The sequence below is a fragment of the Pseudomonas sp. URMO17WK12:I11 genome, from assembly GCF_007677725.1.
GTDB lineage: Bacteria > Pseudomonadota > Gammaproteobacteria > Pseudomonadales > Pseudomonadaceae > Aquipseudomonas.
This window is the reverse complement of sequence record NZ_VEDF01000006.1, coordinates 229,389-284,963: the sequence shown is the minus strand read 5'-3', so window position 1 is coordinate 284,963 and position 55,575 is coordinate 229,389. Positions and strand designations below refer to the sequence as shown.

The window sequence follows — 55,575 nt, the reverse complement described above, 5'->3', positions numbered from 1 at the left end:
GTGCTGCGTGAAGAACATGTGCGGCATTGGTACAGCGGTTGGATGCCGGGTTGAGCTCGAGCGCCGCCTGCGCGGCGCTCGATCTCACAGGCGCCCTAAAACCCACGCCAAGCCAAAACCGCCACCTGGCGCGTTTCCTGCGAGCCGCGCGTGCTGCGTGAAGCGCATGTGCAGCATTGGTACAGTGGTTGGATGCCGGGCTGAGCTCGAGCGCCGCCTGCGCGGCGCATCGCGAGCTGCGCTCGCTCCTACGCATGGTGCGACAGCCACAGAGTCACTGCCCTGAGAAGACCGTAGGAGCGAGCGCAGCTCGCGATCCGCGCAAACGGCGCTCAATCTCACAGGCGCCCTAAAACCCTCGCCAAAGCAAAAACCGCCACCTGGCGCGTTTCCTGCAAGCCCCCAGTCATATCGCCATAAATCGTGCAGTCATACGATCCGTGGCCGGTGACGAACAAAAGGGGACAACATGAAGGCGGTAATTCTGGCCGGTGGACTGGGCACGCGCATCAGCGAGGAGTCGCACCTCAAGCCCAAACCCATGATCGAGATCGGTGGCAAGCCAATTCTCTGGCACATCATGAAGCAGTACTCCGCCCACGGCATTCACGACTTCGTGATCTGCCTGGGGTACAAGGGCTATGCGATCAAGGATTTCTTCGCCAATTATTTCCTGCACACCTCCGACGTCACCTTCGACATGCGCGCCAACCGCATGGACGTGCACCAGAACTACAGCGAACCATGGCGCGTAACCCTGGTCGATACCGGCGAGGAAACCATGACCGGCGGCCGCCTGCGCCGCGCTGCGCGCTACCTGGAAGACGAGCGGGCGTTCTGCTTCACCTACGGCGATGGCGTCGCCGACCTCAACATCGGTGCCCTGGTCGATTTTCACCTGGCCCACGGCAAGCTTGCCACGGTGACTGCCGTGCAGCCGCCTGGGCGCTACGGGGCCCTGCAGCGCGACGGTGAGCAGGTGCGCGGCTTCATCGAAAAGCCGCGTGGCGATGGCGGCTGGATCAATGGGGGCTTCTTCGTGTTGTCGCCCAAGGTGCTCGACTACATCGACGACGACCAGACCTCCTGGGAGTCCGAGCCGCTCGCGCGCCTGGCGGCCGAGTCGCAGCTCAACGCCTTCCAGCATGATGGCTTCTGGCACCCGATGGACACCCTGCGCGACAAGAATCACCTGGAGCAGCTCTGGCACAGCGGGGAGGCGCCATGGAAGCAGTGGGCGTGAACCCGGCGTTCTGGCAGGGCAAACGCGTCCTGCTGACCGGCCACACCGGATTCAAGGGCAGTTGGCTGACCTTGTGGTTGCAGGCCATGGGCGCGCAGATCACCGGCTTCGCCCTGGACCCCGGCACCGAGCCCAGTCTCTTTGCTCTGGCGCAGGCCGGACAGGGCATCGACGACGTGCGCGGCGACCTGCGCGATCTGGGCGAGCTGTTTGCCACGGTGAGCGAAGCCGAACCCGAGATCGTCCTGCACCTGGCCGCGCAGCCGCTGGTGCGCGAAGGCTACCGCGATCCGCTGGGAACCTATTCGAGCAACGTCATGGGCACCCTCAACCTGCTCGAAGCGTTGCGCCAGGTCGGCAGCGTGAAAGCCTGCGTGCTGGTCACCACCGACAAGGTCTACGCCAACCAAGAGTGGCCCTGGCCTTACCGTGAGAACGAAGCACTGGGCGGGCATGACCCGTACAGCAGTTCCAAGGCCTGTTGCGAGCTGCTGGCGCAGTCGTACGCGGCCTCGTTCTTCCCGGCCAGCGCGTACGCCGAGCACGGCCTGGCATTGGCCACCGCCCGCGCCGGCAACGTGTTGGGCGGCGGCGATTTCGCCCCTGACCGGTTGATTCCGGATGTGCTCAAGGCCTGGTCGCACGGCGAACCGGTGACCTTGCGTTTGCCCCAGGCCGTGCGCCCCTGGCAGCACGCCCTGGAACCGCTGGCCGGTTACCTGCAATTGGCTGAACGCCTGTACCGCGAGGGTCCGGCATTTGCCGGCGCGTGGAACTTCGGCCCCAGCGAGCAGGACATGTGCAGCGTTGGCGAGGTGGTCGCGCACCTGGCCGAGCTCTGGCCAGCCGCAGCCGGCCTCAAGGTCGAAACCAGCACCCTGCATGAAGCCGGCTTGCTGCGCCTGGACAGCGCTCGCGCTCGCCAGTTGCTGGGCTGGCGCACGCGCTGGTCGCTGCACGATTGCCTGCGTCATACCCTGGATTGGCACCTGGCCTGGCAGCGCGGCGACGACATGCGCGCCTTCAGCCTCGCGCAACTGGACCAGTATGTGGGGCGCTCGTGACCGATCTGCTTTTGCACGCGTTGCCCCTCGCTGGCCTGTTCAGCCTGCAGCACAAGCGCCACGGCGATGCCCGCGGCCAGTTCGCCCGGCTGTTCTGCGAAACCCGCCTGGGCGGGCTGGATGCGCCGTTTCATGTGCGCCAGATCAACCATTCCCATACCATCGGCCAGGGCAGTGTGCGCGGTCTGCACTATCAATTGGGGGATACACCGGAGGCCAAGCTGATCACCTGCTTGCGCGGTGAGGTGTGGGATGTCGCGGTTGACCTGCGCGAGGGTTCGCCGACCTTTCTGCATTGGCACGCCGAACACTTGCGCGCAGGCGATGGCCGCAGCCTGTTGATCCCGGCAGGCTTCGCCCACGGCTTCCAGGTGCTCGGCAGCGAGGCCGAACTGCTTTACCTGCACAGCGCCGATTACGCCCCCGGCCGCGAGGGCGGCTTGTCGGCGCATGATCCGCGACTGGCCATCGATTGGCCGCTGCCTGTCAAGAATCTGTCAGCCAGGGACGCCCAGCATCCCTGGCTCGAACCCTCGTTTACCGGAGTGCGTCCATGAACTGCCGTGGCTGTGGTACCTGCCTGAGCCTGCCCTTGATCGACCTGGGCACCGCGCCGCCCTCCAACGCCTACCTGCGCCCCGAACAACTGGCCATGGCCGAGGCCTGGGTACCGTTGAAAGTGGCCGTGTGCGAGCAGTGCTGGCTGGTGCAGACCGAGGACTACACCCGCGCCGATGCGCTGTTCGACGCCGACTACGCCTATTTCAGTTCCTACTCCAGCTCATGGCTGGCCCATGCCCGCGATTACGTCGCGCAGATGGTCGAGCGCTTCGGCCTCGATGCCGCCAGCCGGGTGGTGGAGATCGCCGCCAACGACGGCTACCTGCTGCAGTACGTGGCCGAGCGCGGCATCCCGTGCCTGGGCGTCGAGCCCACCCGCAGCACCGCCCAGGCAGCGCGCGACAAGGGCTTGCAGATCCGCGAAGCGTTCTTTGGGCAGCAGAGCGCCGAAGCATTGCGCGAGGAGGGCTGGGCGGCTGATCTGATGGTGGCCAACAACGTATTGGCGCACGTACCGGACATCAACGATTTTCTGCGCGGCTTCAGTACTCTGCTCAAGGCTGACGGCGTCGCCACGTTCGAGTTTCCGCACCTGTTGCGGCTGATCGCCGAGCACCAGTTCGACACCCTCTACCACGAGCATTACTCCTACCTGTCGTTGACCGCCGTCGACACCCTGTGCCGGCGTAACGGCCTGGAGATCTTCGATGTCAGTCAGTTGCCGACCCACGGCGGCTCACTGCGCGTGTTCGTGCAATGTGCCGGCGGCCCGCAGGCGCGCCACCCCAGCGTCGCCGATCTGCTTGCCAGCGAGCAGCGGGCCGGGGTGAGCACGCCTGCGTTCTACCGCAGCCTGGCGCCAGCCGCCGAGCGCATCAAGCAGCAATTGCTGGGCTTCCTGCTGCAAGCCAAGGCCGAGGGCAAGCGCGTGGTCGGCTACGGTGCGGCCGCCAAGGGCAACACGCTGTTCAACTACGCCGGGGTCAAGCCTGACCTGCTGGCCTGGGTGGCTGACGCCAACCCGCACAAGCAGGGCAAGTTCCTGCCCGGCAGCCGTATCCCGGTGGTGGCGCCCGAGCGGCTGGCCGCTGAGCGGCCTGATTACGTGCTGGTGCTGCCCTGGAACCTGCTCGCAGAGGTCAGTGAGCAGCAAGCACACGTGCGTGAATGGGGCGCGCGCTTCGTCATCGCCGTGCCACAGTTGACCGTCCTGTGAACGGCCTGCACGTACTGGTCAGCGGCGCCACCGGGTTCGTCGGTCGGCACCTGGTCGCCGCCTTGCTCGCCCGGGGGCATCGCGTGCGGGCGCTGGCGCGTGATCTGCAGGCGGCGCGGGCGCTGCCCTGGTTCGCGAAGGTCGAGTTCGTCAGCGCCGATGTGCATGACCCAGACTTGAACGTCGCCGCGCTGTGCCGCGGCATCGATGCGCTGGTGCACCTGGCTTGGCCCGGTTTGCCCAACTACCAGGGCTTGTTCCACGTTGAGCACAACCTGATGGCCGATTACCGCTTCATCCAGGCGGTGGTGCGCAGCGGCGTGGCGCGCGTGCAGGTCAGTGGCACGTGCCTGGAATATGGCCTGCTCGATGGCGCGCTGGAGGAATCGCGGCTGTGCCAGCCGAGCAACCCTTACGGCCTGGCCAAGCACAGCCTGCGGCTGTTCCTCGAATGCCTGGCGCGCCAGCAGCCTTTCGCCTTGCAGTGGCTGCGCTTGTTCTATGTGTATGGCCCCGGACAGAACCGCAACAGCCTGCTGGCGGCGCTGGACCGGGCGATCGATGCTGGGCAGCGGCGCTTCGACATGTCCGCTGGCGAGCAACTGCGCGATTTTCTGCCCATCGAAACCGCTGCCGATTACCTGGTCAGGGTGCTTGAGCGCGACCACTTCAGCGGTGTGCTCAACTGCTGCAGCGGCCAGCCGACTGCCGTGCGCAGCCTGGTCGAGGCGCATGTCGCCAGGCGTGGTGCGCAAATCGACCTGAACCTGGGCCATTACCCGTATCCGACCCACGAACCCATGGCGTTCTGGGGTGACGCGCGCCGCTTGCGCGCTGTGCTGGGAGTGTCTGATGAAGCGTGAGCTCTACCGCGCCACCGGATTGCCGGTGTTGCAGAACCGTACCTTCGCCGACGCTGCCAGTGCACGCGCCTCGGCCAGCGCCGACATGCGTCTGGTGCAAGACAGTCGTACCGGGCTGATCTACAACGATGCCTTCGACCCCGCCAAGCTCAGCTATGACAGCGATTATCAGAACGAGCAGGGCCATTCAGGCCGTTTCCAGCGCCATCTGGATGACGTCGAAGGTGTGATCGCCCGGCACTTCAAGGGTCAGGCACTGATCGAGGTGGGCTGCGGCAAGGGCTGGTTCCTCGAGCTGCTCAGCGCCCGTGGCTATGCCGTCACCGGTATCGACCCGGCCTATGAAGGCGACCGCGCGGATGTGATCAAGGCGCCGTTCACCCGTCAGTTGAACCGGCGCGCCGACGCTATCGTGCTGCGCCATGTGCTCGAGCACATCCAGGACCCGCTCGCGTTTCTGGCCGCCATCGCCGATGCCAACGGCGGTAGCGGGCAGATCTACATCGAGGTGCCGTGCCTGGACTGGATCATCACGCACAAGGCCTGGTTCGACCTGTTCTACGAGCACGTCAATTACTTCCGCCTGGACGACCTGCGCCGCATGTTCGGCCAGGTCGCCGAAGCCGGACACCTGTTCGACGGCCAGTACCTGTACGTCGTCGCCGACCTGTCCAGCCTGCGCAGCACCTTGCAGCCGGTGCCGGCACTGAGCTTGCCAGACGACTTCAGCGCCAGCCTCGAACAGGCCGTGGCCATCGTCCGCAGTGCTGGCGAACGTGGCACGGCGATCTGGGGCGCCTCGTCCAAGGGCGTCATCTATTCGCTGTTCCTGCAACGGGCCGGCGCGTCGGTGGACTGGGTGATCGACATCAACCCGGCCAAGCAGGGCCGCTACCTGCCGCTGAGCGGCGCCCGCGTCAGCTCGCCCGAGCAGGCGCTCGACGCTCTGCCGGCCGGCGCGCACCTGTTCGTGATGAATTCCAACTACCTCGAGGAAATCCGCCGCATGACCGACGGGCGTTTCACCTACCACGCCGTCGACAGCGCCGATTTCACCCACCTGCCAACCGAGACCGCACAATGACCGACTCGCCGATCCAGGCTTTCCAAGCCGAATGCTCCGCGCAAATTGCCGCCCAAGGTGAAGACCAGGCGCTGCAGCATGTGGCCCGGGACTTCTTCAACCAGTCCGCGGCGCACAAATACACCTATCACTTTTCCTGGATGGGCCGCCCGATCATTCAGCTGCCCCAGGACATGATGGCCATGCAGGAAATCGTCTGGCAGGTCAAGCCGGACCTGATCATCGAGTGCGGCATCGCCCATGGCGGCTCGATCCTGTACTACGCCTCGCTGCTGGAACTGCAGGGGCACGGCGAAGTGCTGGGCATCGACATCGACATTCGCCCGCACAACCGCGAAGCCATCGAGGCGCACCCGATGAGCAAGCGTGTGCGCATGATCGAAGGCTCGAGCATCGATGCCGGCATTGCCGCTCAAGTCCAGGCCATGGCGGCGGGCAAGAAGGTCATCGTGGTGCTCGACTCCAACCATACCCACGCTCACGTGCTCAAGGAGCTGCAGCTGTATGCGCCGCTGGTAAGCGTGGGCAGCTACTGCGTGGTGATGGACACCGTGGTCGAGGACATGCCGGCGGACTTCTTCCCGGACCGCCCATGGGGCCATGGCGACAACCCGAAGACCGCGGTCTGGGAATACCTCAAGGGCGATGACAGCTTCGAGATCGACTATCAGTTGCAGCACAAGCTGTTGGTCACCGTGGCGCCGGACGGCTACCTGCGCCGGGTTCGTTGAGCATTCACTGAGTTGAATTTGTTGGCGGCAACGCCGGTGGTGGGGAAGAGTATGCAAGGCAATATCCAGTCAGGTCAGGCAATGGCGCTGCGCGAGCGATTCACGCTGGTGCTGATGACGCACAATCGTCCGGCGTTCCTGCGCCGCACGTTGCAGTACTACAGCAGCTATCCGTGTTCGATCCTGGTGCTCGACTCCTCGACCGAGTCGGCCGCCAGCATTGCCGCGCAGTTTCCAGAGGTCCAATACCTGCACCTGCCGCAGTTCTCCTACCTGGGCTTTCAGGCCAAGCTCAGCCACGGCGTGAGCCTGGTGCGCACACCGTACATGGCCTTCGCTGCCGACGACGACTTCCTGCTGCACGACGGTTTGAACCAGTCGCTGGATTTTCTCGACGCCAACCCCGACTACGGCATGTGCCACGGCTACAGCATGATGTACCTGGCCGAAGCGACGCAGGTGAATTACTACCGGCGCGACAAGAAAGTCAGTGAAGACTACGGCGATGCGAACGCGGCGCAGCGGGTGATGGACTACATGCACGAGTTCATTCCGCCGTTCTTCGCCGTGACTCGCACCGCGTTACTGCGCCGCTGGTTCGAGCTGCTGCCAGAGGGCACCAGCTTCGAGTGGCAAGAGATCGGCCATGTGTACTTCCTCCTGGCCAATGCCAAGGCGCGCATCCTGCCGATTCCTTACGCGGTGCGCGAAGCCAATTACGGCAGCTCCGAACACAAGACCGAAGTCATCCATGTGCTCAGCTTCAGCGACGCCAAGTCGGTAGCGGGCCGCGAGGCGTTCGCCGAGTTCCTCGCTGGCTTGCCCACCGCCATCGAAGGGCTCGATCGAGCCGAGTTGCGTCAGCACGCCTTGGACAGTTTCGCGGCGATGGCGCAAAGCCTGTTCCAGCGCCGGGCGCTGACCCTGGAGCTGGTCTGGGGCTCGAAGTGGACCGACCCGCTGAAGCCGCCGCTGCGGACCTTCGAGCCAGCGCAGTATGTGGAAATGCCGTTCTACAACCAGGCATTCTTCGATAAGCTCAGCGCGTTTGAATTTCTCATTCACGCCATGCCGGCCGGGCGCCTGCAACTGCAGCGCCTGGAGCCGCTGCTGCTGCGTCAGGTGCAGTTGCTGCAAGCGCAGGTCAACGACACCCCGGGCACCGTAGGCTCGCGTCTATGGACGGCGCTCGAACTCAATGCATTCAATCGTGATGTGGTGCGGCGTCTGGCCGAGCACTTGGGCGAGCAGGGCGAGCATCAGGACAGCGAGGCGCTGTTCGCCTGGCTGGCGCGGCTTGAAGCGCTCTCGCTGCAGAGCGGGCGACAGTTGCTCGGCAGCATGCCTTCGGGGCGTCTGCTCGACTGGCTGCAAGCGCGCAAGCCAGATACCCAAGTGCAGGCCGCGCTCGACGCGCACCTGGCGCTGCATCAGGGGGGGCCACAGTTCGGCATTCTGCTGCTGGACCTGAATGACGATCAGGCGGCGCTGCAGGACACCTTCGACAGCTTGCTGGGCGGGCTCGGCAAGGCGTTTCGCATTGTCGTGTTCACCACCGGTGAGCCGCCTTTGGCCACGGCCCTGCACAACACCTTGCATTTCATCAAGGTCAGCCGCGAGGACTATGTCGAACACATCAACCAGCTGGCTCGGCAGTCGTCCTGCGACTGGCTGCTGCTGGCCGAGGCAGGTGATCGCTTCACCGCCACCGGCCTGTTGCGCGCCGGCCTCGAACTGCTCAACGCCCCTGAGTGCCGGGCAGTGGCGGTCGATGAAATCCAGCAGCAGGCCGATGGTGTCTGGCGCGAGCTGCTGCGCCCAGGCGTGAACCTCGACCTGCTGCAAAGCAACCCTGCACTGATGGCCCGTCACTGGCTGCTGCGCCGCGAAGTGCTGGTCGCTGCCGGCGGCTTCGACCCGCTGTACCCCGAGGCGCTGGAGTTCGAGTTGCTGCTGCGGCTGATCGAAAGCGGCGGCTTGAACGGCCTGGCGCACCTCGACGAGCCGTTGCTGATCACCCAGGCACCGCAGGCGCAGGCCAGCGAGCAGGCGCGTCAGGCACTGAGTCGGCATCTGGCCAGCCGCGGCTACAAGGCGCAGGTCAGCGCGCCCGTGCCCGGCACGTTGCGCATCGACTACCGGCACGTGGCACGCCCGCTGGTGAGCATCGTGCTGCCGAGCGAGGACGACCTCGACGCCGTGCAGCGCTGCCTGACCAGCATCCTGCAACGCACGCGCTACGCGCGCTTTGAAGTGTTGATCGTCGACAACGCCAGCCAGTCGCCCGCGCAGCGCACCTGGCTGGCCCAGCAACAGCAGCGCGGCGGTAAGGTGCGTGTGCTGCACAGTGCCGAACGGCTGAGCCCAGCGGCCCTGTACAACGCCGCGGCGGCCCAGGCCGAGGGCGATTACCTGGTGTTGCTGGCAACCGATACCGAGGTGGTCAACGCCAACTGGCTCGAGGCGCTGCTCAACCAGGCGCAGCGTCCGGAAGTCGGCGTGGTCGGCGCCAAGTTGCTCAGCGCCGAGGGCAAGCTCAGCCAGGCCGGGCTGGTACTGGATGCGCAAGCGGGTGTGGTTGCGGCCAACGCCGGCGAGCCGGCGGACGCCCCGGGCTACCTGAACAGCCTGACGGTCGAACAGAACCGCGCAGCGGTTTCCGGCGTTTGCATGATGATTCGCAAAGAACTGTTCCAGGCCTTGGAGGGACTGGACGAACAGCACTTCGCCCACGCCTTCGCCGATGTCGACCTGTGCCTGAAAGCCGGCGCAGCCGGTCTGCTGACGGTCTGGACGCCGCAGGTGCAGGTCATCCACCACGGCGCGATGCCGGCGGAGCCGGGCGTCCTGGCGGCGCTGCGCGCCAAATGGTCGACACAATGGCAAGCATCGGCCCAGCCCCTGTCGCTGCTACCTGACCAAGCGGCGCTGGACTGGTCCGGCCTGATCGGCTGATCAGCAAACAGGGGGCCAAAGCGCCCCCACGCTTCCACCAGGCGATGCCCGCGCCTGCTTGGGCTCGCGGCTTGCCAGCAACCCCTGGGAACTTCCCAAGGCGCTATGGCCTGTATCTTGCTTCGAGCCTGCAATCAGGGCCGCGAGTCAGAAATTTGTAGACGCTGCGCGCCCGCCTGACCCTGTTACCGCGCATGCCCAGCAGTCGCCGGCGCAGCCCTAGGATCGACCTATGTTCGACGACAAGTCCATTTTCATATCCGGAGGCACCGGCTCGTTCGGCCGGCGCTTCATCGAACGGCTGCTGCAAAACTACCGGCCGCGGCGGGTGGTGGTGTTCTCGCGCGACGAGCTCAAGCAGTACGAAATGCAGCAATGCTTCAACGCGCCGTGCATGCGCTATTTTTTGGGTGATGTACGCGATGCCGAACGCGTGCGCCTGGCCATGCGCGGTATCGATTACGTGGTGCACGCCGCCGCGCTCAAGCATGTGCCTGCGGCCGAGTACAACCCTACCGAATGCATTCGCACCAACGTCAATGGCGCCGAGAACATCATCGCCGCGGCGATCGAGAATGGCGTGCACAAGGTGGTTGCCTTGTCCACCGACAAGGCGGCCAGCCCGATCAACCTGTATGGGGCGACCAAGCTGCTGTCGGACAAGCTGTTCGTGGCCGCCAACAACATTGCCGGGCAGCAGGACACGCGCTTTGCCGTGGTGCGCTACGGTAATGTGGCAGGCTCGCGAGGCTCGGTAGTGCCGTTCTTCAAGCGCCTGATCGAGGACGGCGCGAATCAGTTGCCGATCACCGATCCGCGCATGACGCGCTTCTGGATCACCCTTGAACACGGCGTGCAGTTCGTGCTCGACAGCTTCGCGCGCATGCACGGCGGCGAAGTCTTCGTGCCGAAAATTCCATCCATCCGCATCGTCGACCTGGCGCGTGGCATGGCCGGGCACCTGCCGCAGAAAGTCGTCGGTATTCGCCCAGGGGAAAAGCTTCACGAATTGATGATTCCACTCGATGATGCGCGCATGACGGTGGAATTCGCCGATCACTTCACCATCGTGCCATCGATCCGTTTCAACAACACCGAAGTCGACTTCGCTCTGGACCGCACCGGCGAGAGCGGGCGCTGGGTTGCCGAAGACTTTGAGTACCGCTCCGACACCAACCCGGTTTTCCTCAGCGCTGGCGAGTTGGCCGAACTGCATGCGGGGCTGCCAGCGTGATTCCTTACGCGCGGCAGAACATCGATGCGGGCGACATCGACGCAGTGCTTGAAGTGTTGCAGTCCGACTGGTTGACCCAGGGGCCCATGGTCGAGCGCTTCGAGCAGGCCCTGGCCAAGCGCTGCGGGGCCGTGCATGCGGTGGCGGTGAGCAACGCCACGGCCGGCCTGCACCTGGCGTGCCTGGCGGCAGGGCTGGGCGTGGGTGACTGGCTGTGGACCAGCCCGATCAGCTTCGTCGCCTCGGCCAATTGCGCGCGCTACTGCGGCGCCAATGTCGATTTCGTCGACATCGACCCGCACACCTGGACCCTCGACGCCACTGCGCTGGCGCGCAAGCTGGAGCAGGCCGCAAGCCTTGGGCGCTTGCCGAGAGTGGTGGTGGCGGTCGCGTTCGCGGGCCAAAGCGCTGACATGCGCAGCCTCAAGGGCCTGGCCCGGCAGTATGGTTTCACCCTGATCGAGGATGCCGCCCATGCCGTTGGCGCGCGTTATGCCGGCGTCGCGGTGGGCAATGGCGAATTCGCCGACATGACCGTGTTCAGCTTTCATCCGGTGAAGATCATCACGGCCGCCGAGGGCGGCATGGTGCTGACCAACGATGCCCAGTTGGCCGCGCGCTTGCAGTTGCTGCGCAGTCACGGCGTCACCCGCGACCCTGGCCAGATGAGCGAAGCCAGCCACGGGCCGTGGTATTACCAGCAACTGGAGCTGGGCTTCAATTATCGCCTCAGCGACCTGCACGCTGCCCTGGGCCTGTCGCAGCTGTCGCGTCTGGATGAGTTTCTGGCTCGGCGGCGCCAGCTGGTGGCCCGCTACCAGCGCTCGCTGGCAGGCTTGCCGGTGGATGCGCAGGCGCCTCAGGCAGAGGCCGAGTCTGCCTGGCACCTGTTCGTGGTGCGCTTGCGTGGCGCGCGTGCCCAGCGAGCGCACAAGCAGATCTTCGAGGCCATGCGTGCAGCAGGGGTAGGGGTGAACCTGCATTACATCCCCATCCACTTGCAGCCGTATTACCGTGAATTAGGCTTCAAGCCTGGCGACTTCCCCGAGGCTGAGGCCTACTATGCGAGTGCCCTGAGCCTGCCGCTCTATCCTGACTTGAGCGAAGCCGAGCAGGACCACGTGCTCGACAGCCTGCGCCAGGCGCTGCAGACGCTGGGTGGCGATGCCGATGAGTGAGCGTGTGCGCGGCACCGTGGCGATCATTCCAGCGCGCGGCGGCAGTAAACGGATCCCGAGCAAGAACCTCAAGACCTTCGCCGGGCAGCCGATCATTGTCCATTCGATTCGCGTAGCCCTGGCCAGTGGCCTGTTCGACCACGTGGTGGTCAGCACCGACGATGCCGATATCGCCGCGGTAGCCTTGGCCCACGGTGCCCAGGTGCCGTTCATGCGGCCTGCGCATCTGGCCGACGACTACGCCACCACCCACGCCGTGATCCACCATGCCCTCGAGGTGCTCACTGGGCAGGGCATGGCGTTGAGCCATGCCTGCTGCATCTACGCCACGGCGCCGTTTCTGCAGCAGCGTTACTTGCATGAGGGGCTGGCCCTGTTGCAGGCGCATCCCGAACGCAGTTTCGCCTTTTCGGTGAGCGGCTTCGGTTTCCCGGTGCAGCGCGCGCTGACCGTGGATGCCCAGGGTGCGTTGGTGCCGCTCAATCCGCAGTTTCGCGAAACCCGCTCCCAGGACCTGGCGCCGGCCTATCAGGATGCCGGCCAGTTTTATTGGGGGCGACTGCAAGCCTGGCTGGACAACGAGGTGCTGTACTCCGCGCGTAGCTTGCCAGTGATCATTCCCCGGCACCTGGTGCAGGACATCGACACCGAAGACGACTGGTTGCGCGCGCAGTACCTGTACGCGGCGCTCAAGGCCGGGGGCGAGCTCGACCCATGAAGGTATTGATCCGCGCCGACGCTTCGGCGACCTTGGGCGTTGGCCATGTCGCCCGCTGCCTGACCTTGGCCCATGCGTTGCGTGCGCAGGGGGCGCAGGTCAGCTTCGCCTGTTGCCTGCTCGAGGGGCACCACCGCGCGGCCATCGAGGCGCAAGGTTTCGCGGTGCATGGCTGGGCACCGCCGCCTTCCCTGGCAGGTGTCGAGCCGTGGTCCCAGGACCTGGCCGGCATGGGCCAGGCGCTGCCCACTGAGTCCCGCTTCGATTGGCTGATCGTCGACCATTACCGCCTGGATGCACGCTGGGAACACGCAGCGCGCGCCCACGCCCAGCGTATCGCGGTGATCGATGACCTGGCCGACCGTGGCCATGCAGCCGACCTGCTGCTGGACCAGAATTTTCATGCCAGTGCCTCTGCCTATGCAGTGCATCTGGCCGCGCCATGCCGGCTGCTGCTGGGGCCGCGCTATGCCTTGGTGCGCCCGGCGTTCCAGCGCCCGGCCCAGCCTGCCGTGCAGGGCCGGCGCGTGCTGGTCAGCTTCGGCGGTTTCGATGTCGCCGGCATGCTGCCGCGGACCTTGCAGGCGCTGGCTGAGCTGGACGACGTGCAGGTGACCTGCATCGCCGGGCTGGGAGCGACTGCGAACGAGGCGCTGCGCCGATTATGCGCCGAGCGCGCGGGGTGGGAGTGGCACGGCTTCGTGGACGACCTGGCGCAGCGCATGGCGGCGGCGCAGCTGTTCATCGGGGCTGCCGGAGGCACGACCTGGGAGCGCGCTGCCATGGGCTTGCCGAGCCTGTGCGTGAGCGTGGCGGACAACCAGCGTGCCGGCGCCCTGGCCATGGCCCAGGCCGGTATGCACCTGTACCTGGGCGAGGCTGCGCAGGTCGGTGTGAGCGCCTTGCGCGAGGCAATTGCCTTGCTACTGGACAATCAAGCCCTGCGCGAGAGCTTTGCCCAGCGTAGTCAGGCCTTGGTCGACGGCCGTGGCGCCGAGCGAGTGGCCGTGGCCCTGTGTGGCGAGCAATTGACCCTGCGCATGGCCACCAGCGACGACGCCCAGCTGTTGTTCGACGGGCGCAACGCGCCCGAAGTGCGGCGTCGATCGCATCAGCATCAGGCGCTGCGCTGGGGCGAACATCAAGCCTGGCTGGGCGCGGTGCTGGCCGATCATCAGCGGCTGCTGCTGATCGCCGAGGCGGCGGACGGGCCGGTCGGCTGCCTGCGTTACGACCGCTTGCCCGGTCAGCGGGCGCGGGTGTCGCTGTACCTGTTCGCAGGGCGTTTCGGCCTTGGCTGGGGCTCGGTGCTGCTGGCACGCGGCGAGGCCTGGATACGCGAACGCTGGCCCGATCTGTTGGCCATCGAAGCACAGGTATTGCCGGACAACCTGGCCTCGTTGCACGTATTCACCGGTGCCGGCTACCTTCAGTCGCCGTGTGCCTTCGAGCGGGTCTTTCAGGAATAGCCATGCACAGTTTCAATATCGGCCACCGCCGCGTCGGCCCCGATCAGCCACCACTGGTCATCGCGGAGATGAGCGGCAACCACAACCAATCGCTGCAACGTGCGCTGGCCATCGTCGATGCGGCGGCGGCGGCGGGGGCTCATGCCCTGAAACTGCAGACCTACACTGCCGACACCATGACCCTGGACCTGGCCGAAGGCGAGTTCTTCATCGCCGACCCCGACAGCCTGTGGGCCGGCTCTTCGCTCTACGAGCTGTACCACAAGGCCCATACCCCCTGGGCGTGGCACCAGCCGATCTTCGAGCGTGCGCGGCAACGGGGCCTGTTGGTGTTCTCGACACCGTTCGATGCAAGCTCCGTGGACTTTCTGCAGCGCCTGGACGTGCCGGCGTACAAGATCGCCAGTTTCGAGAACACCGACCTGCCGTTGATCCGCAAGGTGGCCGCCACCGGCAAGCCAATGATCATCTCCACCGGCATGGCCAGCCTCGCCGAGCTCGAGCGCACCGTGCAGACCGCGCGCGCAGCCGGCTGCCGCGACCTGGTGCTGCTCAAGTGCACCAGCACCTACCCGGCAAGCCCCGACAACAGCAACCTGTTGACCATCCCCCATATGCGCGAGCTGTTCGGCTGCCAAGTCGGCTTGTCGGATCATTCGATGGGCGTCGGGGTGGCCGTGGCGGCGGTGGCGCTGGGGGCCACGGTGGTGGAAAAACACTTCACCCTGGACCGCAGCGAGGGCGGCGTGGATGCGGCGTTCTCGCTGCAACCCGAGGAACTGGCCGCACTGGTGACGGAAACCGAGCGCGGCTGGCAAGCCTTGGGCCGCGTGCACTACGGAGCAACGGCGGCCGAGGAGGCCTCGCGGCGCTTTCGCCGTTCGCTGTACGTAGTGCGCGACATGGCGGCAGGCGAGGTCTTCGACCGTGACAACGTACGCGCCATCCGCCCAGGTTCAGGCTTGGCGCCGGGCCATCTGGAAGCGGTGCTCGGGCGCAAGGCGCGGCAACCGCTCAAGCGTGGAACGCCGCTGGCGTGGAGCCTGCTCGACTGACCCTGGCTGCGACTGCGCCGCAGTGCCGCCAACCTGTGTACGACCTTTGCCAAGGTGACGACGACAGGCAAAATATGCGATTGTTTCCAAATATTCGTGACCTATCGGTCAGAGCGGGCATCTCCCTCTGTAACCGTTAATGGGGGCGGCGCGCCTTTGTCGCTTGCCGGCCCCGCCTGTCGCCTGCATCAGCGGCGGCAGATCCCGTCATTCAGGCGCTGCCCGAGTCATCCGGGCGGCGGTATTGCGCTGTTATTTATTGGGAAGCCAAGATGATCGGCATCAAAAGCATCGCGAGCTATGTGCCCGCTTCCGGCCTGGACAACTATGTGCAAGGCGCCAAGTTCGGCAAGGACGAAGCGTTCATGTTCGGCAAGATCGGCGCGAGCTTCTTGCCGCGTAAAGATCAGCAACAGGAAACCTCCGACCTGTGCGTGGAAGCGGTCAACAACCTGTTCGCGGCTAACCCGCAACTCAAGCGCGAGGCGATCGACGCGCTGATCGTGGTGACCCAGAACGGCGACGAAGAAGGCTTGCCGCACACCTCCGCGATCGTCCAGCACAAGCTCGGCCTGCCGACCCATGTGGCCGCCTTCGACGTTTCGCTGGGCTGCTCGGGCTACGTCTATGGCCTGTATGCGCTCAAAGGTTTCATGGAGGCGGCGGGCCTGAAGAACGGCTTGCTGGTGACGGCCGACCCGTACTCCAAGATCGTCAACCCAGAAGACCGTAACACCACCATGCTGTTCGGCGACGCCGCCACCGCCACCTGGATGGGTGAGGGCGCGACCTGGCAGTTGGGCAAAGCCAAGTTCGGCACCGATGGCTCCGGTGCGCCGCACCTGAAGGTCAGCGCTGGCGAGTTCTACATGAACGGTCGTCAGGTCTTCAACTTCGCCCTGATCAAGGTGCCAGCACACCTGCATGAGCTGCTGGCAGAGTCGGGTCTGGAGAACGACGATATCGATGCCTTCTGCATTCACCAGGGCAGTGCGGCCATCGTCGATGCCGTGGCGCGGCGCTATGAAGAGGAGCCGGAGAAGTCCCAGGTCGACAAATTCGTCAAGGACATGCTCGAGACGGGCAACACCGTGTCCTCCAGCGTTGCCCTGCTGCTGCAAAAGCACATGTTCGACGGCAACTGGAAGCGCGTGGCCATCAGCGGCTTCGGCGTGGGCCTGTCGTGGGGCTCGGCGATTCTGTACAAGGCTGAATAAACCCTGCAGCTGGGTTACCCTTGGCCGTTTCGCAGGGACGGGATGCGCAGCGATGAGCGAGATTTTCCAGGCTAACCTCCAGGTGCTGCGGCAGCGCTGGCCGGCGCTGTGCGAGCGCCTGCAGCAGGAACCGAGCGAGCGCCTCGATGTGCAACGGGTCGAGGGCCTGGGTTCGACCTTGAGCGTCTGCAACATTCAACTGAGCAGCCGTCATGATCGCCTTGCCGAGGCGCGCCTGCAGGCGCAGTCCCTTCCGCTGGATAGCCCTACGCTGCATGTCTACGGCACGGGCCTGGGCGAGCTGCAACGGGTGCTGCTCGAGCGCAGTGCGCTGCGCCAGCTGCGTGTCTACGTGCTCAATGGTGCGGTATTGCGCCTGGTCTTGCAGCTGCTCGACCAGCGCGACTGGCTGGCCGATCCGCGCGTCGAGCTGGCCTATGCCGGCGACAGCCGCGAAATCGCCCTGCCGTTTTTTGCCCTGCCCGCCGAGCTGGTGCTGGCCGATGAGACCAACGCGAAAATCCGCGACCGGCTGATCAGCGAAACTCACCTGAGTTTCAATAACCGCGCCTTCGACAGCGCCGATCCCGGCTTGCAGCAGCTGCTGGCCGACAGCTTGCCGTTGCTGCGCCAGGACCTCGATGTGGCCACGCTGTTCGGCACCGAGCCTGGGCGTGACTGCTATGTGATCGCCACCGGGCCGAGCCTGGCGGCGCATCTGCCGGCTTTGGCGCGGATCCGCGCGCAGGCGCAGCGACCGTTGTTCATCTGCGTCGACACCGCCTACCTGCCATTGTTGCGCGCTGGCATCCAGCCCGACATCGTGGTCAGCGTCGACCACAAGATCCGCCTGCACCACCTGCCACCTGAGCATTCGGCGCAGACCGCGCTGGTATACATGCCGATGCTGGATGTCGAATTGCTTGCCCACTGGCGCGGGCCGCGTTACAGCGCCTACTCGGCCAGCGCCTTGTATGCCTCGGTGCGCCAGGCGATCCCCCGCGCCGAGCTGTTCGTCGGCGGCAGCGTGATCCACCCAGCCACCGATCTTGCAGTGCAGATGGGCGCCACCGCCATCACCTTGTTCGGCGCCGACTTCGCGTTCCCGGGCGACCGTACCCACACCGGCTGGGACGATGGCGTGCTGGGCCCGACGGTGTCGGCGGCGCGCCATTGGGTGCTCGATGGGCATGGGCAACGGGTGCGTACGCAGCTGAATTTCCGCGGTTACCTGATCGATCTTGAGCGCTATATCGCCCGGCACCCCGAGGTGCGTTTCTTCAACACCAGCCGGGCAGGGGCCCTGATCGCCGGTGCCGACTATGATCCGGAGTTCTGCCCGTGAATGCCGTCAATCACAGCGTGGCAGCGCGCGAATGCGCTGCGTTGTTTCGTCTAGGCCAGGACGTGCAGGGCGCACTGCGCATGGTCGAGCTGTTCGAGGCCGTGCTGGCAGCGGTCGAGCCGCAGTCCGGCATGCTGCTGTTGCAAGCCATGCTCGAGGCGCAGCAGCGCCAGGACTGGCTGGCGCTGGCCGACTACCTCGAACACGAACTGCCCGCGCTGCTCGAGCAAGCCGCGAGGCACTGAAATGTGACGCCCGTCACATTGGCTTTTTGCCGCTCATCCGCTGCTTCAGGGCTGCAAGGCCCGATTTACAAGGGGTGGCGAGGTGATGGCATTTTTTTTTGGAAAAGCCCCTAAAGCAACCTGCAAACCCGACGATAACCATTACGAAGGTTCTCTAGGCCACACCCGGCGGATGCCAGGGCCGGAAGCCGCAGTATCCATCCAACGAGGAATTCGTCATGGCTTTAACCGTAAACACCAACACCACTTCGCTGGGCGTGCAGAAGAACCTGAACAAAGCTTCCGACGCGCTGAGCACCTCGATGACCCGTCTGTCGTCCGGCCTGCGCATCAACAGCGCCAAAGACGACGCTGCTGGCCAGCAGATCGCCAACAAGCTGCAGACCATGGTCACCGGTACCACCGTTGCGATCAAAAACGCCAACGACGGTAACTCGATCACCCAGACCGCTGAAGGCGCACTGGGCGAGATGACCAACATCCTGCAGCGTATGCGTGAACTGGCTCTGCAATCGCGTAACGACTCCAACGGCACCACTGAACGTGCGGCGCTGAACAAAGAGTTCGCGGCCAAGTCCGACGAGCTGACCCGTATCGCCACTTCGACCACCTACGGTACCACCAAGCAGCTGCTCAACGGCACCGCTGGCACCATGGAGTTCCAGGTTGGCGCAATGACCGGCACCAGCCAGATCCTGAGCGTTTCGATGACTTCGTCGTTCGCTGCTTCGACCCTGGGCGTCGGCACCGGCACCCTGGCGATCTCGGGTACTTCGGACTCGGCCGTTCACACCTCGGTTGACGCTGCCATCACCGCGATCGACGCTGCCCTGCAAACCGTTGACAACAAGAAGTCGGACCTGGGTGCCATCCAGAACCGCTTCCAGTCGACCATCAACAACCTGCAGAGCATGAACGAGAACTCGGCTGCCGCCATGGGCCGTGTACAGGACACCGACTTCGCCGCAGAAACTGCCCAGCTGACCAAGCAGCAGACCCTGCAGCAGGCGTCGACCGCAGTACTGGCTCAGGCCAACCAGCTGCCATCGGCCGTACTGAAGCTGCTTCAGTAATCGCGCGATGAAGTGTGGCGAGAGGGTGCATGTGCACGCTCTCGCCTTTTACTTTTAGAGGTGAAGTGCGATGGACATCAGCGTCAAGGCAAGCCCGTCGTATCAGATGGCTACGGCAGCCGCCAACATCTACAAGGATGAGGCGACGGACAAGGCGCAAGCGCCGAACCGCCAGGCATCGCAGCAAGACGCTCCGAAGAGCGAGGCCGAGTTGCATTCGGCCGTGCAGGACATTCAGGATTTCGTCCAGTCGTTGCAACGCAACCTGGAATTTTCGGTCGATGACTCCACCGGTACGTGGGTGGTCAAGGTCGTCGCCCGTGACAGCGGCGAAGTGATCCGGCAGATTCCGTCGGAAACCGCCCTGGAGCTCGCGCGCAGCCTGCAGGACGTCAACAGCTTGCTGTTCGACGCCAAGGCGTGACGCTGCGCGTTCATAAGAACAGAAGTACCGGTGTTGCCGAGCGATCGTGGTGCTCGGCGCCAACCAGAAAAGGAGGATGTAATGGCAAGTCCAATTCTACCGAGTTTGGGCCTGGGTTCCGGCCTTGACACTACGGCCATCGTAAAGGCCCTGGTTGACGCCGAAAAAACCCCCAAGCAGGGCCAGCTGGATCGCCGTACCTCAGCCAACACCGCGTCGATCTCTGCCGTCGGCAGCCTCAAGAGTGCGCTGGCCGCCTACAAGACCGCACTGGGCAAGCTCAACGACAGCGCCAACCCGGCCTTCATCGGCTCGACGGCTGCCAGCTCCAACGACAAATACGTCAAGGCCACCGCCGGCAGTGCGGCGGTCAACGGCAACTATTCGATTCAGGTTTCGCAGTTGGCTACCGCTTCACGCGTTGCCAGCCAGCGCTTCACCGATGCCAATTCGGTGGTCTCGGCCAGCGGCGGTACCCTGACGCTGACGCAGAACGGCGTCAACGTCGATGTGAACTTGCCGGCCAATGCCACGCTGCAGCAGACCCGTGACGCGATCAACGCGCAGGCCACGGCCAAAGGCTTCACTGCCAACATCGTCAATGACGGCACCGGCTCGCGCCTGGTGCTGAGCTCCGAGACCATGGGCAAAGGGTCCGACATCTCGGTGTCCGGCGCGCTGACCATCGACCCGACAGCGCAGATGAGCGATGCCGGTGGAGCAGGGCGTGTGGGCGACCTGGCCAAGGGCGCCGAGTTCGAAATCGACGGCATGAAGCTCACCAGCAAGTCGAACAAGGTCGACAACGCCATCAGCGGCATGACCTTCGAGCTGCTGTCCAAGACCGAAACCCTGTCGCCGGTTGCCATCACCGTCACGGCCAACACCGATGGGCTGAAGAAGTCGGTGCAGTCGTTCGTCGATGCGTATAACGCGTTGGTTGGGGCGATCAACACCGTGAGCGTGTCGACCAAGGCTGCGGACGGCTCCTGGAAGTCGCCGGCACTGGCGGGTGATCCTGCCGTACGCAGCATGCTGACGTCGCTGCGCAACGAGCTGGTGGTGCCGGGCACCAACGGTTCCGGGCAACTCAGCGTGCTCTCGCAGCTGGGCATCAACACCGTTCAGGGTACCGGCCTGCTGGAGTTCGACAGCACCAAGTTCACCAAGGCGATCACTGAGCAGAAGCTCGGCGGCGAGGTGCAGAACCTGTTCAATGGCGACGGTGGACTGCTCGATCGCATGACCAAGGCCATGGAGCCATTCACGGCCTCAGGTGGCGTGCTCGATGAGCGGAGCAAATCCCTGGAGGTGGCAAAAAAACGCCTGGACCTCGAGCAGAGTTCGCTGGATGCGCGTATCAAGGATCTCGAAGCTTCGCTGACCAAGAAGTACAACAACATGGACACCGTGGTGGGCCAGTTGAACGCCCAGCGCGACAGCGTGTTGTCGATCTTCGAGGCCATGGCGGCGCAGAAGAAGAATTCCTGATCAGGCCTGGCCCTGGCAGTGCCAAAAGCCCGGCAGCGCGTGACGTGCTGTCGGGCTTTTCGTATTCTCGCTAAAGTTTTTTGACGCCGCGCCGATAGCCCGGTCATACAGCAACCCCGTGGTGACGAGGTACCCCATGAATCCAATGTTAGCCCTTCGGCAATACCAGAAGATCGGCGCCCAGGCGCAGACCTCCGAGGCGAGCCCGCATCGCCTGGTGCAAATGCTGATGGAAGGTGGCCTGGACCGTATCGCCCAGGCCAGCGGTGCGCTGCAGCGCAAGGACATCGCCGGCAAGGGCATCGCGATCGGCAAGGCGATCGGTATCATCGGCGGCCTGCGCGAAGGCCTCGACCGCGACAACATGACCGCAGAGCTCACGCGTCTGGACAATCTGTACCTGTACATGACCCGGCGCCTGAGCGAAGCCAACATGAAGAACGACCCAGCGATCCTGGACGAGGTTCGGGACTTGCTGACCACCGTCAAGGAAGGTTGGGACGCGATCGGCGCGCCGTCGATGGTCCCCTGAATATCAGGAGCAAGCATGAGCCAGGTGATCGAGCGCATCGAGCGCACGCGGGATGAGTTGCTGGCGGCATTGGCCAGTCGGGACTGGCAGGCGGTCGGCGAACTCGACCTGGCGTGCCGCGTCTGTGTCGAAGACGTGTTGAGCGAGGCGCTCAGCAATGAGGCGCAGGTACGTTCGAGCCTGGAGTCGCTGCTGGCGGTGTACGGGCAATTGATTGATGTTGCAAGTGGTGAACGTCAATCAATAGTCGACGAGATGACACAAATCCGTCAGGCGAAAAATGCGGCTAAGGTATACCATCTGTTCACCTGACCACAGATGTACAAAAATCCGTGCGCCATTAATTTGACTGTATAGGTTTTTTTGACTTTACTAGTGGCTGTTTTCGAATTTCAGACGTCCGAACACTGACCATTCAGTCGGAGATGTCGAGCTTGCCCCTCCCGGGCGCCGATATGACTAGGGAAGTTGCTATTGCATGTGGCGTGAAACCAAGATTCTCCTGATCGATGACGACAGCGCCCGCCGCCGCGATCTGGCGGTGGTCCTGAACTTTCTCGGCGAAGAAAACCTGCCCTGCTCGAGCCAGGACTGGCAGCAGATGGTGGGCGGACTGTCTTCGAGCCGAGAAGTGCTCTGCGTGCTCATCGGTACCGTCAACGCCCCCGGCAGTGTCCTCGGGCTCCTTAAGACAGTGGCCGGGTGGGATGAGTTCCTTCCGGTGTTGCTGATTGGCGAAATTTCTTCGGCGGAGTTCCCGGACGAACAGCGTCGCCGGGTGCTGTCGAACCTGGAAATGCCGCCCAGCTATAGCCAGCTGCTCGATTCGCTGCACCGCGCCCAGGTCTATCGCGAGATGTACGACCAGGCGCGTGAGCGCGGCCGTCAACGCGAACCCAATCTGTTCCGCAGCCTGGTCGGCACCAGTCGCGCGATCCAGCATGTGCGGCAGATGATGCAGCAGGTCGCCGATACCGATGCCAGTGTGTTGATCCTGGGCGAGTCCGGCACCGGCAAGGAGGTGGTCGCGCGCAACCTGCACTACCATTCCAAGCGCCGTGAAGCGCCGTTCGTGCCGGTCAACTGCGGGGCGATTCCGGCCGAGCTGCTGGAGAGCGAGCTGTTCGGCCATGAAAAAGGCGCGTTCACCGGTGCGATCACCAGCCGCGCCGGGCGCTTCGAGCTGGCCAATGGCGGTACGTTATTCCTCGACGAGATTGGCGACATGCCGTTGCCGATGCAGGTCAAGCTGCTGCGGGTATTGCAGGAGCGCACCTTCGAGCGGGTGGGTAGCAACAAGACCCAGAGCATCGATGTGCGCATCATCGCCGCGACCCACAAGAACCTGGAGAGCATGATCGAGGAGGGGACCTTCCGCGAGGACCTGTACTACCGCCTCAACGTCTTCCCGATCGAGATGGCGCCGCTGCGTGAGCGGGTCGAAGACATTCCGCTGCTGATGAATGAGCTGATCTCGCGCATGGAGCACGAGAAGCGTGGCTCGATCCGCTTCAACTCGGCGGCCATCATGTCGCTGTGCCGTCACGGCTGGCCGGGCAACGTGCGTGAACTGGCCAACCTGGTCGAACGCATGGCGATCATGCACCCGTACGGGGTGATCGGGGTGTCGGAGCTGCCGAAGAAGTTCCGCTACATCGACGATGAGGACGAACAACTCGTCGACAGCCTGCGCAGCGACCTGGAAGAGCGGGTGGCGATCAACGGTCACGCGCCGAACTTCAGCAATGCGGCGATGTTGCCACCTGAAGGCCTGGATCTGAAGGACTACCTGGGCAGCCTGGAGCAGGGCCTGATCCAGCAGGCGCTGGACGATGCCAACGGCATCGTGGCGCGCGCCGCCGAGCGCCTGCGCATTCGCCGCACTACGTTGGTCGAGAAGATGCGCAAGTACGGCATGAGTCGCCAGGGTGGTGAGGATCAGGCGGAAGATTGATTGTTGCCTTGGGTGCATGCCTTGGGTTTGATGTTGGGGTGAAGATCGAGCGCCGCCCGCGCGGCGCATCGCGAGCTCTGCTCGCTCCTACGTTTGTTTCGGGCCGGTATCGCCTGTTGCAGCGTGCGCGACCGCCTTGCCATGTACCCGGGCGCCCGCGCGCAAAATCCCCCAGGAATAATTGGCCCGAAACAAACGTAGGAGCGAGCGCAGCTCGCGATGCGCCGCGCGGGCGGCGCTCGATCTGCGTCACGCCACAGACCTCGAACCGTTCGCCCCAGGGCAATCTCACATCCCCGGCCAGCCTATTGCTACACCGTTTTTATGACGGTCAGCCACGCGAGAAAGCACGGTGCAGGGGCGGCGAGGATCAGGCGGAAGATTGATTTTTGCCTTGGGTGCATGCCTTGGGTTTGATGTTGGGGCGAAGATCGAGCGCCGCCCGCGCGGCGCATCGCGAGCTCTGCTCGCTCCTACGTTTGTTTCGGGCCGGTATCGCCTGTTGCAGCGTGCGCGATCGCCTTTGTTTCGGGCCAGTATTGCCTGTTGCAGCGTGCGCGACCGCCGTTGTTTCGGGCCAGTATCGCCTGTTACAGGCGTGCGCGACCGCCTTGCCATGCACCCAGGCGCCCGCGCGCAAATCCCCCGGGAATAATTGGCCCGAAACAAACGTAGGAGCGAGCGCAGCTCGCGATGCGCCGCGCGGGCGGCGCTCGGTCTGCGTCACGCCACAGACCTCGAACTGTTCGCCCCACAGCAATCTCCCATCCCCGGCCAGCCTATTGCTACACCGTTTTCATGACGGTCAGCCACGCGAGAAAGCACGGTGCAGGGGCGGCGAGGATCAGGCGGAAAATTGATTTTTGCCTTGGGTGCATGCCTTGGGTTTGATGTTGGGGCGAAGATCGAGCGCCGCCCGCGCGGCGCATCGCGAGCTCTGCTCGCTCCTACGTTTGTTCGGGCCAGTATCGCCTGTTGCAGCGTGCGCGACAGCCGTTTGTTTCGGGCCAGTATTGCCTGTTGCAGCGTGCGCGATCGCCGTTTGTTTCGGGCCAGTATCGCCTGTTACAGGCGTGCGCGACCGCCTTGCCATGCACCAAGGCGCCCGCGCGTAAATCCCCCAGGAATAATTGGCCCGAAACAAACGTAGGAGCGAGCGCAGCTCGCGATGCGCCGCGCGGGCGGCGCTCGGTCTGCGTCACGCCACAGACCTCAAACCGTTCGCCCCAGGCCACCCCCCCCCCCCCCCCCCCTCATCCCCGGCACGCCTATTGCTACACCATTGGCATCACACCGTTTTTATGACGGTCAGCCACGCGAGAAAGCACGATGCCCCAGGCCGCCCACGTTTCCCGAGTCCCTGATCTGCAGGGGCGCACCCCGGTCGAACAGGAGTCTCGACAGGGCCTGGAGCAGGCTTTTGCCTTGTTCAACCAGGTCTCCAGCCAACTCAACCAGTCCTACAGCATGCTCGAAGCCCGGGTCAGCGAGCTCAAGGGCGAGCTGGCGGTAGTGGGCGCGCAGCGCATGGCCGAGCTGAACGAGAAGGAACGCCTGGCCAATCGTCTGCAGAACCTGCTCGACCTGTTGCCCGGTGGCGTGATCGTGATCGACGACCAGGGCCGGGTGCGCGAAGCCAACCCGGCTGCCTGTCAGCTGCTGGGCGAGCCGTTGGTCGGTCAGCTGTGGCGCGAAGTGATCGCCCGCAGCTTCGCCCCGCGCAAGGACGACGGTCATGAAGTGTCCCTGCGTGACGGTCGTCGCCTGTCGATCGCCACGCGTTCGCTCGACGCCGAACCGGGGCAACTGGTGCTGCTCAACGACCTGACCGAAACCCGTCGTCTGCAAGACCAGCTGGCGCGCCATGAGCGCTTATCGTCGCTCGGGCGCATGGTCGCCTCGCTTGCGCATCAGATCCGTACGCCGCTGACTGCAGCCATGCTCTATGCCAGTCATTTGGCCGACGCCGAACGCGAGCTGGCGCCGGCTACTCGGCAACGCTTCGCCGGCAGTCTTAAAGAGCGCCTGCATGAGCTCGAGCATCAGGTGCGCGACATGCTGGTGTTCGCCCGCGGCGAGTTGCCGCTTACCGATCGACTCACGCCCAAGGCCTTGTTTCAGGCGCTTCAACACGCTGCTCAAGCCCACGTGCAGGGGCACGGCGTACGCTGGCAGTGCGACACTCACCTGGGCGAACTGCTGTGCAACCGCGACACCCTGGTCGGGGCGCTGCTCAATGTGATCGAAAACGCCTTGCAGGCCAGTAGCGGCCCGGCGCGCGTGAAGGTGCATCTGTGGCGCCGTGGCGACACGCTGAACCTGGCCATCAGCGATGCCGGCAGTGGTATCGACGCCGAATTGCTGAGCCGCCTGGGTGAACCCTTCCTGACCACCAAGGCCACCGGCACAGGCCTGGGGCTGGCGGTGGTCAAGGCCGTGGTGCGGGCGCACCATGGCACGCTGGCCATACGCTCGAAGGTCGGTCGCGGCACCTGCGTCAGGGTCGAGCTACCGCTGCTCGCCTGCCTGCCTGCGGAGTCGCGGTGATGAGCATCAAGGTCCTGCTGGTCGAGGACGACCGCGTCTTGCGCCAAGCGCTCGGCGATACCCTCGAGCTCGGGGGCTTTGCCTTCGATGCCGTCGGCAGTGCCGAGGAGGCGTTGCAGGCCGTGGCGCAAGAGGCCTACAGCCTGGTGGTCAGCGACGTCAATATGCCGGGAATGGATGGTCACCAGCTGTTGGCGTTGTTGCGTCGCCAGCAGCCGCAGTTGCCGGTGTTGCTGATGACCGCCCATGCTGCGATCGAGCGCGCGGTGGAGGCCATGCGCCAAGGTGCGGCCGATTACCTGGTCAAGCCGTTCGAGCCCAATGCACTGCTCGGGTTGGTCGAGCGCCACGCTGCCGGACGCTTGCCCGATGCCGAGGAGGATGGCCCGGTGGCTTGCGAGGCGGCCAGCCGGCAACTGCTGGAGCTGGCCGCGCGGGTGGCGCGCAGCGACTCGACGGTGCTGATCTCTGGCGAGTCGGGCACCGGCAAGGAAGTACTGGCGCGCTTCATTCATCAGCAATCGCCGCGTGCGGCCCAGCCGTTCGTAGCGATCAACTGCGCTGCGATCCCGGACAACATGCTCGAAGCCACGCTGTTCGGCCATGAAAAGGGCGCGTTTACTGGTGCCATCGCCGCTCAGGCCGGCAAGTTCGAGCAGGCCGATGGCGGCACCCTGTTGCTCGACGAGATTTCCGAAATGCCGTTGGGTCTGCAGGCCAAGCTGCTGCGCGTGCTGCAGGAGCGTGAAGTGGAGCGGGTGGGCGGGCGCAAGCCGATCAGCCTGGATATCCGCGTGCTGGCTACCACCAATCGCGACCTGCTGGGCGAAGTGGCGGCGGGGCGCTTTCGCGAGGACTTGTACTATCGCCTGTCGGTCTTCCCCTTGGCCTGGCAGCCGCTGCGCGAGCGCCGGGATGACATCCTGCCATTGGCCGAGCGGCTGTTGGCGCGCCATGTAGCGAAAATGAAGCATGCGCCGGTGCGCCTGTCCGCCGAGGCCCGGAGCTGCCTGCAATCTCACGCCTGGCCGGGCAATGTGCGCGAGCTGGACAACGCCTTGCAGCGGGCGCTGATCCTGCAGCAGGGCGGGGTCATTGAGGCGGCGGATTTCTGTCTGGCCGGCGCCATTCCCTTGTCAATGGCCTCTATGGCCATTAAATCGCCATCATTGGCGGAGCTGCCATCCGATGCTTCCGCCCTGGGTGATGACCTGCGTCGGCATGAGTATCAGATGATCATCGACACCCTGCGCGCCGAGCGCGGGCGACGCAAGGAAGCGGCGGAAAAGTTGGGCATCAGCCCACGCACCTTGCGCTACAAGCTGGCGCAGATGCGTGATGCCGGGCTCGACGTGGAAGCCAGCCTGTTCGGCTGAGCCAGTCATTTGCAGCGCTAGCGGTCGGGCTGGCACACGTGTTGCTAGTTCACGGCTATCCGCCGCATGAGTGTCAAAAAAATGCGGCCGCCGGAGAGAGAAGGTCATGAGCCAAGGTGTTGAATTCAATCGTCTGATGCTGGACATGCGGGCCATGCAGGCCGACGCCATGTCGCTGCCCAAAGCCACTGCCGCTACCGAGTTGGCACCTGGCCAAAGCACCTTTGCCGACATGCTCGGCCAGGCCATCGGCAAGGTCAATCAAACCCAGCAGGCCTCGACCCAGCTCGCCAATGCGTTCGAGATCGGCAAGAGCGGCGTCGACCTGACCGACGTGATGATCGCTTCACAGAAAGCCAGCGTGTCGATGCAGGCGTTGACCCAGGTACGCAACAAGCTGGTCCAGGCGTATCAGGACATCATGCAGATGCCAGTGTGAGGACGGAAGTAAACCATGGCTGATGCAGTCGTCGATAACGCCCCCGCCAAGAGCGGTGCGCCAGCACCCAAGCCGCCGTTGCTGAACCTGGCGTTCCTGGAGAACATCTCGCAGATGCCCATGCTGCGTCAGGTCGGCCTGCTGGTCGGTCTTGCCGCGAGCGTGGCGATTGGCTTTGCCGTGGTGTTGTGGTCGCAGCAGCCCGACTATCGACCGCTGTACGGCAGCCTGGCGGGCATGGACACCAAGCAGGTCATGGACACCTTGGCCTCGGCAGACATCCAGTACCGCGTCGAGCCCAACTCCGGTGCCTTGCTGGTCAAGGCCGACGACCTGTCCCGTGCGCGCCTGAAACTGGCGGCGGCCGGGGTGGCGCCAAGCGACGGCAATGTCGGCTTCGAACTGCTCGACAAGGAGCAGGGCCTGGGCACCAGCCAGTTCATGGAGGCTACCCGCTACCGCCGCAGCCTTGAAGGCGAGTTGGCGCGGACAGTGTCGAGCCTGAACAACGTCAAGGCCGCGCGCGTGCACCTGGCCATCCCGAAAAGCTCGGTGTTCGTGCGTGACGAGCGCAAGCCCAGTGCTTCGGTGCTGGTCGAGTTGTACCCAGGTCGCGCACTGGAAGCGGGGCAGGTGATGGCGATCGTCAACCTGGTCGCCACCAGCGTCCCCGAGCTGGACAAGTCGCAAGTCACGGTGGTCGATCAACGCGGCAACCTGCTCTCCGAGCAACTGCAGGACACCGCCCTGACCATGGCCGGCAAGCAGTTCGACTACAGCCGGCGCATGGAGGGCATGCTGACCCAGCGTGTGCACAACATCCTGCAACCGGTGCTGGGCAACGACCGCTACAAGGCTGAAGTGTCGGCCGACCTGGATTTCAGCGCGGTGGAATCGACTTCCGAGCAGTTCAACCCAGACCAGCCAGCGCTGCGCAGCGAGCAGGCGGTCAACGAACAGCGCGCCAGCAGCCAGGGCCCGCAGGGCGTGCCGGGCGCGCTGAGCAACCAGCCGCCAGGCCCTGCTTCTGCGCCGCAGACCACCGGCGGCGCAGCCGGTGCTGCCGGCGCCATCCAGCCTGGCCAGCCGCTGGTGGACGCCAACGGTCAGCAGATCATGGACCCGACCACCGGCCAGCCGATGCTGGCGCCGTACCCGTCGGACAAGCGTGAGCAGACCACCAAGAACTTCGAGCTGGACCGCTCGATCAGCCACACCCGCCAGCAGCAAGGTCGCCTGACCCGCCTGTCGGTGGCGGTGGTGGTCGATGACCAGGTCAAGCTCGGTGCCAACGGCGAAGCCACGCGCGCGCCCTGGGGTGCCGAAGATCTGGCGCGCTTTACCCGCCTGGTGCAGGACGCCGTGGGCTTCGACGCCAGCCGTGGCGACAGCGTGACCGTGATCAACGTGCCGTTCGCCGCCGACCGTGGCGAAGAGATTGCCGACATCGCGTTCTACCAGCAGCCGTGGTTCTGGGACATCGTCAAGCAGGTGCTGGGCGTGCTGTTCATTCTGGTGCTGGTGTTCGGAGTGCTGCGCCCGGTGCTCAACAACATCACCGGGGGTGGCAAGCAGGCTGCCGCTGACAGCGACATGGAGTTGGGCGGGATGATCGGGATGGATGGCGAACTGGCCAACGACCGTGTCAGCCTGGGTGGCCCATCAAGCATTCTGTTGCCGAGCCCCAGCGAGGGTTACGAAGCACAGCTCAACGCAATCAAGGGCCTGGTGGCCGAAGACCCAGGCCGTGTGGCCCAGGTCGTGAAAGAGTGGATCAACGCCGATGAGTGACAATCGAGCCATTACCGCCAAGCTGAGCCGCGTCGACAAGGCAGCGATCCTGCTGCTTTCGCTCGGTGAAACCGATGCTGCGCAAGTGCTGCGGCACATGGGTCCGAAAGAAGTGCAACGGGTCGGTGTGGCGATGGCGCAGATGGGCAACGTGCACCGCGAGCAGGTCGAGCAGGTGATGAGCGAGTTCGTCGAGATCGTCGGCGACCAGACCAGCCTGGGCGTCGGCTCCGATGGCTACATCCGCAAGATGCTCAACCAGGCCCTGGGCGAAGATAAGGCCAACGGCCTGATCGACCGGATTCTGCTGGGCGGCAACACCAGCGGCCTGGACAGCCTGAAGTGGATGGAACCGCGCGCCGTGGCCGACGTGATCCGCTACGAGCACCCGCAGATCCAGGCCATCGTGGTCGCCTACCTGGACCCGGACCAGGCCGGTGAAGTGCTGAGCAACTTCGACCACAAGGTGCGCCTGGACATCATCTTGCGGGTGTCTTCGCTCAACACCGTGCAGCCGGCGGCGCTCAAGGAGCTGAACCAGATTCTCGAGAAGCAGTTCTCGGGCAACTCCAACGCTGCGCGCACCACCTTGGGCGGTATCAAGCGTGCTGCCGATATCATGAACTTCCTCGACAGTTCCGTGGAAGGTGCGCTGATGGACTCGATCCGCGAGATCGACAACGACCTGTCGGAGCAGATCGAAGACTTGATGTTCGTCTTCAACAACCTGGCCGATGTCGACGACCGTGGCATCCAGGCGCTGCTGCGCGAAGTGGCTTCGGACGTGCTGGTGGTGTCGCTCAAAGGCGCTGACGAGCGGGTCAAGGACAAGATCTTCAAGAACATGTCCAAGCGTGCCTCGGAGCTGCTGCGCGACGACCTGGAGGCCAAGGGCCCGGTACGCGTCAGCGACGTGGAAACCGCGCAGAAGGAAATCCTCACCATCGCCCGGCGCATGGCCGAAGCCGGCGAGATCGTCCTCGGCGGCAAAGGCGCCGAAGAGATGATCTAAGCTTCAAGCCGCAAGCTTGTAGCTTATAGCTCTCCAACGCTTTCAACCGTAGGCACGTCGATGTCCAGCAGAGAATCCCATCCCAGCGACCTGATTCGCGCCCGCGACCTCGAGGGGGTCGATGTCTGGACGTTGCCAAGCTTCGACCCTGAGCCTGAGCCGCAACCTGAGCCTGAGCCTGAAGCGGTCGCCGAAGAAGTCGAGGAAGTGCCGCTCGAAGAAGTCCAGCCGCTGACCCTCGAGGAACTCGAGGCGATTCGCCAGGAGGCCTACAACGAAGGGTTCGCCACCGGCGAGCGCGAGGGTTTTCATGCCACTCAGCTCAAGGTGCGCCAGGAGGCCGAACAGGCGCTCGAGGCCAAGTTGGCCAGCCTCGAACAGTTGATGGGCCACCTGCTCGAGCCGATCGCCGAACAGGACACGCAGATCGAGCGAAGCCTGGTGCACCTGGTTGCGCACATGGCACGGCAGGTGGTGGGCCGTGAACTGAAGAGCGACTCGAGCCAGATTACCCAGGTATTGCGTGAGGCATTGAAGTTGCTGCCCATGGGCGCCGACAACATCCGCATTCACCTCAATCCCCAGGACTTCGAGCTGGCCAAGGCCCTGCGCGAGCGCCATGAAGAGAACTGGAAGCTGCTCGAGGACGAAGCCCTGTTGCCTGGAGGGTGCCGCATCGAAACCTTGCACAGCCGGATCGACGCGACCATGGAAACGCGTATCGAGAAGGCCGTCGCGCAGCTGTTCGACCAGTTGCACGACCAGGCCCTGCACCCGGCTGCCGCCGACATGGCGGTCGAGCTGAGCAGCGCCGATGCGTCTTGAGCGCACCAGTTTCGGCAAGCGCATGGGCGGTTATGCCGAGGCGATCACGCTGCCGGTGCAGCCGGTGGTCGAAGGCCGGCTGCTGCGCATGGTCGGCTTGACCCTTGAAGCCGAAGGCCTGCGCGCGGCGGTAGGCGGGCGCTGCCTGGTGATCAACGACGACAGCTATCACCCAGTGCAGGTCGAAGCCGAGGTCATGGGGTTCTCCGGGACCAAGGTATTCCTGATGCCGGTCGGCAGCATTGCCGGCATCGCCCCAGGCGCGCGGGTGGTGCCGCTGGACGACAGCGGCCGCCTGCCGATGGGCATGAGCATGCTCGGCCGGGTGCTCGATGGTGCCGGCCGCGCCCTTGACGGCAAGGGCGGCATGCGTGCCGAAGACTGGGTGCCGATGGACGGTCCGATCATCAACCCGCTCAACCGCGACCCGATCAGCCAGCCGCTGGATGTCGGCATCCGCAGCATCAATGGCCTGTTGACCGTCGGCCGTGGCCAGCGCCTGGGCCTGTTCGCCGGGACCGGGGTGGGTAAATCGGTGCTGCTGGGCATGATGACGCGTTTCACCGAAGCCGAGATCATCGTGGTCGGTCTGATCGGCGAGCGTGGCCGCGAGGTCAAGGAGTTCATCGAGCACATTCTCGGTGAAGAAGGGCTCAAGCGTTCGGTGGTGGTAGCGTCACCGGCTGACGATGCGCCGTTGATGCGCCTGCGCGCGGCCATGTACTGCACGCGGATTGCCGAGTATTTCCGCGACAAGGGCAAGAACGTGCTGCTGCTGATGGATTCGCTGACGCGCTTCGCCCAGGCCCAGCGCGAGATCGCCTTGGCCATTGGCGAGCCGCCAGCCACCCGCGGCTACCCGCCGTCAGTATTCGCCAAACTGCCCAAGCTGGTGGAGCGCGCGGGTAACGGCGAGCCTGGGGGAGGGTCGATCACCGCCTTCTATACCGTGCTCTCGGAGGGCGACGATCAGCAGGATCCGATCGCCGACTCCGCGCGTGGCGTGCTCGACGGTCACTTTGTGCTGTCACGGCGCCTTGCCGAGGAAGGCCATTATCCAGCCATCGACATCGAAGCGTCGATCAGCCGGGTGATGCCGCAGGTCGTCGATGCCGACCACCTGCGCCAGGCGCAGAAGTTCAAGCAGCTGTGGTCGCGCCTGTCACAGAGCCGCGACCTGATCAGCGTCGGCGCGTATGTGGCCGGTGGCGATCCGGAGACTGACCTGGCGATTGCCTTGCAGCCGAGGCTGGTGGATTTCCTGCGCCAGGGCCTGGATGAAAATGTCGGCATGGCGCAGAGCCGCGACGAGCTGGGGGCGATCTTCACGCCCCCAGCCAAGGGTTGATGAGCCATGAGCCTGCCCAGTCGCGCCGCGCGTCTGGCCCCGGTGGTCGACATGGCCGAGGAGGCCGAGCGCAAGGCGGCCCAGCGGGTCGGGCAGTTTCAGCAACAGCTGGCGCAGGCCCAGGCCAAGCTGGCGGAGCTCGAGTCGTTTCGCGAGGGTTACCAGGCGCAGTGGATCAACCGTGGCAGCCAGGGCGTGGACGGCAGCTGGCTGCTCAACTATCAACGCTTTCTGGCCCAGCTGGAAACGGCGATGACCCAGCAGCGCCAGAGTCTGGCCTGGCATGAGAACAACCTGAAGAACGCTCGCGCCACCTGGCAGCAGGCCTACGCGCGGGTCGAGGGTCTGCGCAAGCTGGTGCAACGCTACCTGGACGAAGCCCGCCGTGCCGAAGACAAGCGCGAACAGCGCCTGCTCGACGAGCTTTCCCAGCGCCTGCCTCGCCAGGGGCAGGCGCAAAGCTGAAGCTGGTTGCAGCTGCCCCACGCAGCTGCTACACCTGTGTCAGTCGCCATCAACGAAGGGATCGCTAGCATGGCAGTCGAGACAGATTTTTCGCAGGACGGGAAAAAGCTCACGATCAAGATCAAGGGCCGCTTCGATTTCGGTAAGCATCAGGAATTTCGCGATGCCTACGAGCGCCAGCCCACTCGGGCCGACTTCATCGTCGTCGACCTCAAGGACACCACCTACCTGGACAGCTCGGCGCTGGGCATGCTGCTGTTGCTGCGTGACCATGCCGGTGGCGATGAGGCGGATGTGCGGGTGGTGCATGCCAGCTCGGACGTGCGCAAGATCCTCGCCATCTCCAATTTCGAAAAACTCTTCGACATCAGTTGAGCGTGTCCATGGCGGCCGAACACGCGTTGACCGTACTGGTGGCTGAAGACAGCGCGGTCGATCGTCTGCTGCTCGCGCAGATCGTGCGTCGCCAAGGCCACCACGTGTATACCGCGCAGAACGGCGAGCAAGCCGTGGCGCTGTTCGCGCAAAAACGGCCGCAACTGGTGCTGCTCGATGCGCTGATGCCGGTGATGGACGGTTTCGAGGCGGCGCGGCAGATCAAGCGCCTGGCCGGCGAAGCCCTGGTGCCGATCATCTTCCTCACCTCGCTGAACGAGGAGCAGGCGCTGGTGCGTTGCCTGGAGGCCGGTGGTGATGACTTCATGGCCAAGCCCTACAGCGCGGTGATCCTGGCCGCCAAGATCCGTGCCATGGATCGCCTGCGGCGCTTGCAGGCCACCGTACTCGAGCAGCGGGACCAGATTAGCCGGCACCACCACCATCTGCTCAACGAGCAGCGCGTGGCCAAGGCGGTGTTCGACAAGATCGCCCACTCCGGCTGCATCACCGCACCGAACATCCGTTACCTGCAATCGCCTTATGCCCTGTTCAATGGCGACCTGTTGCTGGCCGCGTTCACGCCGGCCGGCGACATGCATGTGCTGCTGGGCGATTTCACCGGCCATGGTCTGCCGGCTGCCGTTGGCGCCATGCCCCTGGCCGAGGTGTTCTATGGCATGACCGCCAAAGGCTACGGCCTGGCGCAGATGCTGCGCGAGATGAACGCCAAGCTCAAGCGCATCCTGCCGGTGGACATGTTCTGCTGCGCCATGCTGCTCAATGTGTCGGTCCAGCGTGGTGCTGTCGAGGTGTGGAATGGCGGGATGCCGGACGGCTATCGGCTCTCGGCGGATGGCCAGGTGCTGGGACAGCTACCGTCACGTCACTTGCCATTGGGCATTCTGGCGCCAGAACGCTTCGATGACAGCACCGAGGTGCTGCCACTGGCGGCCGGCGAGCGGGTATTGCTGTTGTCGGATGGCGTGGTCGACACCGCCGACGAGCAAGAGCGCCTGTTCGGCGTCGAGCGCCTGCATCAGGTACTGGCCGCCAACCGTGAGCCGGCGGCGCTGTTCGATGAGCTGATGCAGGCGCTGGCGCGTTTCGGTGGGCGCCCACGCGACGACATCAGCCTGTGCGACATCCGCATGTTCGCCAGCAGCGAGCGGGTGCCGGCACCGACCCTGTATTCCGACAGTGGTCGCTCCAGTCCCCTGGACTGGTCGCTGGGCTTTGTACTGCGCGGGGAGACCCTGCGGCGCTTCAACCCCGTTCCGTACCTGGTGCAGCTGTTGCAAGAGATCCACGGCTTGCGCCCGCACACCGGGGCGCTGCACAGCGTGCTCAGCGAGCTGTACGCCAACGCCCTGGAGCACGGCGTGCTGGCACTGGATTCACAGCTCAAGCGCGATGTGCAGGGTTTTGCCGACTACTATCAAGAGCGCGCCCGGCGCCTGGCACGCCTGACCGAGGGTTTCGTGCGCATCGACCTGGAAGTTGAACCGCTGGGCAATGGCGGGCGTCTTACCCTTGAGGTACGCGACAGCGGCGCTGGTTTCGATGTGCAAGAAGTGCTGGCACGACCGGCCCCGCAGCAGGGGCTGAGCGGGCGCGGGCTGCACCTGGTGCAGCGCCTGGGTAGCCGTGCCCAATGGTGCGAGGGAGGCCGCTGTGCCCGTGTGCAGTTCGACTGGTGATGGCTCTGGAGGCCCGCACCGCAGCTCAGGCATAATCCAGCTTGATCAGGGAGTGAGCAAGTGACCGACATCCATATCGATTTGAAGGTGCTCAGCGATTTGCAGGAGGTCATGGAAGATGGCTATCTGCAGTTGCTCGAGACCTTTCTGGAAGACTCCGCGCAGCGTTTGCATCAGCTGCACGAGGCCAAGAGTGCCGACGAGCTCGGCATGGCCGCGCACAGCTTCAAAGGCAGCAGCAGCAACATGGGTGCGGTAGGCCTGGCCCGGTTGTGCCAGCAGCTCGAAGAGCGCGTCAGAACGCGGCCGCTGTATGGCATCGAGGACCTGATCAACCGCATCGATCAGGAATACCTTGAAGTGCAGCATTTCTATCGCGGTGAGCGCGAGCGCGTTTCGGCCAGCTGACTACAAGTTGGCTCGACTTTTGCCTCTCTGAAGCCAGATGTCATTTCGTTTCTGGCGCGGAGACCCGTCAATGCCTGTCGCACCCAACCCATTGATACAAGCCACCACCCTCGGCAAGCCGTCGAACACGGCCGCTGCGCGGATGGACAAACCGCTGCAGGCGGCAGGCGAGGCGGGCGGCTTCGATCGGGTCATGGCGCGCCAGGGCCGCGACAAGTCGCCCGCCATGCCGGCGAAGCCGCCGCAGGCGCAGCCGAAGGACAAACCCGAGCCTGCTCATGGCGGCAACACGCATGCCGCTGACAAGTCGGCGCTTGCCGATGACGGCAAAACGTTGCCAGGCGACGATGCCTCTTCGCCTGCCGCCGACAGTGCGCTGGCCAACGACCCCGGCTCGGTCGACGCCACCCTGGTCGCCGGCCAGGTCACCGATGCCCAGCCTGGCGCCCAGTTGCTGCAGGCCCAGGCAGAGGCAGTGGCGCCGGTGCTGCAGGCGGCAGTGCGACAAGCACCCACGACGCCGGTGGCCGAGCCAGTGACCCAGGCATCAGAGGGCGAAAGCTTCGATCCGCAAGCTGATCCGCTGGCCAACCTGCCGACGTTGCGTCTGGCGCTGGAGCACAATGCCCAGGCCAAGGGCACCACTTCGGCCCACGCCGGCGACACCACCAACGGCGATACAGCCGATGACCAAGCGCCCGTCAATCCATTGGCGAACCTGGTTGACGAAGCCAAGGACCACAAAGGCCAGGGGCAAGGCGGCGACAAAGCCTTCAGCGCTTTGCTCGAAGACGGCCTGAAAACGCCCAAGGGTGTTGCCGGCGACACCCGCGTCGATGACTTTGCCAACCGCTTGGCCAACCTGACCCAGGCAGTCACTTCCACGCCGGTCAATGGTGCCAGTGCCGCGCCGGTCAACGCCAACCCCTTGCAACAACCGCTGATGATGAACCAGGGCGCCTGGGCCGAGGGGCTGGTCAACCGCGTGATGTATCTGTCGAGCCAGAATCTCAAGTCGGCGGATATCCAGCTGGAGCCGGCTGAGCTCGGGCGTCTGGATATTCGCGTCAATGTCGCCACCGACCAGTCCACCCAGGTCACCTTCATCAGTGGTCATGCCGGTGTCCGTGATGCCCTGGACAGCCAGGTCCACCGCTTGCGCGAGCTGTTCGCCCAGCAGGGCCTGGCGCAGCCAGACGTCAACGTCGCCGATCAATCACGCCAGCAACAGCAGCAGGCGCAGCAGCAAGCGGCAGAGTTGTCCGGCGTGGCGGCTCGGCGTGGCCAGGGCGGGGGCGCCGAGCAGGGCGAGTTGGCCGACGCGGCGCGGCCTGTCGAGCAACAGGTGGTGATTGGCGACAGCGCTGTGGACTACTACGCCTGATGAGCGCTTGAGCGGTCGCGACCCGTCTGGCAGCTCCTGACAAACCTGGCATAACACTTGCTCAAGCCCCGTCATCCACTTTTAAAACCGCTGGACGACGGATTATTGGCATGGCGAAGAGCGACGCAGTGAAAGACCCCGCCGCAAAAGGCAAACTCAAGCTGATCCTGCTGCTGGTGCTGGCCCTGCTGCTGGCGGTCGGCCTGTCGGTAGGCGCGACCTGGTTCATCATGCACAAGAGTGAATCGGCGCCGGCGCCGCAGGCGGCCGCCAGCAACGTCAAGGCGCCGGCCATCTATGTACCGCTGGCACCGGCCTTCGTGGTCAACTTCAACCAGAACGGTCGCCAGCGCTACATGCAGCTGAGCATCACCCTGCAGGGCCGCAACCAGGCTGACCTCGATGCACTGGCGGTGCACATGCCGGTGATCCGCAACAACCTGGTGATGATGTTCTCGGGCCAGGGTTTCGACACGCTCTCGGCCAGTTCCGTCGGCCAGGAAATGCTGCGCCAGAAAGCCACCGCCGTGGTCCAGGAAGTGGCGCAGAAGGAAGTCGGCAAGCCTGTGATCGATCAGCTGCTGTTCACCAATTTCGTATTGCAGTAGGAGTCCGCAATGGCCGTACAGGACCTGCTGTCCCAGGATGAGATCGATGCCCTGCTGCATGGCGTCGACGATGGGCTGGTACAGACCGAGAGCGTTGCCGAGCCTGGCAGCATCAAGAGCTACGACCTGACCAGCCAGGATCGGATCGTGCGCGGTCGCATGCCGACCCTGGAAATGATCAACGAGCGTTTCGCCCGCTACACCCGCATCAGCATGTTCAACCTGCTGCGCCGCTCGGCGGACGTGGCGGTCGGTGGCGTGCAGGTGATGAAGTTCGGCGAATACGTGCATTCGCTGTATGTGCCGACCAGCCTCAATCTGGTCAAGATCAAGCCGTTGCGCGGCACTGCGCTGTTCATCCTGGACGCCAAGCTGGTGTTCAAGCTGGTCGACAACTTCTTCGGCGGCGACGGCCGTCACGCCAAGATCGAAGGCCGCGAATTCACCCCGACCGAGTTGCGCGTGGTGCGCATGGTGCTGGACCAGTGCTTCGTCGACCTCAAGGAAGCCTGGCAGGCGATCATGCCGGTCAACTTCGAGTACATGAACTCCGAGGTCAATCCGGCGATGGCCAACATCGTCGGCCCGAGCGAGGCGGTGGTGGTGTCGACCTTCCACATCGAGCTCGACGGCGGCGGCGGCGACCTGCACGTGACCATGCCGTACTCGATGATCGAGCCGGTGCGCGAAATGCTCGATGCCGGTTTCCAGTCGGACCTGGACGACCAGGACGAGCGCTGGGTCAAGGCCCTGCGCGAAGACGTGCTCGACGTCTCGGTGCCGCTGACCGCCACCGTTGCCCGACGCCAGCTCAAGCTGCGCGACATCCTGCACATGCAGGCCGGCGATGTGATCCCGGTGGAGCTGCCCGAGCACCTGGTGCTGCGCGCCAACGGCGTGCCGTCGTTCAAGGCGCGCCTGGGCTCGCACAAGGGCAACCTGGCCCTGCAGATCATCGACCCGATCGAGCGCCGCTGAAGGCACGCCGATCGCTCCCAACGAATTGAATGCTGTCGAGGACATCATGGCTAACGAAAACGAGATCACTTCACCGGAAGACCAGGCCCTGGCCGACGAGTGGGCAGCAGCGCTGGAAGAAACCGGTGATGCCGGGCAATCCGACATTGACGCGCTGCTGGCCGGCGACGGCGGCAAGCCCGGCGCCGGGCGCCTGCCCATGGAAGAGTTCGCCAGCTCGCCGCGGCCGAACGAGAACGTCAGCCTCGAAGGCCCCAACCTGGATGTGATCCTGGACATCCCAGTGAACATTTCCATGGAAGTGGGTAGCACCGAGATCAACATCCGTAACCTGCTGCAGCTCAACCAGGGCTCGGTGATCGAACTCGATCGCCTGGCTGGCGAGCCGCTCGATGTGCTGGTCAACGGCACGCTGATCGCCCATGGCGAAGTGGTGGTGGTCAACGAGAAGTTCGGCATTCGCCTGACCGACGTGATCAGTCCAAGCGAACGCATCAAGAAGCTGCGCTGAGTGAAGGCTTCAATACGCCGCTTCGCCGCCCTGGGTGCGCTGCTGGTCAGCGAACTGGCGTTCGCCGCAACGCCGGCGGCCAGTCCCACTGTCACCCCGACGGCGGCCCCCGGCAGCCTCGGCGGGCAACTGGCGCAGATGGTCTTTGGCCTGCTGCTGGTGGTCGGCCTGATCTTCTTCCTGGCCTGGGTGCTGCGGCGCATGCAAGGCGCCGCCCCCAAGGGCGGGCAGGTGATCGAGATCGTCGGCAGCCGCGCGATCGGCCCGCGTGACCGTCTGCTGCTGGTGCAGATCGGCCGCGAGCAGATCTTGATCGGCCATACCCCAGGCAGCATCGAAGCCCTGCACGTCATGGCCGAACCCGTCGAGGTGCCGGTCGGTGCCCGCCAGGCCACGCCGGAATTTGCCCAGCGCCTGATGGAGCTGATGGGCAAGGATCATAAGGACAACACGTGATGAGCGGCGCGCTGCGCATTGTATTGACCCTGGCGCTGCTGCTGGCCGCGCCGCTGGCGCTGGGTGCCGACCCGTTGTCGATTCCGGCCATCACCCTGTCCAACACCGCCGACGGGCAGCAGGAGTATTCGGTCAGCCTGCAGATCTTGCTGATCATGACGGCGCTGAGTTTCATCCCCGCGTTCGTCATTCTGATGACCAGCTTCACCCGCATCATCATCGTCTTCTCGATCCTGCGCCAGGCGCTGGGCTTGCAGCAGACGCCGTCGAACCAGGTGCTGACCGGCATGGCGCTGTTCCTTACCCTGTTCATCATGGCGCCGGTGTTCGACCGGGTGAACCAGGATGCCTTGCAGCCGTACCTGAACGAGCAGATGACCGCACAGCAAGCGGTGGAAAAAGCCCAGGGCCCACTCAAGGAGTTCATGCTGGCGCAGACCCGGCAGAGCGACCTGGACCTGTTCATGCGCTTGTCCAAGCGCACCGACATCGCTGGGCCCGAACAGGTGCCGTTGACCATCCTGGTGCCGGCGTTCGTCACCTCGGAGCTCAAGACCGCCTTCCAGATCGGCTTCATGATCTTCATTCCGTTTCTGATCATCGACATGGTGGTCGCCAGTGTGCTGATGGCCATGGGTATGATGATGCTGTCGCCGTTGATCATCTCGCTGCCGTTCAAGATCATGCTGTTCGTCCTGGTCGATGGCTGGGCGCTGATCATGGGTACCTTGGCCGGCAGTTTCGGTGGCGTCTGATGCTGCCAGGGAGAGCCTTGCATGACACCTGAAGTCGCTGTCGATCTGTTCCGCGATGCCTTGTGGCTGACCACCCTGATGGTCGCCGTGCTGGTGGTCCCCAGCCTGCTGGTCGGCCTGGTGGTGGCGATGTTCCAGGCCGCTACGCAGATCAACGAGCAGACCTTGAGCTTCCTGCCGCGTCTGCTGGTGATGCTGGTCACGCTGATCGTCGCCGGGCCTTGGTTGGTGCAGAAGTTCATGGAGTACATCACCAGCCTGTACACCAGCATTCCGCAGCTGATCGGTTGAGCCGGCCATGCTCGAACTGACCGATGCGCAGATAGGCACCTGGGTCGCCACGTTCATCCTGCCGCTGTTCCGGGTGACCGCGGTGCTGATGACCATGCCGATTTTCGGCACGCGCATGCTGCCGGCGCGCATCCGTCTGTACGTGGCGCTGGCGATCACCGTGGTGATCGTGCCGGGGTTGCCGCCGCTGCCCGAATTCGAGCCGCTGAGCCTGCGCGGTTTGCTGCTGTGCGCCGAGCAGGTGATCGTCGGCGCGCTGTTCGGGTTTTCCTTGCAGCTGCTGTTTCAGGCCTTCGTCATCGCCGGGCAGATCATCGCCGTGCAGATGGGCATGGCCTTCGCCTCCATGGTCGACCCGGCCAACGGCGTCAATGTGGCGGTGGTCAGCCAGTTCATGACCATGCTGGTCAGCGTGCTGTTCCTGTTGATGAACGGTCACCTGGTGGTGTTCGAAGTGCTGACCGAAAGTTTCAGCACCTTGCCGGTGGGCAATGCATTGGTGGTCAGTCACTTCTGGGACATGGCCGGGCGCCTGAGCTGGGTGTTCGGTGCGGGGCTGCTGCTGATCCTGCCGGCGATCACCGCGCTGCTGGTGGTCAACATCGCCTTCGGCGTGATGACCCGCGCCGCGCCCCAGTTGAACATCTTCTCCATCGGTTTCCCCCTGACCCTGGTGCTGGGCATGGCGATCTTCTGGATCGGCCTGGCTGATGTGTTGTCGCATTATCAGGTATTGGCCAGCGAAGCCCTGCAGTGGCTGCGTGAACTGGCGAGGGCGCGCTAGCGATGGCAGAGAGCGAGAGCGGTCAGGACAAGACGGAAGACCCCACCGACAAGCGCAAGCGCGACGCGCGAGAGAAAGGTGAGATCGCCCGCTCCAAGGAGCTCAATACCGTCGCCACGACCCTGGCCGGTGCCGGGGCGCTGATGGCGTTCGGCGGTAACCTGGCGCAAACCCTCATGGCCTTGATGCGCATGAATTTTTCCTTGAGCCGCGAGGTGCTGATCGACGAGGGCTCGATGGGCATGTTCCTGCTGGCCTCGGGCAAGATGGCGATCTGGGCCGTACAGCCGGTGCTCATGCTGTTGTTCATCATCGCTTTCGTCTCGCCCATAGCCCTGGGCGGTTTCATCTTCTCCGGCAGCCTGTTGCAACCGAAATTCAGCCGCATGAACCCGCTGTCGGGGATCAAGCGCATGTTCTCGATCAACTCGCTAACCGAACTGCTCAAGGCGATGGCCAAGTTCGTGGTGATCCTGATCGTGGCGCTGGTGGTACTCAACAGCGACCGCCAGGCGCTGCTGGCGATTGCCAACGAGCCCATGGAGCAGGCGATCATTCACAGTGCCCAGGTGGTTGGCTGGAGCGCGCTGTGGATGGCGGCAGGCCTGCTGCTGATCGCTGCCGCCGACGTACCGTTCCAGCTGTGGCAGACCCACAAGAAGCTGAAGATGACCAAGCAGGAGGTCAAGGACGAGTACAAGGACAGCGAAGGCAAGCCCGAGGTGAAACAGCGCATTCGCCAGCTGCAGCGCGAAGTGTCGCAGCGGCGCATGATGGCGGCCATACCCGAGGCCGATGTGATCATTACCAACCCGACTCATTACGCGGTGGCGTTGCAGTACGACCCGGAAAAGGGTGGGGTGGCGCCTTTGCTGGTGGCCAAGGGCACCGACTTCGTCGCCCTGAAAATTCGCGAGATCGCCGTCGAGCACCAGGTGCAGATTCTCGAGTCGCCCGCCTTGGCACGGGCGATCTACTACTCCACCGAGGTTGAAGGGGAGATTCCGGCGGGGTTGTACCTGGCGGTGGCGCAGGTGTTGGCCTATGTGTTCCAGATCCGCCAGTACCATGCCGGGAAGGGCAAGCGGCCAGAGCCGTTGAAAAAAGATCTGCCGATTCCAAGCGACCTGCAGCGCGATAGCTGACAGCCACCCGCCTCGGCGCTCGACCTCACGAGCGCAAAATCCGCTGCGCCCAACGAAGTTGGAAAGCTTCTTGCAAAGCCACGCCCGAGCGCCCCTCGGGCGTCAAAGTTTTGCATCAAGAGGACTCGCGGTGGATCGCACTCAGTTAATCAGCAACGCCCGCAACAACCTGGCCGGACTCGGCCGGGGCAACCTGGGCGTGCCGCTGCTGCTGCTGGTGATGTTGGCAATGATGATGTTGCCGATACCGCCGTTCCTGCTCGACGTGTTCTTCACCTTCAACATTGCCTTGTCGATCGTGGTCCTGTTGGTCTGCGTGTATGCCTTGCGGCCCCTGGACTTCGCCGCATTCCCCACCATCCTGCTGGTCGCGACCTTGCTGCGCCTGGCGCTGAACGTGGCCTCAACGCGCGTGGTGATGCTCCACGGCCAGGAGGGCCACGGCGCTGCCGGTAAGGTCATCCAGGCTTTCGGTGAGGTGGTGATCGGCGGCAATTACGTGGTGGGTGCGGTGGTGTTCGCCATCCTCATGATCATCAACTTCGTGGTCGTGACCAAAGGTGCCGGGCGGATTTCCGAGGTCAGTGCGCGCTTCACCCTCGACGCCATGCCCGGCAAGCAGATGGCCATCGATGCCGATCTCAACGCCGGCCTGATCGACCAGGCACAGGCCAAGGCCCGTCGCGCCGAGGTGGCGCAGGAGGCCGAGTTCTATGGTTCGATGGACGGTGCCAGCAAGTTCGTGCGCGGCGACGCCATCGCCGGCCTGTTGATCCTGTTCATCAACCTGATCGGCGGCATGCTGATCGGCATGCTGCAGCACAACATGTCGTTCAGCGACGCCGGCAAGGTCTACGCACTGCTGACCATCGGTGACGGTTTGGTGGCGCAGTTGCCATCGCTGCTGCTGTCCACCGCCGCCGCGATCATGGTCACCCGTGCTTCGGGCTCCGAGGACATGGGCAAGCTGATCAACCGGCAGATGTTCGATTCGCCCAAGGCGCTGGCGGTTTCGGCCGCGTTGATGATCATCATGGGCCTGGTGCCGGGCATGCCGCACATCGCCTTCATCAGCCTCGGCCTGCTCGCCGCTGGCGGCGCCTACCTGGTGTGGAAAAAGCAGCAAAAGGGCAAGATCGCCGCGCAGCAGGAAGCGCAGCGCCAGCAGGACCTGTTGCCATCGCCACAGCGGGCCATGGAAACCAAGGAGCTGGGTTGGGACGACGTGACGCCCATCGACATGATCGGCCTGGAGGTTGGCTACCGGCTGATTCCACTGGTCGATCGCAACCAGGGCGGACAGTTGCTGGCGCGGATCAAGGGCGTACGCAAGAAGCTCTCGCAGGACCTGGGCTTCCTCATGCCTACCGTGCACATTCGCGATAACCTCGACCTGCAGCCCAGCGCCTACCGCTTGACCTTGATGGGCGTGATTCTCGCCGAAGCCGATATCTACCCCGACCGTGAGCTTGCGATCAACCCCGGCCAGGTGTTCGGCACCCTGAACGGCATCGCTGCCCGCGACCCGGCTTTCGGCCTGGAAGCGGTGTGGATCGACATCGCCCAGCGCGCCCAGGCGCAGTCGCTGGGCTATACCGTGGTCGACGCCAGCACGGTAGTCGCTACCCACCTCAACCAGATCCTGCAGAAGCATTGCCATGAGCTGATCGGTCACGAGGAGGTCCAGCAGTTGCTGCAGGTGCTGTCCAAGGCTTCGCCTAAACTTGCAGAAGAGCTGGTACCGGGTGTCATTTCCTTGTCAGGCCTGTTGAAGGTCTTGCAAGCCTTGTTGTCAGAGCAGGTACCGGTGCGCGATATCCGCAGTATTGCCGAGGCGATCGCCAACAACGCCAGCAAGAGTCAAGATACCGCCGCGCTAGTCGCCGCTGTGCGCGTCGGATTGTGTCGCGCCATCGTGCAAAGCATTGTCGGCGTTGAGTCGGAGCTGCCTGTTATCACCCTGGAGCCAAGGTTGGAACAGATCTTGCTCAATAGTTTGCAAAGGGCCGGGCAAGGTCAGGAAGACGGTGTTCTTCTTGAGCCGAGCATGGCTGAGAAGCTGCAGCGCTCGCTGATCGACGCCTGCCAGCGCCAGGAGATGCAAGGCCAGCCGGCCATCCTCCTGGTGGCTGGCCCGATCCGCGCGATGCTGTCGCGATTCGGCCGCCTGGCTGTACCGAATTTGCATGTTCTGGCGTATCAGGAAATACCGGATAACAAGCAAGTCACCATCGTTGCCACAGTGGGCCCCAACGGCTGAGGTAGTGGATTATGCAAGTCAAGCGTTTCTTCGCCGCCGATATGCGTCAGGCCATGAAGCTGGTTCGTGATGAGCTGGGCTCCGATGCCGCCATCATCGGTAACCGCCGCATCGCCGGCGGGGTCGAGCTGACCGCTGCGCTGGACTACAAGCTGTCTGCGCTGGCCCCGCGGGTGCCCAATGCCGAGCTCGAGGAAGAGCTGCGCAAGACCCAATCGCGTATCGCCACCGCCCAGGCCGAGCTGGACAGCCGCAGCGACGCCAGCGAAGGCAACCGCCAGCTGTTCGCCGGCCAGTCCCTGACCGCCGCCGAGCCGTTGATCGAGCCGCACGTTGACGTGCCGGCGGCGCCTGCCGCGCCAGCCCAGGCGGCGGTCGACCCGCGCCTGTTCGATGCCATGCGCTCGGAGCTCTCGGGGCTGCGCGAGCTGCTCGAGGTGCAGCTCGGCTCGCTGGCCTGGAACCAGCTGCAGGGCAGGAAACCGGCGCAGGCCAATCTTTGGCGGCGCTTGCAGCGCATTGGCCTGTCCGGGCCGATCGCCCGCGAATTGCTTGATCTGACCTGCGAAATCGAAGAACCGCGCCAGGCCTGGCGCATGCTGTTGGCGCATCTGGCCCGCATGATCCAGGTGCCCCAGGTAGAACCGATCGAAGAGGGCGGCGTGATCGCCATGGTCGGCCCGGCCGGCATGGGCAAGACCACCACCCTGGCCAAGCTCGCGGCGCGCTACGTGCTCAAGTACGGCCCGCACAACCTGGCCCTGGTGAGCATGGACAGCTTCCGCATTGGCGCTCAGGAGCAGCTCAAGACCCTGGGCCGCATACTCAACGTGCCGGTGACCTATGTCGACCCTGGGCAGTCGCTGGCGGCCGCGCTCGAGCCACTGCTGCGCAAGCGCGTGGTGCTGATCGACACCGCAGGTTTGCAGGCCAGCGACCCGGCCCTGCGCATGCAGCTGGAAACCCTGGCCGGGCGTGGCATCGCCGCCAAGAATTACCTGGTGCTGGCCACCACCAGCCAGAAGCAGGTGCTGACCGCTGCCTATCACAGCTACAAGCGCTGCGGGCTGGCCGGTTGCATCCTGAGCAAACTCGATGAAACGGCGAGCCTCGGCGACGTGCTGAGCCTGGCCATCACCCATGAACTGCCCGTGGCCTACCTGACCGATGGCCCGCGCATTCCTGATGATCTGCACCTGCCGCGCCCGCACCAGCTGGTGACCCGCGCAGTCAACGTGCAATTGCAGGACGAGCCCAGCGAAGAGGCCATGGCCGACGTGTTCGCTGATCTCTACCACAACCCGCGACGTGCGGGTTGAGGAGCCAACGTATGCACAGTACCTACATTCCGGAACCCGTCATCGCGCGTTGCGCGTGGCAGGGGGCCAAGCGAGACAAGGTAAACAACCAACATGGGTAGCATGCATCCCGTACAGGTAATTGCCGTCACCGGTGGTAAAGGTGGCGTGGGCAAGACCAACGTTTCAGTGAACCTGTCCCTGGCACTGGCCGAACTCGGCCGGCGGGTGATGCTGCTGGACGCCGACCTGGGCCTGGCCAACGTCGATGTGTTGCTGGGCCTGACGCCCAAGCGCACCTTGGCCGACGTCATCGAAGGCCGTTGCGAGCTGCGCGATGTCCTTCTGCAGGGCCCGGGCGGGGTGCGCATCGTCCCGGCGGCCTCCGGCACCCAGAGCATGGTGCACCTGGCCCCTGCCCAGCACGCCGGTTTGATCCAGGCCTTCAGCGAGGTAGGCGACAACCTCGACGTGCTGGTCATCGACACCGCAGCCGGAATCGGCGACTCGGTGGTCAGCTTCGTGCGCGCGGCCCAGGAGGTGTTGCTGGTGGTCTGCGACGAGCCGACCTCGATCACCGACGCCTACGCACTGATCAAGCTGCTCAACCGCGACTACGGTATGAACCGTTTCCGCGTTCTGGCCAACATGGCGCAGAGCCCCCAGGAGGGGCGCAACCTGTTCGCCAAGTTGACCAAGGTCACCGATCGCTTCCTCGATGTCGCCTTACAATACGTCGGCGCCGTGCCCTACGACGAGAGCGTGCGCAAGGCTGTACAGAAACAACGTGCGGTGTACGAGGCCTTCCCGCGTTCCAAGTGCGCGCTGGCCTTCAAGGCCATTGCGCAGAAGGTCGACAGCTGGCCGTTGCCGGCCAACCCGCGCGGTCATCTTGAGTTCTTCGTCGAGCGTCTGGTGCAGCCCACCAGCGCAGGACCGGTCCTATGAGCGCAAGCGGCTTCAAGATGTACAGCAAGGCGTCCAAGGATGCCCAGTACGAGCTGGTCGAGCGCTATGCGCCGCTGGTCAAGCGCATCGCCTACCACTTGCTGGCGCGCCTGCCGGCCAACGTCCAGGTCGAGGACCTGATCCAGGCCGGCATGATCGGCCTGCTGGAAGTGGCCAACAAGTACGACGCCAGCAAGGGCGCGAGCTTCGAGACCTATGCCGGTATTCGTATCCGTGGCGCCATGCTCGACGAGGTGCGCAAGGGCGACTGGGCGCCGCGTTCGGTGCACCGTAATACGCGCATGGTCAGCGATGCGATGCGTGCTGTGGAAGCAAGAACTGGCCGCGACGCTAAAGATCATGAAGTTGCTGCCGAACTCCAATTGAGTCTCGATGATTACTACGGGATCTTGAACGATACCTTGGGTAGCCGGCTGTTCAGTTTCGACGACCTGTTGCAGGACGGCGAGCACGAAGGCCTGCATGAGGATGGCGTCAGTGGCCAGGTCGAGCCGTCGCGCGATCTGGAAGACGAGCGCTTCCAGGCTGCCCTGACCGACGCGATCGCCAATCTGCCGGAGCGTGAGCGGCTGGTGCTGGCGCTGTACTACGACGAAGAGCTGAACCTCAAGGAAATCGGTGAGGTGCTGGGGGTCAGCGAATCGCGGGTCAGCCAGCTGCACAGCCAGTGCGCCGCGCGCTTGCGCAGCCGCCTTGGGGAATGGCGGGCGCGTTGAGCCCGAGGGTCGTTGCAGTCGTTTTCCACGTTGTACCGAATTGAATGAATGCGCGCGCTCGGGGCCGAGCGCGTTTGAGACTGCTTGGAGGTCTACTTGAACAAAGACATGAAAATCCTCATCGTTGACGACTTTTCGACGATGCGGCGGATCATCAAGAATCTGTTGCGTGACCTGGGCTTCACCAACACCGATGAAGCCGATGACGGCACCACTGCGTTGCCGATGCTCGAGAGCGGCCATTACGACTTCCTGGTCACCGACTGGAACATGCCCGGCATGTCCGGCATCGACCTGCTGCGCAAGGTGCGCGCACACGACCGCCTGAAAACCATGCCGGTGCTGATGGTCACCGCCGAGGCCAAGCGCGACCAGATCATCGAAGCCGCCCAGGCGGGCGTCAACGGCTACGTGGTCAAGCCATTCACTGCCCAGGTGCTCAAGGAAAAGATCGAGAAGATCTTCGAGCGCGTCAACGGCTGAGCCACGTCAGGGGGCGCCATGCAATCATCACAGACGTCTTTGGGGGAGTTCGAGTCGACCCTGAAGAAACATGCCCAGGAGCTGGTCGAGAGCCTGGAACGCGGGCGCTTCGGCGACGCGGTGCAACTCATTCACCAGCTCAACCAGACCCGCGACCGTGGCCTGTACCAGGAAGTCGGCAAGCTTACCCGCGAGCTGCATAGCGCCATCGTCAGTTTCCAGATCGACCCGCACATGCCGCAGGCCGAAGAAGTCTCGCAGATCACCGACGCCACCGAGCGCCTGTCCTACGTGGTCAAGCTCACCGAAGGTGCGGCCAACCGCACCATGGACCTGGTGGAAGAGAGCACCCCGGTGCTCAACGATCTGGCCACCGAGGCGCAGAGCCTGAGTGTCGATTGGCAGCGCTTCATGCGCCGCGAGGTGGCAGCGCCGGAGTTTCGCGAGCTGGTCAAGCGCGTCGACAGTTTTCTGACGCACAGCGCCGAGGGTAACCGCAAAGTTGCCGGCCACCTCAACGATATTCTGCTGGCCCAGGACTACCAAGACCTGACCGGCCAGGTGATCAAGCGCGTGACCGCGCTGGTCACCGAAGTGGAAAGCAATCTGCTCAAGCTCGTGCTGATGGCCAGTCAAGTCGACCGTTTTGCCGGCATCGAACATGACCACCAGCAGTTGCGTGCTGAAAAAGATCAAGAAAAACATCCGACTCGGGGTGAAGGTCCGCAGATTCATGCCGATAAGCGAGAAGACGTTGTGTCCGGTCAGGACGACGTCGACGATCTGCTGTCCAGTCTGGGTTTTTAAGGAGCACGTTTAATGAGCTTCGGCGCCGATGAAGAAATCCTTCAGGATTTCCTGGTAGAAGCCGGCGAAATTCTTGAGCAACTGTCCGAGCAACTGGTCGAGCTGGAAAGCCGACCCGACGATGCCGACTTGCTCAATGCGATCTTTCGCGGTTTCCACACTGTAAAAGGGGGCGCCGGCTTCCTCCAGCTCAACGAGCTGGTGGAGTGCTGCCACATCGCCGAGAACGTCTTCGACATCCTGCGCAAGGGTGAGCGCCGGGTCGACGCCGAGTTGATGGACGTGGTGCTTGAAGCACTGGACACGGTCAACAGCATGTTCGGCCAGGTGCGCGAGCGCAGCGCCGTGACCCCGGCCACGCCCGAGCTGCTGGCAGCGTTGTCACGCCTGGCCGAGCCTGCCAGCCTCGATGCGCCAGCAGCGCTGCCAGAGGCTGCGCCGGCACCGGCAGCGGCCGAGGCGGATGTCACCGACACCGAGTTCGAGCAACTGCTCGACTCGCTCGATGCGGTCAAGGCCGAAGCGGCGGCATTCGATGTCCAGCTGCAGGGCGAGACCGTCAGCGGCGCAGGTGACGACATCACCGACGCCGAATTCGAATCGCTACTCGACCAGTTGCACGGCAAGGGCCAGTTTTCTGCAGAAGTCGTTGCCGAGCCGGCAAGCGACGCGGCTGCACCTGCCAGCGACGAAATCAGCGACGCCGAGTTCGAATCGCTGCTCGACCAACTGCACGGCAAGGGCACCTTCCAGGCCGATGCCCTGCCGGCGGTAGCTGCCGCGCAACAGGCTGCCCCTGCGCCCACTGCCGGTGATGAAATTTCCGAGCACGAGTTCGAAGCGTTGCTCGATCAACTGCATGGCAAAGGCAAGTTTTCCGGCGACACCGCCGTTGCCCAGGCGCCTGCGCCGGCCGCCGCGCCGGTAGCGGCGCCAGCCCAGGCCAAGGCTGCGGCACAACCGGCTCCAGCCCCTGCGGCGAAGCCGGCCGCGCCTGCCCGCGCTGCCGCTCCGACGCCTGAGAAACACGCCAGCGAGGCGGAAACCACGGTTCGGGTAGACACTGCACGCCTGGACGAGATCATGAACATGGTCGGCGAACTGGTGCTGGTGCGTAACCGCCTGGTGCGCCTGGGCCTGAACAGCGGTGACGAGGCCATGTCCAAGGCCGTGTCCAACCTCGACGTGGTCACCGCCGACCTGCAGACGGCGGTGATGAAAACCCGCATGCAGCCGATCAAGAAGGTCTTCGGCCGCTTCCCTCGCTTGGTGCGCGACCTGGCGCGCCAGCTCAAGAAAGAGATCAACCTGGAGCTGGTGGGCGAAGAAACCGACCTCGACAAGAACCTCGTCGAAGCGCTGGCCGACCCGTTGGTGCACTTGGTGCGCAACGCTGTCGACCACGGTGTGGAAATGCCCGACGAGCGTGAGGCCGCGGGCAAGGCCAGAACCGGCCACGTGGTGTTGTCGGCCGAGCAGGAGGGCGACCATATCCTGCTGTCGATCTCCGATGACGGCAAGGGCATGGACCCCAACATCCTGCGGGCCAAGGCCGTGGAAAAGGGCCTGATGGACAAGGACGCCGCCGACCGCCTGAGCGAGTCCGATTGCTACAACCTGATCTTCGCCCCGGGCTTCTCGACCAAGACCGAGATTTCCGACGTGTCCGGCCGCGGCGTCGGCATGGACGTGGTGAAGACCAAGATTTCCCAGCTCAACGGTTCGATCAACATCTTCTCGGCCAAGGGCCAGGGTTCGAAGATCGTCATCAAGGTGCCGCTGACCCTGGCGATCATGCCGACCCTGATGGTGATGCTGGGCAACCAGGCTTTCGCCTTCCCGTTGGTCAACGTCAACGAGATCTTCCACCTCGACCTGTCGCGCACCAACGTGGTCGACGGCCAGGAAGTGGTGATCGTGCGTGACAAGGCCTTGCCGCTGTTCTACCTCAAGCGCTGGCTGGTGCAGGGGCAGGTGCATGAAGAGCAGCACGAGGGTCACGTGGTGATCCTGTCGGTGGGCACCCAGCGCATCGGCTTCGTGGTCGACCAGTTGGTCGGTCAGGAAGAGGTGGTGATCAAGCCACTGGGCAAGATGCTGCAAGGCACCCCAGGCATGTCCGGCGCCACCATTACCGGCGATGGTCGCATCGCGCTGATTCTCGACGTGCCGAGCATGCTCAAGCGTTACGCGGCACGGCGTATCTGATTTTCGGCGGCATGCCCTGGCCGGGTGCGCCGTCTAATGGAGTGTTTATGGCAGTCAAGGTCCTGGTGGTGGATGATTCGGGTTTCTTCCGCCGCCGCGTTTCGGAAATCCTCTCGGCCGATCCGACCATCCAGGTGGTCGGCACTGCCACCAATGGCAAGGAAGCGATCGACCAGGCGCTGGCGCTCAAGCCAGATGTCATCACCATGGACTACGAAATGCCCATGATGGACGGCATCACCGCAGTGCGGCACATCATGCAGCGCTGCCCGACGCCGGTGTTGATGTTCTCGTCGCTGACCCACGAAGGCGCGCGCGTGACCCTCGACGCCCTGGATGCCGGCGCCGTCGATTACCTGCCGAAGAACTTCGAAGACATTTCGCGCAACCCCGACAAGGTCAAGCAGTTGCTGTGCGAGAAGGTCCACACGATCTCACGCAGCAATCGCCGCTTTGGCGGCTACGCTAGCCATGCCCCAGCCGTCACCGCGCCAGCCAGCAGCCATGCCCCGGCCAGCAGCGCCGCCAGTGCAGCGCCAACGCGCAGTGCGCTGCCGCCGCGTAGCAGTGCCCCGGTTGCTGCTGCGGCGCACGCGCCCGCACCCAAGCGCAAGCCCTACAAACTGGTGGCGATCGGCACCTCCACCGGTGGCCCGGTGGCGCTGCAGCGTGTACTGACACAGTTGCCGGCCGCCTTCCCGGCGCCGATCGTGTTGATCCAGCACATGCCTGCCGCGTTCACCAAGGCCTTTGCCGAGCGTCTGGACAAGCTGTGCAAGATCAGCGTCAAGGAAGCCGAGGACGGCGACATGCTGCGCCCGGGCCTGGCATTGCTGGCGCCTGGCGGCAAACAGATGATGATCGACGGCCGCGGCGCGGTGAAGATCCTACCCGGTGACGAGCGCCTGAACTACAAGCCTTGCGTGGACATCACCTTTGGCTCGGCGGCCAAGTCCTATGGCGACAAGGTGCTTTCGGTGGTCCTCACCGGCATGGGCGCCGATGGCCGCGAAGGTGCGCGTCTGCTCAAGCAGGGCGGCAGTACCGTGTGGGCGCAGGATGAAGCCAGTTGCGTGATCTATGGCATGCCCATGGCCATCGTCAAGGCCAACCTGGCTGATGCGGTCTACAGCCTGGATGAAATCGGCAAGCACCTGGTCGAGGCCTGTGTCTGATGGATGTGCTCAGCCTGATTGGCCTGATCCTGGCGTTCGTCGCCATCGTGGGCGGCAATTTCCTTGAAGGCGGGCATGTAGGTGCCTTGCTCAATGGCCCGGCCGGGCTGATCGTGCTTGGCGGTACTCTGGCCGCCGCCTTGCTGCAGTCGCCGCTGTCGGCGTTCAAGCGCGCGCTGCAGATCTTGCGCTGGATCTTCTTCCCGCCGCGCGTCGACCTGGCAGGCGGCATCGACCGCGTGGTGAACTGGAGCCTGGTGGCGCGCAAGGAAGGTTTGCTCGGCCTGGAAGGGGTGGCCGATGGCGAGCCGGACCCGTATGCACGCAAGGGCTTGCAGCTGCTGGTGGACGGCGCCGAGCCCGAATCGATTCGCAGCATTCTCGAAGTAGACCTGCTGACCCAGGAAAACCGTGATATCCAAGCGGCCAAGGTGTACGAAAGCATGGGCGGTTATGCGCCGACCATCGGCATCATCGGCGCGGTGATGGGGCTGATCCATGTCATGGGCAACCTGGCCGACCCGTCGCAACTGGGTAACGGCATCGCCGTGGCGTTCGTCGCCACGATCTATGGCGTGGCCAGTGCCAACCTGATCCTGCTGCCGGTGGCCAACAAGCTCAAGGCCATCGTGCTGCGCCAGTCGCGCTACCGCGAAATGCTGCTCGAGGGCCTGCTGTCGATCGCCGAGGGTGAGAATCCGCGCTCGATCGAGTTGAAGCTGCAAGGCTTCATGGAGTAATCGATGCGTCGCCGCCGTCATACCGAAGAGCATGAAAACCACGAACGCTGGCTGGTGTCGTACGCCGACTTCATCACCTTGCTGTTCGCCTTCTTCGTGGTCATGTATTCGATTTCCTCGATCAACGAGGGGAAGTACAAGGTCATCTCCCAGGCCCTGCTCGGGGTGTTCAACGACCCTGAGCGCAGCATGAAGCCGATCCCCATCGGCGATGAGCAGCCGCTGAGCGTCAAACCCGCCGAGCCGTTGATCCGCGACAGCGAGCAGATCGATGCCGGCCTTGGGCAGGCCAGCGTCGATCCGCTCAAGCGCATCAGCGATGATGTGCGCGCCGCCTTCGGCGACCTGATCAGCTCCAACCAGATGACCGTGCGCGGCAACGAGCTGTGGGTGGAAATCGAGCTCAACTCGGCCTTGCTGTTCGGCAGTGGCGATGCCATGCCCAGCGACAAGGCGTTCGACATCATCGAGAAGGTCGGCAACATCCTCAAGCCGTTCGCCAACCCGGTGCATGTCGAGGGCTTTACCGACAACCTGCCGATTCGCACTGCGCAGTACCCGACCAACTGGGAATTGTCGGCGGCGCGGGCGGCCAGCATCGTGCGCCTGCTGGCGATGGAAGGGGTGAACCCGGCACGCATGGCCTCGGTGGGCTATGGCGAATACCAGCCGGTTGCCAGCAATGACAGCGCCGAAGGCCGGGCACGTAACCGCCGCGTGGTATTGGTGATTTCGCGCAACCTGGAAGTGCGCCGCAGCCTGACTGCCACCGGCAGCGCGAATGCAACGCCGGACGCCGCCATGCGCCGGGCTGGCACACAAAGTGCACCGGCTGGCGCAAGCGTTAATTAGTCAATTCTCCGTCACCGCAGGCGCGTCCCTGTCGGTGCCGTGGCAGGCACGGGCTGTGCCTGGCGGCGCGGTGATCGATCAATGAGTCAAGAGTTGTCCTATGAGAGTCTGGGCAGTAGCCAATCAAAAAGGTGGCGTCGGCAAGACCACGACCACCATCGCCCTGGCCGGCCTGCTGGCCGAGGCGGGCAAGCGCGTGGTCGTCGTCGACCTCGACCCGCATGGCTCGATGACCAGCTATTTCGGGCATAACCCCGATGCTCTGGAGCACAGCTGCTACGACCTGTTCCTGCACAAAGGCAGCGTGCCCCAGGGCCTGCCCGGCCAGTTGTTGCTGCCAACCAGTGACGAGCGTATCTCGTTGTTGCCGTCGAGTACCGCGCTGGCCGTGCTGGAGCGCCAGTCGCCGGGGCAGAACGGTCTGGGCCTGGTGATCGCCAAGAGTCTGGCGCAGCTGTGGCAGGATTTCGACTTTGCGCTGATCGACAGCCCGCCGCTGCTCGGTGTGCTGATGGTCAACGCCCTCGCGGCCAGCCAGCAGCTGGTGATCCCGGTGCAAACCGAATTTCTTGCGGTCAAGGGCCTTGAGCGCATGATCGGCACCTTGACCATGATCAACCGTTCGCGGCGCCAGGCGCTGCCATTTCAGATCGTCCCAACCTTGTTCGACCGCCGTACCCAGGCCTCGCTCGGTACCCTCAAGGTGCTGCGCGACACCTACGACCAACAGGTCTGGCAGGGCTACATTCCGGTCGATACACGCCTGCGCGATGCCAGCCGCAATGGCCTGACACCTTCGCAATTCGATGGCAAGAGCCGCGGCGTGATCGCCTACCGGGCACTGCTCAAGCACATGCTGACCTACAAACCGGTCGCGCAGGTGGCCTCATGAACCGGCCAGTAGGGACCAAGCCGCAACTGGCCTTGCAGTCTTATCTTGACGGGTTGCTGCAGGATGCCACCGAGGCCGAGGATCTGCTCGATCTGCCTGGCCCGGCCGAGGCGCCTGCCGTGGCTGACGAATTCGCGGCGGCCGTGCGCGAGGAGCAAGCGCGTGATGCGCGGCCCACGCTGTCGGTGCCCAAGCCCTTCGCCGAGCCGCCAGCGCAGGTCATGCCCAAGCTGCTGGCGCCGGAGCAACCGGTAGTTTCTGTGGTCGAGGCGGCAGTCGTGGCCCAGGCCTCGATTGCGCCGTTGACTCAGGTGCAGGCCCCGGA

The 55,575-nt window shown here is 64.2% G+C and carries 54 protein-coding genes (1 of these 54 cut by a window edge); all 54 read left to right on the top strand.

All coding sequences use genetic code 11. From position 1 onward, the window contains the following. The first annotated feature begins 469 nt into the window (after positions 1–469). Complete coding sequence (gene rfbF, locus FS665_RS14240) at positions 470–1,243, top strand: glucose-1-phosphate cytidylyltransferase (protein ID WP_145189434.1); 774 nt, start codon at positions 470–472, stop codon at positions 1,241–1,243. After that, complete coding sequence (rfbG, locus tag FS665_RS14235; protein ID WP_145189431.1) at positions 1,225–2,307, top strand: CDP-glucose 4,6-dehydratase; 1,083 nt, start codon at positions 1,225–1,227, stop codon at positions 2,305–2,307. Before rfbF ends, rfbG begins: the two co-directional genes overlap by 19 nt. Further along, positions 2,304–2,864: a dTDP-4-dehydrorhamnose 3,5-epimerase family protein gene (locus FS665_RS14230; protein ID WP_145189428.1), complete on the top strand. Its 561-nt coding sequence runs from the start codon at positions 2,304–2,306 to the stop codon at positions 2,862–2,864. The genes rfbG and FS665_RS14230 overlap by 4 nt, the downstream gene beginning before the upstream one ends. After that, positions 2,861–4,084 carry a class I SAM-dependent methyltransferase gene (locus tag FS665_RS14225; RefSeq protein ID WP_145189425.1) on the top strand — a complete coding sequence of 408 codons (1,224 nt, stop codon included), beginning with the start codon at positions 2,861–2,863 and terminating at the stop codon, positions 4,082–4,084. The genes FS665_RS14230 and FS665_RS14225 overlap by 4 nt, the downstream gene beginning before the upstream one ends. Before the next feature lie 5 nt (positions 4,085–4,089). Continuing rightward, the gene (locus FS665_RS14220; protein WP_178108350.1) at positions 4,090–4,947 is read left to right on the top strand and encodes an NAD(P)-dependent oxidoreductase; all 858 of its coding nucleotides are present in this window, start codon (positions 4,090–4,092) and stop codon (positions 4,945–4,947) included. Next, complete coding sequence (locus tag FS665_RS14215) at positions 4,937–6,031, top strand: class I SAM-dependent methyltransferase (protein ID WP_145189419.1); 1,095 nt, start codon at positions 4,937–4,939, stop codon at positions 6,029–6,031. Before FS665_RS14220 ends, FS665_RS14215 begins: the two co-directional genes overlap by 11 nt. Next, entirely contained in the window at positions 6,028–6,762 is a 735-nt protein-coding gene (locus FS665_RS14210; protein WP_145189415.1) for a cephalosporin hydroxylase family protein, read from the top strand. Before FS665_RS14215 ends, FS665_RS14210 begins: the two co-directional genes overlap by 4 nt. A 51-nt stretch (positions 6,763–6,813) precedes the next feature. Further along, on the top strand, positions 6,814–9,717 hold the full coding sequence (locus FS665_RS14205; protein ID WP_145189412.1) for a TIGR00180 family glycosyltransferase: 2,904 nt from the start codon (positions 6,814–6,816) through the stop codon (positions 9,715–9,717). A 232-nt stretch (positions 9,718–9,949) separates the two neighbouring features. Continuing rightward, entirely contained in the window at positions 9,950–10,951 is a 1,002-nt protein-coding gene (gene pseB / locus FS665_RS14200) for a UDP-N-acetylglucosamine 4,6-dehydratase (inverting) (RefSeq protein ID WP_145189409.1), read from the top strand. After that, entirely contained in the window at positions 10,948–12,129 is a 1,182-nt protein-coding gene (gene pseC / locus FS665_RS14195) for a UDP-4-amino-4,6-dideoxy-N-acetyl-beta-L-altrosamine transaminase (protein WP_145189405.1), read from the top strand. Before pseB ends, pseC begins: the two co-directional genes overlap by 4 nt. After that, on the top strand, positions 12,122–12,847 hold the full coding sequence (gene pseF / locus FS665_RS14190) for a pseudaminic acid cytidylyltransferase (RefSeq protein WP_145189402.1): 726 nt from the start codon (positions 12,122–12,124) through the stop codon (positions 12,845–12,847). Before pseC ends, pseF begins: the two co-directional genes overlap by 8 nt. Then, positions 12,844–14,316 (top strand): UDP-2,4-diacetamido-2,4,6-trideoxy-beta-L-altropyranose hydrolase, encoded by a 1,473-nt coding sequence (gene pseG, locus FS665_RS14185; RefSeq protein WP_145189399.1) that lies wholly within the window; start codon positions 12,844–12,846, stop codon positions 14,314–14,316. The genes pseF and pseG overlap by 4 nt, the downstream gene beginning before the upstream one ends. 2 nt (positions 14,317–14,318) lie before the next feature. Then, entirely contained in the window at positions 14,319–15,371 is a 1,053-nt protein-coding gene (gene pseI, locus FS665_RS14180) for a pseudaminic acid synthase (protein WP_145189396.1), read from the top strand. A gap of 272 nt (positions 15,372–15,643) precedes the next feature. Continuing rightward, the gene (locus FS665_RS14175; protein WP_145189393.1) at positions 15,644–16,588 is read left to right on the top strand and encodes a ketoacyl-ACP synthase III; all 945 of its coding nucleotides are present in this window, start codon (positions 15,644–15,646) and stop codon (positions 16,586–16,588) included. Positions 16,589–16,640: 52 nt separating this feature from the next. Then, positions 16,641–17,933: a motility associated factor glycosyltransferase family protein gene (locus FS665_RS14170; RefSeq protein ID WP_145189390.1), complete on the top strand. Its 1,293-nt coding sequence runs from the start codon at positions 16,641–16,643 to the stop codon at positions 17,931–17,933. Continuing rightward, complete coding sequence (locus FS665_RS14165; protein WP_145189387.1) at positions 17,930–18,178, top strand: hypothetical protein; 249 nt, start codon at positions 17,930–17,932, stop codon at positions 18,176–18,178. The genes FS665_RS14170 and FS665_RS14165 overlap by 4 nt, the downstream gene beginning before the upstream one ends. A 218-nt stretch (positions 18,179–18,396) precedes the next feature. Then, entirely contained in the window at positions 18,397–19,251 is an 855-nt protein-coding gene (locus FS665_RS14160; RefSeq protein WP_145189384.1) for a flagellin domain-containing protein, read from the top strand. Between the two features lie 70 nt (positions 19,252–19,321). Continuing rightward, entirely contained in the window at positions 19,322–19,675 is a 354-nt protein-coding gene (locus FS665_RS14155) for a flagellar protein FlaG (RefSeq protein WP_145189381.1), read from the top strand. Positions 19,676–19,756: 81 nt separating this feature from the next. Beyond that, complete coding sequence (gene fliD, locus FS665_RS14150; protein ID WP_145189378.1) at positions 19,757–21,166, top strand: flagellar filament capping protein FliD; 1,410 nt, start codon at positions 19,757–19,759, stop codon at positions 21,164–21,166. A gap of 136 nt (positions 21,167–21,302) precedes the next feature. Beyond that, entirely contained in the window at positions 21,303–21,698 is a 396-nt protein-coding gene (gene fliS, locus FS665_RS14145) for a flagellar export chaperone FliS (protein ID WP_145189375.1), read from the top strand. Positions 21,699–21,713: 15 nt separating this feature from the next. Beyond that, positions 21,714–22,010, top strand: a complete 297-nt coding sequence (locus tag FS665_RS14140) for a flagellar protein FliT (protein ID WP_145189372.1) — start codon at positions 21,714–21,716, stop codon at positions 22,008–22,010. A 166-nt stretch (positions 22,011–22,176) separates the two neighbouring features. Further along, entirely contained in the window at positions 22,177–23,652 is a 1,476-nt protein-coding gene (gene fleQ / locus FS665_RS14135; RefSeq protein ID WP_145189369.1) for a transcriptional regulator FleQ, read from the top strand. A gap of 1,329 nt (positions 23,653–24,981) precedes the next feature. Beyond that, on the top strand, positions 24,982–26,199 hold the full coding sequence (locus FS665_RS14130; RefSeq protein ID WP_145189367.1) for a PAS domain-containing sensor histidine kinase: 1,218 nt from the start codon (positions 24,982–24,984) through the stop codon (positions 26,197–26,199). After that, positions 26,199–27,575, top strand: coding sequence for a sigma-54 dependent transcriptional regulator (locus FS665_RS14125; protein ID WP_145189364.1), 1,377 nt, complete (start codon positions 26,199–26,201; stop codon positions 27,573–27,575). Before FS665_RS14130 ends, FS665_RS14125 begins: the two co-directional genes overlap by 1 nt. 106 nt (positions 27,576–27,681) lie before the next feature. Further along, complete coding sequence (gene fliE, locus FS665_RS14120) at positions 27,682–28,014, top strand: flagellar hook-basal body complex protein FliE (protein ID WP_145189362.1); 333 nt, start codon at positions 27,682–27,684, stop codon at positions 28,012–28,014. A gap of 15 nt (positions 28,015–28,029) precedes the next feature. Next, positions 28,030–29,805 carry a flagellar basal-body MS-ring/collar protein FliF gene (gene fliF, locus FS665_RS14115; RefSeq protein ID WP_145189360.1) on the top strand — a complete coding sequence of 592 codons (1,776 nt, stop codon included), beginning with the start codon at positions 28,030–28,032 and terminating at the stop codon, positions 29,803–29,805. Further along, complete coding sequence (gene fliG, locus FS665_RS14110; protein WP_145189358.1) at positions 29,798–30,817, top strand: flagellar motor switch protein FliG; 1,020 nt, start codon at positions 29,798–29,800, stop codon at positions 30,815–30,817. The genes fliF and fliG overlap by 8 nt, the downstream gene beginning before the upstream one ends. Positions 30,818–30,877: 60 nt before the next feature. Further along, complete coding sequence (gene fliH, locus FS665_RS14105; RefSeq protein WP_145189355.1) at positions 30,878–31,642, top strand: flagellar assembly protein FliH; 765 nt, start codon at positions 30,878–30,880, stop codon at positions 31,640–31,642. After that, positions 31,632–32,990, top strand: coding sequence for a flagellar protein export ATPase FliI (gene fliI / locus FS665_RS14100; RefSeq protein WP_145189353.1), 1,359 nt, complete (start codon positions 31,632–31,634; stop codon positions 32,988–32,990). The genes fliH and fliI overlap by 11 nt, the downstream gene beginning before the upstream one ends. Positions 32,991–32,996: 6 nt before the next feature. After that, complete coding sequence (gene fliJ, locus FS665_RS14095) at positions 32,997–33,455, top strand: flagellar export protein FliJ (protein WP_145189350.1); 459 nt, start codon at positions 32,997–32,999, stop codon at positions 33,453–33,455. A 69-nt stretch (positions 33,456–33,524) separates the two neighbouring features. Continuing rightward, on the top strand, positions 33,525–33,830 hold the full coding sequence (locus FS665_RS14090; RefSeq protein ID WP_145189347.1) for an STAS domain-containing protein: 306 nt from the start codon (positions 33,525–33,527) through the stop codon (positions 33,828–33,830). An 8-nt stretch (positions 33,831–33,838) separates the two neighbouring features. Continuing rightward, positions 33,839–35,530, top strand: coding sequence for a fused response regulator/phosphatase (locus tag FS665_RS14085; protein ID WP_145189343.1), 1,692 nt, complete (start codon positions 33,839–33,841; stop codon positions 35,528–35,530). Between the two features lie 60 nt (positions 35,531–35,590). Then, complete coding sequence (locus FS665_RS14080; protein ID WP_145189340.1) at positions 35,591–35,938, top strand: Hpt domain-containing protein; 348 nt, start codon at positions 35,591–35,593, stop codon at positions 35,936–35,938. 70 nt (positions 35,939–36,008) lie between these two features. After that, entirely contained in the window at positions 36,009–37,322 is a 1,314-nt protein-coding gene (locus FS665_RS14075; protein WP_145189337.1) for a flagellar hook-length control protein FliK, read from the top strand. 110 nt (positions 37,323–37,432) lie between these two features. After that, a complete protein-coding gene (gene fliL / locus FS665_RS14070) occupies positions 37,433–37,930 on the top strand; it encodes a flagellar basal body-associated protein FliL (protein ID WP_145189334.1) in 498 nt (165 codons plus the stop codon). Positions 37,931–37,939: 9 nt separating this feature from the next. Further along, on the top strand, positions 37,940–38,908 hold the full coding sequence (gene fliM / locus FS665_RS14065) for a flagellar motor switch protein FliM (protein ID WP_027921190.1): 969 nt from the start codon (positions 37,940–37,942) through the stop codon (positions 38,906–38,908). Between the two features lie 46 nt (positions 38,909–38,954). Beyond that, positions 38,955–39,419, top strand: coding sequence for a flagellar motor switch protein FliN (gene fliN, locus FS665_RS14060; protein WP_145189331.1), 465 nt, complete (start codon positions 38,955–38,957; stop codon positions 39,417–39,419). Next, entirely contained in the window at positions 39,420–39,875 is a 456-nt protein-coding gene (fliO, locus tag FS665_RS14055; RefSeq protein ID WP_145189327.1) for a flagellar biosynthetic protein FliO, read from the top strand. Further along, positions 39,875–40,630, top strand: coding sequence for a flagellar type III secretion system pore protein FliP (gene fliP, locus FS665_RS14050; RefSeq protein WP_145189324.1), 756 nt, complete (start codon positions 39,875–39,877; stop codon positions 40,628–40,630). The genes fliO and fliP overlap by 1 nt, the downstream gene beginning before the upstream one ends. 21 nt (positions 40,631–40,651) lie before the next feature. After that, a complete protein-coding gene (gene fliQ, locus FS665_RS14045; RefSeq protein ID WP_145189321.1) occupies positions 40,652–40,921 on the top strand; it encodes a flagellar biosynthesis protein FliQ in 270 nt (89 codons plus the stop codon). A gap of 7 nt (positions 40,922–40,928) precedes the next feature. Continuing rightward, the gene (gene fliR, locus FS665_RS14040; RefSeq protein WP_145189318.1) at positions 40,929–41,705 is read left to right on the top strand and encodes a flagellar biosynthetic protein FliR; all 777 of its coding nucleotides are present in this window, start codon (positions 40,929–40,931) and stop codon (positions 41,703–41,705) included. 2 nt (positions 41,706–41,707) lie between these two features. Then, positions 41,708–42,850: a flagellar biosynthesis protein FlhB gene (flhB, locus tag FS665_RS14035; protein WP_145189315.1), complete on the top strand. Its 1,143-nt coding sequence runs from the start codon at positions 41,708–41,710 to the stop codon at positions 42,848–42,850. A 130-nt stretch (positions 42,851–42,980) separates the two neighbouring features. After that, positions 42,981–45,110: a flagellar biosynthesis protein FlhA gene (flhA, locus tag FS665_RS14030; protein ID WP_145189312.1), complete on the top strand. Its 2,130-nt coding sequence runs from the start codon at positions 42,981–42,983 to the stop codon at positions 45,108–45,110. Positions 45,111–45,121: 11 nt separating this feature from the next. Beyond that, the gene (gene flhF / locus FS665_RS14025; RefSeq protein ID WP_145189309.1) at positions 45,122–46,429 is read left to right on the top strand and encodes a flagellar biosynthesis protein FlhF; all 1,308 of its coding nucleotides are present in this window, start codon (positions 45,122–45,124) and stop codon (positions 46,427–46,429) included. Positions 46,430–46,522: 93 nt separating this feature from the next. Next, the gene (gene fleN / locus FS665_RS14020) at positions 46,523–47,356 is read left to right on the top strand and encodes a flagellar synthesis regulator FleN (protein WP_145189306.1); all 834 of its coding nucleotides are present in this window, start codon (positions 46,523–46,525) and stop codon (positions 47,354–47,356) included. Next, positions 47,353–48,093 (top strand): RNA polymerase sigma factor FliA, encoded by a 741-nt coding sequence (fliA, locus tag FS665_RS14015; RefSeq protein ID WP_145189303.1) that lies wholly within the window; start codon positions 47,353–47,355, stop codon positions 48,091–48,093. Before fleN ends, fliA begins: the two co-directional genes overlap by 4 nt. Before the next feature lie 108 nt (positions 48,094–48,201). Continuing rightward, positions 48,202–48,576, top strand: a complete 375-nt coding sequence (locus FS665_RS14010; protein WP_103446503.1) for a chemotaxis response regulator CheY — start codon at positions 48,202–48,204, stop codon at positions 48,574–48,576. 18 nt (positions 48,577–48,594) lie between these two features. Then, positions 48,595–49,383: a protein phosphatase CheZ gene (locus tag FS665_RS14005; RefSeq protein WP_145189300.1), complete on the top strand. Its 789-nt coding sequence runs from the start codon at positions 48,595–48,597 to the stop codon at positions 49,381–49,383. 12 nt (positions 49,384–49,395) lie between these two features. Then, positions 49,396–51,591 (top strand): chemotaxis protein CheA, encoded by a 2,196-nt coding sequence (locus tag FS665_RS14000; RefSeq protein ID WP_145189298.1) that lies wholly within the window; start codon positions 49,396–49,398, stop codon positions 51,589–51,591. Between the two features lie 47 nt (positions 51,592–51,638). Beyond that, complete coding sequence (locus tag FS665_RS13995; protein WP_145189296.1) at positions 51,639–52,766, top strand: chemotaxis response regulator protein-glutamate methylesterase; 1,128 nt, start codon at positions 51,639–51,641, stop codon at positions 52,764–52,766. Then, positions 52,766–53,506 (top strand): flagellar motor protein, encoded by a 741-nt coding sequence (locus FS665_RS13990; RefSeq protein WP_145189292.1) that lies wholly within the window; start codon positions 52,766–52,768, stop codon positions 53,504–53,506. Before FS665_RS13995 ends, FS665_RS13990 begins: the two co-directional genes overlap by 1 nt. 3 nt (positions 53,507–53,509) lie before the next feature. Further along, positions 53,510–54,358, top strand: a complete 849-nt coding sequence (gene motD / locus FS665_RS13985) for a flagellar motor protein MotD (RefSeq protein WP_145189289.1) — start codon at positions 53,510–53,512, stop codon at positions 54,356–54,358. A 100-nt stretch (positions 54,359–54,458) separates the two neighbouring features. Beyond that, the gene (locus FS665_RS13980; protein WP_145189286.1) at positions 54,459–55,250 is read left to right on the top strand and encodes a ParA family protein; all 792 of its coding nucleotides are present in this window, start codon (positions 54,459–54,461) and stop codon (positions 55,248–55,250) included. Then, positions 55,247–55,575 carry the 5' portion of a CheW domain-containing protein gene (locus FS665_RS13975; RefSeq protein ID WP_145189283.1) on the top strand. Its footprint extends 556 nt past the window's final position, so 329 of the gene's 885 nt are visible here — the first part of the coding sequence; it begins with the start codon at positions 55,247–55,249; the stop codon falls past the right edge of the window. The genes FS665_RS13980 and FS665_RS13975 overlap by 4 nt, the downstream gene beginning before the upstream one ends.

Excerpts from the sequence above, each read along its gene's own strand:
- fliF (WP_145189360.1), top strand. The coding sequence starts at position 28,030 with ATGGCTGATGCAGTCGTCGATAACGCCCCCGCCAAGAGCGGTGCGCCA.
- pseI (WP_145189396.1), top strand. The coding sequence starts at position 14,319 with ATGCACAGTTTCAATATCGGCCACCGCCGCGTCGGCCCCGATCAGCCA.
- fleN (WP_145189306.1), top strand. The coding sequence starts at position 46,523 with ATGGGTAGCATGCATCCCGTACAGGTAATTGCCGTCACCGGTGGTAAA.
- FS665_RS13990 (WP_145189292.1), top strand. The coding sequence starts at position 52,766 with ATGGATGTGCTCAGCCTGATTGGCCTGATCCTGGCGTTCGTCGCCATC.
- fliQ (WP_145189321.1), top strand. The coding sequence starts at position 40,652 with ATGACACCTGAAGTCGCTGTCGATCTGTTCCGCGATGCCTTGTGGCTG.
- fliD (WP_145189378.1), top strand. The coding sequence starts at position 19,757 with ATGGCAAGTCCAATTCTACCGAGTTTGGGCCTGGGTTCCGGCCTTGAC.
- FS665_RS14215 (WP_145189419.1), top strand. The coding sequence starts at position 4,937 with ATGAAGCGTGAGCTCTACCGCGCCACCGGATTGCCGGTGTTGCAGAAC.
- rfbG (WP_145189431.1), top strand. The coding sequence starts at position 1,225 with ATGGAAGCAGTGGGCGTGAACCCGGCGTTCTGGCAGGGCAAACGCGTC.
- flhF (WP_145189309.1), top strand. The coding sequence starts at position 45,122 with ATGCAAGTCAAGCGTTTCTTCGCCGCCGATATGCGTCAGGCCATGAAG.
- FS665_RS14205 (WP_145189412.1), top strand. The coding sequence starts at position 6,814 with ATGCAAGGCAATATCCAGTCAGGTCAGGCAATGGCGCTGCGCGAGCGA.
- FS665_RS14130 (WP_145189367.1), top strand. The coding sequence starts at position 24,982 with ATGCCCCAGGCCGCCCACGTTTCCCGAGTCCCTGATCTGCAGGGGCGC.
- flhB (WP_145189315.1), top strand. The coding sequence starts at position 41,708 with ATGGCAGAGAGCGAGAGCGGTCAGGACAAGACGGAAGACCCCACCGAC.
- FS665_RS14160 (WP_145189384.1), top strand. The coding sequence starts at position 18,397 with ATGGCTTTAACCGTAAACACCAACACCACTTCGCTGGGCGTGCAGAAG.
- FS665_RS13980 (WP_145189286.1), top strand. The coding sequence starts at position 54,459 with ATGAGAGTCTGGGCAGTAGCCAATCAAAAAGGTGGCGTCGGCAAGACC.
- FS665_RS14085 (WP_145189343.1), top strand. The coding sequence starts at position 33,839 with ATGGCGGCCGAACACGCGTTGACCGTACTGGTGGCTGAAGACAGCGCG.
- FS665_RS14000 (WP_145189298.1), top strand. The coding sequence starts at position 49,396 with ATGAGCTTCGGCGCCGATGAAGAAATCCTTCAGGATTTCCTGGTAGAA.
- FS665_RS14005 (WP_145189300.1), top strand. The coding sequence starts at position 48,595 with ATGCAATCATCACAGACGTCTTTGGGGGAGTTCGAGTCGACCCTGAAG.
- FS665_RS13995 (WP_145189296.1), top strand. The coding sequence starts at position 51,639 with ATGGCAGTCAAGGTCCTGGTGGTGGATGATTCGGGTTTCTTCCGCCGC.
- pseB (WP_145189409.1), top strand. The coding sequence starts at position 9,950 with ATGTTCGACGACAAGTCCATTTTCATATCCGGAGGCACCGGCTCGTTC.
- FS665_RS14010 (WP_103446503.1), top strand. The coding sequence starts at position 48,202 with ATGAAAATCCTCATCGTTGACGACTTTTCGACGATGCGGCGGATCATC.
- FS665_RS14175 (WP_145189393.1), top strand. The coding sequence starts at position 15,644 with ATGATCGGCATCAAAAGCATCGCGAGCTATGTGCCCGCTTCCGGCCTG.
- fliS (WP_145189375.1), top strand. The coding sequence starts at position 21,303 with ATGAATCCAATGTTAGCCCTTCGGCAATACCAGAAGATCGGCGCCCAG.
- FS665_RS14125 (WP_145189364.1), top strand. The coding sequence starts at position 26,199 with ATGAGCATCAAGGTCCTGCTGGTCGAGGACGACCGCGTCTTGCGCCAA.
- fliJ (WP_145189350.1), top strand. The coding sequence starts at position 32,997 with ATGAGCCTGCCCAGTCGCGCCGCGCGTCTGGCCCCGGTGGTCGACATG.
- fliH (WP_145189355.1), top strand. The coding sequence starts at position 30,878 with ATGTCCAGCAGAGAATCCCATCCCAGCGACCTGATTCGCGCCCGCGAC.
- FS665_RS14155 (WP_145189381.1), top strand. The coding sequence starts at position 19,322 with ATGGACATCAGCGTCAAGGCAAGCCCGTCGTATCAGATGGCTACGGCA.
- FS665_RS14075 (WP_145189337.1), top strand. The coding sequence starts at position 36,009 with ATGCCTGTCGCACCCAACCCATTGATACAAGCCACCACCCTCGGCAAG.
- pseG (WP_145189399.1), top strand. The coding sequence starts at position 12,844 with ATGAAGGTATTGATCCGCGCCGACGCTTCGGCGACCTTGGGCGTTGGC.
- fliL (WP_145189334.1), top strand. The coding sequence starts at position 37,433 with ATGGCGAAGAGCGACGCAGTGAAAGACCCCGCCGCAAAAGGCAAACTC.
- FS665_RS14225 (WP_145189425.1), top strand. The coding sequence starts at position 2,861 with ATGAACTGCCGTGGCTGTGGTACCTGCCTGAGCCTGCCCTTGATCGAC.
- FS665_RS14090 (WP_145189347.1), top strand. The coding sequence starts at position 33,525 with ATGGCAGTCGAGACAGATTTTTCGCAGGACGGGAAAAAGCTCACGATC.
- FS665_RS14210 (WP_145189415.1), top strand. The coding sequence starts at position 6,028 with ATGACCGACTCGCCGATCCAGGCTTTCCAAGCCGAATGCTCCGCGCAA.
- FS665_RS14140 (WP_145189372.1), top strand. The coding sequence starts at position 21,714 with ATGAGCCAGGTGATCGAGCGCATCGAGCGCACGCGGGATGAGTTGCTG.
- pseF (WP_145189402.1), top strand. The coding sequence starts at position 12,122 with ATGAGTGAGCGTGTGCGCGGCACCGTGGCGATCATTCCAGCGCGCGGC.
- motD (WP_145189289.1), top strand. The coding sequence starts at position 53,510 with ATGCGTCGCCGCCGTCATACCGAAGAGCATGAAAACCACGAACGCTGG.
- fleQ (WP_145189369.1), top strand. The coding sequence starts at position 22,177 with ATGTGGCGTGAAACCAAGATTCTCCTGATCGATGACGACAGCGCCCGC.
- fliR (WP_145189318.1), top strand. The coding sequence starts at position 40,929 with ATGCTCGAACTGACCGATGCGCAGATAGGCACCTGGGTCGCCACGTTC.
- fliI (WP_145189353.1), top strand. The coding sequence starts at position 31,632 with ATGCGTCTTGAGCGCACCAGTTTCGGCAAGCGCATGGGCGGTTATGCC.
- fliG (WP_145189358.1), top strand. The coding sequence starts at position 29,798 with ATGAGTGACAATCGAGCCATTACCGCCAAGCTGAGCCGCGTCGACAAG.
- rfbF (WP_145189434.1), top strand. The coding sequence starts at position 470 with ATGAAGGCGGTAATTCTGGCCGGTGGACTGGGCACGCGCATCAGCGAG.
- fliE (WP_145189362.1), top strand. The coding sequence starts at position 27,682 with ATGAGCCAAGGTGTTGAATTCAATCGTCTGATGCTGGACATGCGGGCC.
- fliP (WP_145189324.1), top strand. The coding sequence starts at position 39,875 with ATGAGCGGCGCGCTGCGCATTGTATTGACCCTGGCGCTGCTGCTGGCC.
- FS665_RS14170 (WP_145189390.1), top strand. The coding sequence starts at position 16,641 with ATGAGCGAGATTTTCCAGGCTAACCTCCAGGTGCTGCGGCAGCGCTGG.
- fliM (WP_027921190.1), top strand. The coding sequence starts at position 37,940 with ATGGCCGTACAGGACCTGCTGTCCCAGGATGAGATCGATGCCCTGCTG.
- fliN (WP_145189331.1), top strand. The coding sequence starts at position 38,955 with ATGGCTAACGAAAACGAGATCACTTCACCGGAAGACCAGGCCCTGGCC.
- fliA (WP_145189303.1), top strand. The coding sequence starts at position 47,353 with ATGAGCGCAAGCGGCTTCAAGATGTACAGCAAGGCGTCCAAGGATGCC.